The sequence below is a fragment of the Tamlana sedimenti genome (assembly GCF_038148895.1).
Lineage (GTDB): Bacteria > Bacteroidota > Bacteroidia > Flavobacteriales > Flavobacteriaceae > Tamlana.
Genome location: NZ_JBBVGQ010000004.1, coordinates 1 through 56,933, shown reverse-complemented (window position 1 = coordinate 56,933; position 56,933 = coordinate 1). Strand labels below are relative to the sequence as shown.

Here is a 56,933-nt window from a genome sequence, read left to right as displayed (position 1 = left end):
TAGTCGGACTCACATTTACATTATACATCGGAATCGCCATGTGGTCCAGGGCTGGTTCCACTAAAGAGTTTTATGTAGCAGGAGGCGGTGTGTCACCTTTAGCCAATGGAATGGCCACGGCTGCCGATTGGATGAGTGCAGCCTCATTCATATCCATGGCTGGGATTATTTCTTTCGCAGGCTATGACGGTGCCGTTTATTTGATGGGTTGGACAGGTGGTTATGTGTTGTTGGCACTTTTATTGGCGCCTTATTTGCGCAAATTCGGAAAGTTTACCGTACCGGACTTTATTGGTGACCGCTATTATTCAAATACTGCCCGTTTGGTGGGCGTTATCTGTGCACTTTTGGTCTCATTCACTTATGTTGCAGGCCAAATGCGTGGTGTTGGATTGGTGTTTTCACGTTTTTTGGAGGTAAATATCAATACAGGTGTCATCATCGGGATGATTATTGTACTTTTTTATGCCGTTTTAGGAGGTATGAAAGGCATCACCTATACCCAAGTGGCGCAATATTGTGTGCTGATTTTTGCCTTTATGGTGCCAGCTATTTTTATTTCCATACAAATGACAGGTAATCCTATCCCACAATTGGGCTTTGGAAGCACTGTTGCCGATGGATCGGGAACGTATTTATTGGATAAATTGGACGGTTTGAGTACCGACCTTGGTTTTGCTGAATATACGGAAGGGTCAAAATCTATGATTGATGTTTTTGCCATCACCTTGGCCTTAATGGTGGGAACCGCTGGTTTGCCCCATGTTATTGTGCGTTTCTTCACAGTAAAACGAGTAAGGGATGCCCGTAAATCTGCAGGATTGGCATTATTGCTCATCGTTATTTTATATACTACGGCACCTGCTGTTTCGGTTTTTGCGAGAACAAATATGATTGAAACGGTTTCAAACAAACCTTATGAAACTGTACCTGAATGGTTCAAAAAGTGGGAGGCAACGGGATTGATTACGTTTACGGATAAGAACAATGACGGACTCATTCAATATGTGGCGGACAAAGATAAAAATGAATTGGTAGTTGATAACGATATTATGGTTTTAGCAAATCCTGAAATTGCTAAATTACCAAACTGGGTTGTTGCATTGGTTGCGGCTGGTGGATTGGCAGCAGCTTTATCAACGGCAGCGGGATTGTTGTTGGTGATTTCATCTTCGGTGTCACACGATTTAATCAAAAAGATGATAAATCCAAATATTTCTGAACAAGGCGAACTTATTTCTGCTCGTTTTTCGGCTGTTGTTGCTGTTTGCGTTGCTGGGTATTTCGGTATCAATCCACCAGGATTTGTTGCCGCTACCGTTGCCTTGGCGTTTGGTTTGGCGGCTGCATCGTTTTTCCCTGCCATTATTCTGGGGATTTTCTATAAAAAAATGAACAAGGAAGGTGCCATCGCTGGAATGGTTGTGGGCATTGTCTCTATGGTTTTATATATGGTAAAATATAGACTAGGCTGGTTTGATGAGGTTACGCCCGATAAAAGCGAATGGTGGTTTGGTATTTCACCTGAGGGCTTTGGTGTTGTGGCTATGGTTTTAAATTTTGTTGTATCAATAATTATTGTTCAATTCACGCCAGCACCTCCAGAAGACGTTCAAGACATTGTAGAAAATATTAGAATTCCAAGTGGGGCAGGAGAGGCTACCCATTAATTTGTTGGCCTTTTGAAAAGCCCCGCGTTAAGGATTGCAGTGGAAAGCCCACAGCGAAGCAGGAGCGAGGACTTGTAACGTAAAGCCTGACCGCGCCTTAGCGTGGTAACGCCCAAATTATTGAAGACATGTACAGAAAATTTTGCGCCGATTTTATTAATTTAGAAACCTAAACTATACAGTATAAACAATGAGTAATTACCACATAAAACATTTAGAAGAATATTATCAAGTTTACCGAAAATCAATCCGTGAGCCCGAAAATTTTTGGGAAGAAGTGGCCGAGGAGCATTTCATGTGGCGCAAAAAATGGGACAATGTGCTGAGTTGGGATTTCAGTAAACCAGAAATCAAGTGGTTTGAAGGGGCGCAACTTAATATTACAGAAAACTGTATAGATAGGCATTTAACAACTCGAGGTGATAAAACAGCCATTTTGTTTGAACCTAATGACCCGAAAGAACCTGCGGAACATATCACTTACAGACAATTGCATGAGCGTGTGTGTAAGTTTGCCAATGTGTTAAAAGAGCAAGGCATAAAGAAGGGGGATAGGGTCTGTGTTTATTTACCCATGATTCCTGAGTTGGCCATTTCTGTTTTGGCCTGTGCCAGAATAGGCGCTATTCATTCGGTTGTTTTTGCCGGGTTTTCGTCAACCGCCTTGGCCACTAGGATAAACGACAGCGATTGTAAAATGGTCATTACCAGTGATGGTTCATATCGCGGTGCAAAAACTATTGATTTAAAAGGTATTGTTGATGAAGCTTTAGAAGTATGCCCAAGTGTGGATAAGGTTTTGGTGGCCAAACGTATTAATTCAAACATCAATATGAAAGAAGGTCGTGACCTATGGTTAAAACCATTACTGGATGAGGCCTATGAAGATTGTGTGGCAGAAGTGATGAATGCGGAAGATCCGTTGTTTATTTTGTACACTTCAGGTTCTACGGGTAAGCCAAAAGGCATGGTTCACACTACGGCCGGCTATATGGTTTATACAGCCTATACGTTTAAGAATGTATTTCAGTATAGAGAACACGATGTGTATTGGTGTACCGCCGATATAGGTTGGATAACCGGGCATAGTTATATTGTCTATGGTCCGTTGGCAAACGGGGCAACCACAGTCATGTTTGAGGGAGTGCCTAGTTATCCTGATTTTGGACGTTTTTGGGAAATAGTTGAAAAGCACAAAGTCAACCAATTCTACACTGCACCAACGGCCATCCGTGCTTTGGCCAAAGAAGGTGTAGATTTGATTGAAAAACATGATTTATCATCATTGAAAGTTTTGGGTTCTGTTGGTGAGCCTATTAACGAAGAAGCTTGGCATTGGTATAACGACAACATTGGGAAAAAGAAGAGCCCGATTGTGGACACGTGGTGGCAAACCGAAACGGGAGGCATCTTGATTTCACCGATACCATTTGTTACGCCAACAAAACCAACATACGCCACCTTGCCGTTTATTGGAATTCAACCAGCGTTGATGGATGAAAATGGCAAGGAGCTAAAAGGCAATCAAATTGATGGACGTTTGTGTATTAAATTCCCATGGCCAAGTATAGCACGAACCATTTGGGGCAATCACCAAAGGTATAAGGATACCTATTTTTCGGCCTTTGAAAACAAATATTTTACAGGAGATGGTGCCATGCGTGACGAGGTTGGCTACTATAGGATTACGGGCAGGGTAGACGATGTTATTATTGTATCTGGCCATAATCTTGGAACAGCACCTATTGAAGACGCCATTAATGAACACCCTGCGGTTGCAGAAAGCGCCATAGTTGGGTTCCCGCACGACATTAAAGGAAATGCTTTGTATGGTTATGTTATTTTGAAGGACACAGGAGAAAGCAGGGATCAAAACAACCTACGCAAGGAAATCAACCAAATCATTACCGAGCATATTGGCCCGATTGCCAAATTGGATAAAATACAGTTTACCGTTGGTTTACCAAAAACCCGTTCTGGAAAAATCATGCGCCGTATTTTACGTAAAATAGCCTGTAAAGACACCAGTAATTTGGGTGATACCAGTACATTGTTGAATCCTGAAGTAGTGCAGGATATTATTGATAATGCACTTTGATGTCAGTTGTAAACCATGCACCAAAACCAATGATATTTTTAATTGATAAAGTAAATTCAGAACACCAAGTTGTAGTTTACGAGAACATTGTTGATTTGACCGGACGAGTGGAGTGGCAAGATTTATTTGAAGGAAATTCAATAATTATTGACGAAAACGGAACTGAATATGAATGGGATTCTTCAAAAAAGAATGAAATTGGAACTGTTTACGATTACACGTTGATTCCAACGAAAAGGGTTTCGGTATTAATAACTGAATGTTTAAAAAGAGTGAATACCAACCAAGATATACGTGAATTTAATTTATAAAAATGGTTTTGAACAATTTATAACTGCTCTTACGGAGATGATATAATAGTGCTTCTAATTATTCAACAAATACCCCCAAGTCAATTTTTTTCTTTTACCCAGACGTGCCAAGATTTTTAAAAATACCAAAGCCGTAATAAGGGCATCGCCTGTGGCTGTGTGCCTGTCTATGGGTTGAACGTTCAATTCCTTACATAAAAAGTCCAAAGTATATGGCTTGGTGTTGTCTTTGTAAATAATATGTAGCGATTTATTGTACATCACTCCTGTATCAATAAACCTGTTTTTTAATTTGCCCAAACCATGCCTTGCCAACATGTTGTTGATCATGGCTTTGTCAAAACCAGCATGATGTGCTATAAGTATGTCATCTTTTATGTAATCCAAAAAAAGCTTAACAGCTTCCAATTCCGATATTTTTTCTTCAGAGCCGCTTTTCATCAAGCCATGAATCTCAACAGTTTCTGCCTTAAATACATCTTGTTTTAAATACAATTCCAAAGTATCGTTAACGGCAATGGTTTTGCCAATAATGGCCACGGCGCCAATAGACAAAACACGGTCTTCCTTTCGATTAAAACCTGTGGTTTCTGTATCAAAGGCCACAAATCGGGTGTTGTGTATTTCGGCTTTGTTTTTCTGCTTAAAGTGACTTAAGTAAGTCATGAAAAACTCGGGGTAATCAGGCTGTTTTTTAAAAGGCCAAGTAAACTTCATATTAGGCAAAGTTTTTTAAATCGAACCTCACTTGCAAAACTTCCTGAATATCATGGATGGGTTTAAAGCAACGCCTTAGCTTTAACTGTTCCTCTTTGGTAAGCGTTTCAATTTCTATGTATTTGCCTGAGTTGTTGTGCAACAAACCTTGTTTGGTCTTGAACTTGATCAGTGCTTTAAAGGCGTAGGCACAAGATTGGTACAACTCTTTGTTGTTGGGGTCTATATCTGCCATTTTTTCAAACCTATCGGCGGTATTGTTTACTCCCTTTACTTTATTCTTTAAAATAAGCAATCTAGCTGCATCAACCAATGGCATAATAGCGCGACTTTTAATGTTGAATAAATCTTTTTGCTCATTATCCTTCTCCACGACAAATTGTTTAAAAAAACCAAGGGGAGGGGGGTTTTTAAGGGCATCTCGACCTAAAAATCTAAAAAATAATGTGGTTTCATCCAAAGTTTCATATATGGAATCGGATAGCTGTTCCACCAAAGCTTTTTTTCCGTAAATGTGATTGAAATCAAAGAATATGGAAGACAGTAAGATGGCCTTGTCATCAGTATTTAAAATCCAATCCTTAAATTGATTTTTCCACTCGCTAATAGATTTGCACCATTCTGGATTACTCGCCATCATATCGGCTTCACAATATTGAAACCCAATTTTATTTAATGATTTACTCACCAATTTTGAAAGCTCTAAAAAATAAGCCTGGGTTTCCTCATATTTATTTTCTGGAACATCCTCAAAAATAAGGGCATTATCTTGGTCCGTAAATAGTAATTGTTCTTTTCTGCCTTGGCTTCCCAATGCTATCCAAGAGAATTCTACCGGTGGTTTGGTGGGCATTTTTTTCAATGCAATTTGAATGGCACGAACGGTTACGGCATCATTTATTTGGGAAATGATTTTCGTGATATGCCCTATAGGGATGTTTTGTTCCAAATAACTTTTAAGCAAGTTGTTGGCCGTTAGTCTGGCTGCCCTAAGTCTGTTGGTGCGGTCTGCTCGTTTTATTTCTTTTAAAATAACGGTTGGGTTATTCCCCAAAGTGGCCAATACATCATGATGGGTTAAAACCCCAATGAGTTTTGAATTGACCGTGCCGTCTTTGGTAATGCATAAATGCCCAATGTTGTGTTGAAGCATTTTTAACTGGCCTTCTGCTACGGTCAATCCCCGTTTACAAGTGATCACCGGAGAACTCATGATGTTTTTTACACAAGTTTCAATGGGGAATTCACCCGTGGCAATTTTGTTTTTGATATCGCTGTTAGTTATAATGCCCACAGGATTATCACTTTCGTCAACAACAATGATACATCCAATTCTATGGTTTCGCATTTTTATGGCAGCTTCTTTCAAAGACGACTCTTGGCTGCACGTAACAGGATTTTTTGAATAGTTTGCTGCTTGAAAGTTTACAATATCTTGCGCGGTATTTGGCAGATAATCAACAAATATTTTTTTGTTTTCTTCGGCAGTGTAGGGATCGAAAGTATTGGTGGCAAAAGCTGTAATTAAAAACTTGTAAACGTCTGTATTGTTGTTGCTCACTATTCTAAAAGCTTCAATCGGCATGGCGTAAACAATGGATTCTTCATTGGCCGTTGCCGTAAGCTTATAGTCTTCTTGTGCTATAAGTGGCCTTACACCAAAAACATCACCACCGTCACAAATGTTTACTATAACCTGAACGTTTTCATTAGTGGTATGATATAAGGTAATGGCACCATTTCTTACGATATAAAAATTACTGTTAAAGCTGTCGCCTTTTTTAAAAACGGTATCGCCTTTTTCAAGATAAATAATGGATACTTTTTTCGAAACCTCAAGTAGGTCTTCTTGTTTTAAAAGGTTGAATGGCGGATAGTTTTTTAAGAAATCGTAAACGCGATATGCAATGGAATTTTTAATCATAATGTTAATATGTCACTCAGAAATTAAATCATTTTAAAGTCCAATAACAATTCACCTTCAATAAAAGCCTGTAAATGGTCTCCTTTATGGATTTCACCCGTTCCGGATGCTGGAGTTCCTGTAAAGATAAGGTCACCAGGTTCTAAAGTCATAAATTTAGAGGTAAAAGCAATAATGTCGCTAAAGTTATAAATCATTAAGGATGTATTGCCCACTTGTTTTTCCTCACCGTTAATGGATAGACTGAAGTTGATATCATTCAAATTAGGGAAATTTGAAATAGGCTTAAAATTTGAAATTGGCGCCGCGCCATCAAATCCTTTTCCTAAATCCCATGGACCTTTGGTTTCCCTGCAAGCGTTGAAGATGTCTTTAGCGGTATAGTCTATGCCAATGCCTATTTCAGAAATATGCGAAGCAGCCTTGTCTAAAGCAATATCTTTTCCCTTTGTGCCAATTTTTATGACCAATTCAGCCTCGTAGTTCAACTGTTTTGTAAAGCTTGGATAAACAACATCTTTATTGTTTTTAACCAAACTAGACTCGGGTTTTGAAAAAATGATTTGGTTTCCGGTTTTGTTTGCATCAATTTCATTGATCTTGGAAACATAGTTTTTCCCAATAGCCAGTATTTTCATGATTTAGTTTTGTGTTAAAGTTAGAAGTGTAAATTTAAATAAAATAAGGTTGCTAAAAGGCATTGTAAAATGACTAATGACAATTTATTAATGGAATAGTCTAATGTTTTTCTCCTTAATCTAGGGGAACGATAAGTACTGGGATTTTAGATTTCTTAATAATTTGGGAGGAAACACTACCAATAAAGGCTTTGTAAAGAAAATCATGATCACTATGGCCAGCAATTATTAAATCGATATTCAAATCATTTGCCTTTTCCATAATGGTTTCAACAGTTGCTCCTTGAATGAGTAGTGCCTCGGCATGCAATCCTTTTTGCTCTAGGTTATCACTATATTCTTGGATTTTTTTGTGCTCTTCTCGCAGTTGATTGGCACGAAAATCTCTTTCGAATCTTGGGCCTACTTCGTAACCAACAAAATCTGGATTTGGCGCTGCAATATGAAGTACCCATATTTTTGAACCAAATTTTTGCGCTAGCATGACGGCATTGTCTAACAAGACCTGCTCATTGCCATCAAAATCAATAGAAACCAAAATATTTTTCATCTTAAATGGGCTTTAAGGTTAGCCAAAAATAATACTATAAGATACGAAATTTTTGTTTTTTTAGAAAGCGTAGTCTAAAAAAGATTTACATATTTTAATATTTATTCTTAAAACAAAAGCACGTTAGATAATGTGAAATTTGAATAGGCACTTTTATAAGATAAAGAGCCTTGTTCGAGGAAAAAGTAGTGAAGGACGTGTTTAATTCAAAGCTGTTTTATAAGCCTCCAAACAGCGTTCTCTGGCAAATTTATGGTCTACCATTTTATTGGGATAAGTCAACTCTTGAAAATCAGGGACCCACGTTTTTATGTATTCTAGATCTCTGTCAAATTTTTCAATTTGTGTTGTTGGGTTAAAAATCCGGAAGTAGGGTGCCGCGTCAACTCCAGAACCGGCTACCCATTGCCAATTGCCCACATTACTTGCCATGTCGTAATCATGCAGCTTTTCAGCAAAATAGGCCTCACCCCAGCGCCAATCAATAAGTAAATGTTTGCATAAAAAGCTTCCAACAAGCATCCGCACGCGGTTGTGCATAAAGCCCGTTTCATTTAATTCGCGCATGCCGGCATCTACCAGCGGATATCCTGTTTTTCCTTGGCACCAAAGTTTGAATTCTTGTTCGTTATTGCGCCATTTAATGTTATCGTATTTAGGCTTAAAACTTTTGGTAACCGTATCAGGAAAATGCCAAAGGATTTGCATGAAGAATTCACGCCAAATCAATTCTTGCCAAAATATTTCATTCTTTTCGGCAATAGCCTTTTTAACCATTTTTCTGATGCTAACGGTTCCGAAGCGTAAATGCGGGCCTAAACGCGATGTGCCATTTTTTGCAGGAAAGTTACGTTTAGCCTCATAGTTTTGAATCAGTTCTGGGGTAACAGTATATGGTTCAATTTTTTGGCTTGATGTTTTAAAACCAATATCGGATAAACTCAAATTCGGTAAGTGAGAATGTTGCACCAAATTATTTAAATGTGGCTTTGTATCGAAAATTTCCAGATTATAGGATTTGAATTTTTCTTTCCAAGATTTCATATAGGGTGTATACACCACGTAGGGGTCGCCATCATTTTTTACGACTTCGTTTTTTTCAAATATAACTTGGTCTTTAAAGGTTTTAAATTGGATGCTGTTTTCTTTAAGAAATGTTTCAATTTCTTTATCACGATTTAGAGCATAAGGTTCATAGTCATGATTGGTGTAAACAGCATTTATGTTATACTCCTTGACCAAATTTTTATAGACATCAATTGGATTTCCTTTATAAATCGCAATGCTACCGTAATCTTTTTGCAATGTAGCACGCATGTTTTGGAGTGTATCGTGAATGAATGTTACCCGTGCGTCTTCTTCAGGAAGTTTGTCCAGAATTTCATTATCGAAAATAAACATGGGCATTACTGGGCAATCGCCTTTTAAGGTTTCGTAAAATCCATGATTGTCGTCTAAGCGTAAATCGCGTCTAAACCAAAAAATGTTAATAGGTTCATTCATATTTTATAAGTTCCAAAAAGTTCTTCTAATTTTTTTGTTCGGTAATTGAAAATCTCTTCAAGTTTAGGTTTTACTAAAATAGGGTGCACCAATTGCCCAAGCAAACCAAAAGGTATTTTGTAATCAATTATGTCTTCCATTTCAACACCGCCATCAATTTCTTTGATAAAATGTTTATGGTGCCAAAGCGAATAGGGACCAAAGCGCTGTTCATCGACAAAATATTCTTTGTCAATGCAATGCGTTATTTCAGTTACCCATTTTGTTTTTATGCCCATCACTGGGGTCACGATGTATTGAATAATTTGCCCTGCATACATGGGTCTTTCGGCTCCAGATAAGATGTTGAAGCCCATATAATCTGGTGTTATTACCTTTAAGTTTTTAGGGTCTGACAGAAAGGCCCATGCTTCATTGATAGAAATTGGTAAGTTTTGTTTTTTGTGTAACCTGTAAATTTTCATTTTAGTTGTTTAATAAAATATAGCCGTTTAACGAAGTTGCAATGCATAGCCAAACGAAGTAGGGAATTATTAAAACGGTTTTTATCCCTATCTCTTTCTTAAATTTAATCATGAAAATGACAATTAGGCTTGTAAGCAATAGGATTGTCGTAAACCCCAAGCCGATAAAATGCCGATTAAAAAATATGTAGTTCCAAATAACATTTAAGACAAACTGTAAGGTAAATAGCCATAAAACCATTCCTTTTGAAATTGCTTTATAGAGGAAAGCCATATAAAAGGAAAAACATACCATAATGGTAGTCCAGGCCGCACCAAAAACCCAACCAGGAGGTGTCCAAGGGGCTTTGTTTAAATTTTGATACCAAGCGGTTTCAGGACCATTGGCCATTAGCCAACTTCCAATAGCTAATGCACCAAAATTGATAATTAAAAATATGATTGTGTACCTGAATAGTTTCATAACTCAAATTTTGAAACTGACAATTCCACAATCCATTTCGAATATTTGTCCTGATACAGATGAAGCTTTGTCTGACAATAAAAATTCAGCCATATCAGCTACTTCATCGGGTGACAAAAACTTTTTAAGAGGATGGCGTTCTGTGATTTTTTCAATCATTTTTTCATTCCTCAATAGGGAAGAGGCCAAGTCTGTATCAGTTACTGTAGGTGCTATGGCGTTTATGCGAATGGTTGGGGCCAACTCGGCGCCCAAAGATTTTACCAGTCCCTCAACACCAGATTTGGCTACTGAAATACTGGAATGAAAAGGCATGCCCAATTTTGCCGCTACTGTACTGAACAGCACAATGGAAGGTTGTTTTCCGTTTTTAAGAACTTGAAGATATTTTTGAATTACTCTAACCGCACCAAGAACATTGATTTCAAAATCATTTTTAAAATCGTCAATACTTAACCTAGAAAAGGGCTTTAAATTTATACTGCCCGGACAATATACCAAGCCGTCTGCAGCAGTAATTTCTGGTAATTCATCTTGGGTTACGTCGCAATTGTAATGTGTGAGGTTGCTATGTGATAATTTTGGAGTGGTTCTGCTAAGGTTTATAACTTTATTCAGTTCCAGAAGCTTATCAACTAAAGCTTTCCCGATGCCCTTACTGCCACCAACTACAATGATTGTTTTCATATGGTTTCTGGGCGTTTTGTGTTTTATGGCCTGCCCTTGAGCCTTTTTTCTATTTTTTGTTTAATGACTGTTAAACGCTTCATAAGATCCATGATATCAGGATCTTTTTCTACTTTATATATGGTGTTTAAACTTAATATTAAGTCTTTGGCTTCTCTAGACGATTCAATGCGCTCACTAGTGGTTTTAAACGTGTGCTTACGTTGTTCGAATTCTAAAGCTTTGTCTATAATCTCCATGTCTAATCTTCTATTCTAAAATTTCACAAATTTGAAACTCAATAAGTTCCTGAACTGGTCAATATAGTAAAATCTATTATTTTTTTGATTTTAGCATGGGATAATTATGAAAAGTTTAATAATTCGTTTAAAATAATTACCAATTTTGTCTACTTGATAACTCTTATGGTGATGGCACTGATTTAACTGTTTAAATAATTTTGCAATTGTGTCATTTTTTCTGTGTTGTTAAACTTTCCTCCATAATATGAGGTAACCGTTGACGATGAGTCATCTTTTATGCCTCTAGAGGACACGCAAAGGTGTTTGGCATCAATAATAACTGCGACGTCTTCAGTGTTTAAAATTGATTTTAATTCATTGGCAATTTGATTGGTTAATCGTTCTTGAACTTGGGGACGCTTGGCATAATATTGAACAATTCTATTTAATTTTGACAACCCAATTACTTTCCCTGAGGAGATATAGGCAATATGTGCCTTACCAATAATGGGAACAAAATGATGCTCGCAGTTAGAATAAAGCGTAATATTTTTTTCCACCAACATTTGATTGTATTGGTATTTGTTATCAAACAAAGCGACTTTGGGCTTATTTGCTGGGTTTAATCCTGAAAAAATTTCATCAATGTACATTTTGGCAACACGTTTTGGTGTGCCTTTTAATGAATCGTCGTTTAGGTCTAAACCCATAACGTCAATTATTTCTTCAAATAAAATAGAAATACGTTCCTTTTTTTCAGCGTCACTAAGTTTAAAGGCATCTTTTTTCATTGGGGTTTCCATGCCTGTGTAAAGATGGTCATCTCCTATTTCTTCAACAGAGAATCCATTAAAGTGATGTCTGTTTGTTTTTCTTCCTGTTTTTTCTAATTGCATAAGCTCTTTTTTATGCGCTGTCTTGATATGTGGTATCAATCAAAGCACGTTATCGTTTTGAAATTTTATTTTGGGTAATTTGTCTTTGTCGACTGCATTTAAAACGTCCTTTTTCAAATTCTTTTAATTTTTCGTGTTTGGTTTTTCTTCCTTGAACCCTTTCCCGCCATCTTCTGAAGCTGCTCGTTTTAAGCTCTTTTCGCATTAACTCTATAACGTCCTGTTCTGCCAAACCAAATTGAAATGTTATGGCCTCGAATGTGGTTCTGTCTTCCCAAGCCATTTCTATAACTCTATCTTTTTGGGCTATGGATAAGCTCATAAGTTTTGAAAGTTATATTGTTCGTCATATTTTATTTTCTCATCCAGAATTTTTTCAAAGAAGCGCTTGTTCTCCTTGAATGTTTTGTTGTTTCTAAAATGGATGAAGTTGCCTTGGGCATGTATACTTGCTCCGTTTATTTTGTACATCACTAAATGGTAATAGGGAATGGCCCACGTGAAATTTTGTAATCCTTTATTAATAAAAACCAGAATGCCCTTCTGGCGAAGTTCTATATTGGAATAATTGATGTCTGATACCTTATTTAAATAAGGTTGTAAATTAGGGCTTACCTCATCAATAATCATACGTTTAGAGCCAATGCCTTTCATTCTTATTGATTCGAAAAATGAAAAAGGTTTGCCTACCAAATCCGATAGGAGTTGCTTGTGCTCTTTGTTGTTGTATGTCGTGTTGAGTATCATTCAATGATAATTATTATCAAATATACAAAATGTTTAACTATTTAATTTAAAAGTTAAACAAAAGTTTCTATGATTAAATAAAAAAAACTAATACAGGTCTTGGTGAGAAATAATATGTTGCGCTTTTTCTTTGATGTTTTGCAGTTGTTGTTTATCCATTTTATCTAACAAGCTATACATCATGCCCATTCTAAAATTATTGCCTAATTGCTCTCGCTTCTCATCAAGGAAATTCCAGTATAGGCTGTTAAACGGGCAGGCGTCATGTTCAACTTTTTTGTTCTTGTTGTAAAAACAATCATCGCAATAATTGCTCATTTTATTGATGTATGAACTTGATGACACGTAAGGTTTGGTTGCAATAAGCCCTCCATCGGCAAACTGGCTCATCCCTCGTGTGTTTGTGATTTGTACCCACTCAATGGCATCTAAATAAATGCCCAAATACCAGTTGTCTACTTCATCAGGATGTATTTGGGTTAAAAGGGCGTAGTTGCCGGTTATCATTAAGCGTTGAATGTGGTGCGCATATCCATTTTCCAAAGAATTTTTAATGGCATGTTTTAAGCAATTCATTTTTGTGTTTCCTGTCCAAAAGAAATCAGGAAGTTTATTATAATTATTCAACTCATTCAGATTTTTAAATTCAGGCATTAGTGCCCAATACATGCCACGCATATATTCGCGCCAGCCTATAATTTGCCTGATGAAACCTTCAACTTGGGAGATATGTATTTCAGCGCCGTGTTTTCTGTAGTAGTTTAAAACTGTGTTTACCACGTCTTTTGGAGAAATAAGTTTTAGGTTCATGGCGAAGGACAACCTGGAATGAAATAAGTATGTTTCTTTGGTATGCATGGCATCTTGATAATCACCGAAATGTGTGAGTAGATGTTCACAAAAATATTTTAGTTGTTCCAGTGCTTGAATTCTAGTTATGGGGTAAGCAAATGTTTTTTGCTTGAATGTTCCAATGGTTTCAATAGTTGCCTTTTTTATATCTTCTAAAACTTTAGTAGCATCATTTTTAAAATATTTGTAAAGCGGAATTTGAACATCTTCGTTCCATTTGTTTCTGTTGCTTTTGTCGAAATTCCATTTGCCGCCTTCAGGTTGATTACCAACCATTAAAATGTCATGTTTTTTACGCATATCTCGGTAAAAATTCTCCATGAGATATTGCTTTTTCCCTTTGAAGAACTGTTTCAGGTCATCTCGCTGGGTGTAAAAGTGTTCGGAAGAAACAACTTTTGATGGAATGGCTAAAGTTTTGCAGAAATCGCTCAGCTGTTTCTCTAAACGATATTCGTCAGGATAGATATACTCAAAAGTTTGAATGTTTTGGGTTTTTATTATTTCCGAAAGATTTTCGGTTAAGCTCTGTTTGTTTTTAGGGTGATTGATTCTATAATAGATAACATGATGGTTTTTATTTGTCAAATCTGCTGAAAACTGACGCATGGCCGCAAAAAAACCGATTACCTTTTGAATGTGGTGTTTTACATAGTTGGTTTCCTGACGCATCTCAAAGAGACAGTGAGTCACATCGTTGTCAACCTCTTTAAACCATGAGTGTTTTATATTCAATTGGTCTCCTAAAATAAGCCTGAGGGTTTTCATTATAAATAAAGTCTAAACCAATTTGGATTTGTTACTCCTGCATCGTTCACTACAATAGATTATTTTGCTCCAGTTTTTCTCCCATTTTTTCCGCCAAGTAAATGGGCGTTTGCAAACCGGACATGTTTTTTGCGGTAAGTCTTGTTTTTTAAGATTCAACTTTAACGAGTTTATTTATCATTCCAGAAAAAATAAACCCGTGAAAAGGCAGTACGCTATACCAATAGAGCCTGCCCCAAAGCCCTCGAGGTCTAAAAGTGGCGGTTTGTTTAAGTAGGTTGTCTTCAATTTTAAATTCCAGCCAAGCTTCACCGGGCAACCTCATTTCGGCATAAAGCAATAGTTTTTGCTGTGATTTATCGGCAAAAATCACGCGCCAAAAATCCAGAGCATCGCCGGCATCCAAATGTGTTGGACTTGTGCGTCCTCGGCGCAGACCAATACCTCCAGAAAGTTTGTCTAAATAACCTCTTATGCGCCACAAAAAAGTGCCGTAGTACCAACCTGTTTTTCCACCAATGCTCCAAATTTTGTCAATGGTTTTTTGGGCATCGTTAATACGTCGTTCTTTATAATCCTTAAAGCAACCAAATTTGGGAACATTTACGTATTTGTACAGGTTGTTTTTTAATCGACCACTACTTACCATGGAGTCTTTCCAACTAGAAACTATACTGTTTTGCTCAATTTTTTCGAAAGCGAGTTTTACAGCTTTTTTATAGGTGATAGGCTTTACTTTTAAAATCTTGTTGATATCACTTGGTTTGCCAATTATTTGAACACCCATGCTATCTACTAAAGAGGTGGCCAATTTGTAGGATGTTGAGGTGACAAAATACAACCAATATGATGATAATTTGGGGGTCATTACTGGAACGGTAAGTATATAGCGTTTTAAGTTCCTGACCTCTGCGAACTGAAGTAGCATGTCTTTATAAGTGATGATTTCAGGTCCAAAAACATCAAAAGTTTTGTTAAACAATTCCTCATGGCCTGCGGCTTTGTGCAAAAAGGACAAAATATCCCTAACAGCAATGGGTTGTGTTTTGGTGTTAAGCCATTTTGGGGCTATCATAAAAGGAAGTTTTTCAACCAAATCTCTTATAATTTCGAAAGAAGAGCTGCCCGAACCAACAATAATCCCCGCTTTGAAAATAGTTAAGGCATAGCGGTTGGAAGCCAAGATTTCTTCAACGTTTTTTCTTGATTGTAAATGTTTTGAAAGTTTATCTTCGTTGGTAATGCCGCTAAGGTAAATAACCTGTTTGGCATTTGTGGTTTCCATGTAATTTTTAAAGTTCAAGGCGCATTGTTCTTCAAGTGATTTAAAATCTTTTGAAGAATTAGACATGGAATGTATCAGGTAATAGGCTACATCAATATCTTTTGGGATATTCTTAAGGGTTTCGGGTTTTAAAAAATCGGCTTCAATGACATAAACTTTTTCCTCATCCAAATAGCTTTTATCTGCTCTTAATCTGTCCCTTACAGCACAAACAATGGTGTGTCCCTCATTTAATAAAAAGGGGATAAGGCGTTTGCCTATATAGCCGGTTGCTCCTGTTACTAAAATTGTCATCTGTCTTGTATTAGTGTTTTTGGTCTTTGGTAGCCAAAGCGTGTTTTGCTTCGGGGTATAGCATAGCCATCTAATCCGTTTATAGCAGCTACTTCAGCCTTTGGTAGATTGATGAATCCATCATCCTCAATTAAGTTTTCTTTTATATACAGACCAACTATTTTGCCTATCACCAAAATGGTATCGTTGGCCTTGATGTGATATTCTTCAACATACTCCATGGCTATTTGGACTGGAGCATCCTTTACAAAAGGTACTGAAAACCCAGATTTATATTCAGGTTGAAGGTCAGTAACATCAAATTCTGAAACTAAAAAATCATATTTAGCGGAAGTATGGTGCGCCTCGCTTGCAATATCTTTATGAATGTGATTAATTGTATAGACACTAGTTTCTTTTAAATTTTCATAGGTATTTCTTGGCACGGTGGTGGGGCGAAGAAAGAAACCCAACATAGCAGGACTGGAACCTATGTGTGTAACCGAACTGAATACAGCAACATTTTCAACGCCATCTTTAGAAATACTGCCGATTAAATTGGCCGATTTATAGCCCGAACAACTGTTAATCAAGTTGATTTTATAAATGTGGCTTAGGTTCTGTATGTCGGTTTCGTTAAAATATTGCATCATAGTCTTAAATAGTTGTCTATTTTAATATCCTGCGCCTTTAAATCAAACATTAAGTTATAAAGACCAAAAAACGTTCTGTTTATATAAATGAAATGTTTGGAACCTCGGTTACCGTTCATTTTTCGTAATTCAGTGTTTTTCGAGTAACGCTCGCCCAGTTCGGCTATTTTTCCGAAGAAACCAGCATCAGAAAAATCGAAAGTGCTTCGGTGAAAAGGTTGCGTAACGAGACTCAACATATCATGAAACATTTCAGTGAAAAATTTCTTTTCTTCAGCGCTGTCCTCTTTCTTTAAAATTTCAAGTTCATAAAGTTTGGAAACAAAAAAGTCTCGATTGTTAATGTTTTCTTTTTTAGCAAGCTCAAAATATGGGATGTAAAACTCTTCAGGAATGGTTTTCATGCAACCAAAATCCAATACAATAAGTTCCCCATCTTTTGAAACTAAAAAATTACCGGGATGCGGGTCTGCATGCACCTTTTTTAACTGATGAATTTGGTACATGTAAAAATCCCAAAGCGCTTGCCCCAATTTATTTGCCTTGTCTTTATCCTGGTTGTGTGCGGTAAATTCAGAAAGGTGTTCACCATGCATAAAATCCATGGTAATGATGCGTTCTGTTGAAAGGTCCTCGTAATATTCCGGAAATTTTAAATTTGAAATATGCTGACAAGCTTTACCTATTTCTTTACTTTGCTTTATCTCTAAGCGGTAATTGGTTTCTTCAATAAGTTTATTTTCAACCTCTTTAAAGTACTTATCAGAATCTTTTCCTTTAATGTTGAACATGCTCATGGCCACAGGTTTAACCATGGCCAAATCTGAAGCTATACTTTCTGCAACTCCTGGATATTGGATTTTCACAGCAAGTTTTTTCCCATTTTTCTCCGCCAAATGCACTTGACCAATACTGGCAGCATTTACAGAAGTTGCGTTGAAAGTATCAAAAAGCTCATTTGGGTGTTTCCCAAAATATTTTTTAAATGTTTTTATAACCAAAGGGGCAGACAGTGGTGGAACTGAAAATTGTGCCAACGAAAATTTTTCAACGTAGGCTTGGGGCAGAATGCTTTTTTCCATGCTGAGCATCTGCGCTACTTTTAAGGCACTTCCTTTTAACTGTTTTAGCCCGTCATAAATATCGGATGCATTTTTTTTATTCAAGCGTTCTTTGGCTTCCTCTTGCGTGCTAACCAGTTTGTCGCCATAATATTTTAAGTAGTTTACTCCAACCTTGGCGCCCGTTGAAACTAGTTTCGTGGCGCGTTGGATTTTTGAGGTCGGTATGCTGTCAATGGTCTTCATATGTATTCTAGTTCATTTGGAATTTTTCTTTGAACAAAAACTTCCCTAAGTCCAAAACACTTTTAATAGGGGCAATGTCTAAAACATCAAAGGTTGTATTGACTGATTTTTCAATGAAAATATCGGTTTTTTCAAATGATGCCGAGTTGTCCTCAAGCCAGAATTTCATGGTTAGCATTAGCTGCAGCCATGCCGATTCTTTTAAAGCTCTTTCTTGAATTTTTTCAAATTGCTCTTGTTTGATATCTAACATTTGTATGCCCAATTCACCAATATATTTTGTAAAGTGATGTTTTAAACCTGAAAGCATTTTGAGTCCCTTTAGGTTGTTTTTGTAAGTATCTAGAACATGTTTCACATAACTTCTGTTGGCTGTTAAATTTTCAAAGAAGGTGTAGTAAAAGCTTAAGAGTTTATTTCTTGCATCAAAAATTTGATAATCTTCATTTTTATTTAGCGCTTCTATGGAATTGGTGAAGAATGCTTCAAATATGCCTTTTTCAATAGCCTCAAAAGATGCAAAGTGCTCGTAAAATTGTTCTTCATCAAATTGATTTGCTTTAGCGAAGGCATAAACCGTTTTTGGGTTTTCACCGTGCTCTAGAACATAATCCATGAAAGATGTTATGATATCGTTTTTGGAGGGTGCTTTTTTCTTTGCCATAATTTTTGATTTATGGTAAAGATATAAAATGTTTAACTATTTTTAAAATAAGTTAAACAAAATATTGTAAAATGATTAACAGCACTGGTCGTCTTTCACCAGTTTACAGCTGCACACACCTGCCAATGCTCCGAGTATGGGTGCTAAAATGTATTTGGGCACTTTGTTTCATGCAAATTTTTTGGCAAAGGCAAAGCCAATGGTTACCGCAGGATTAAAATGTGCGCCAGAGGGTTTCGCCAAATGCAAATATCATGGCCATAACAATGAGTCCTCATGTGGCTGCTACGCCAACGTGTGAGATACTACCATTAGTGATTTCGTTTATAGTCATGGCACCGCAGCCACAAAATATCATGGCAAATGTTCCAATGCTTTCAGCGTAATATTTTTTCATTGTTTACATTTTCTGCAAATATACATGTCCTTATTTTAAGCTTTTGTTAACAATAAACGAATTTTGGATGTGTAAATTTATGACTAAAGTTTAACCAAAATATTAAATATAATACGACATGAAAAAATTACTATTGATTTTATTGGCTTTTACAACGGTTTATTCGGTAAATGCCCAAGTTGAAACCCCTGCACCAAGTCCGTTTTCTAAACTTGAACAGAAAGTAGGATTGACCGATATTACTTTGGAATACTCGCGGCCAAGCGTTAAAGGGAGAACCGTTTTTGGTGATTTAGTGCCTTTTGGAGCAATGTGGCGCACAGGTGCCAATAAAAATACCATAATAACCTTTAGTACCGATGCTGTTGTGGATGGCCAAACATTGAAAGCGGGTTCTTATGCTATTTTTACTAAACCAGGTGAAGAGTCTTGGGAAGTTTATTTTTATAGTGATACAGAAAACTGGGGCACACCAGGAAATTGGGATGACAGCAAGGTAGCTGCAAAAACAACAGCTACAGTTTATCCTGTTCCATTTAATGTTGAGACTTTTACTTTAGATATTAACAGCATTACTAATAATGGTGCAACTTTGGATGTTATTTGGGAGAAAACTTATATAGGTGTTCCTTTTACGTTGCCAACGGCTGATTTGGTTCAGAAATCTATTGATGCTGCATTAAACGGACCTACAGCAAACGATTATTTCTCGGCAGCCGTTTATTATTCACAAGAAGGTAAAAATTTGGAGCAGGCCAAAACTTGGATGGAAAAAGCTATGAGCATGGTTAAAGAACCTCGTTTCTGGCAATTAAGACAACAGTCTTTAATCTATGCAAAATTGGGTGATAAAAAGTCTGCTATTGCAACAGCAAAAAAATCGTTGGCTGGAGCGGAAGCTGCTGGTAATGCAGATTACGTAAAAATGAACAAAGACTCTTTAAAAGAGTGGGGAGCGATGTAGACTTTGTAGAATTTTAGATTTCTAGAAAATTTAGATATTAAAAAAAGGGCTCAAAATTTAAATTTAGAGCCCTTTTTGCTTGTTTAGTATTGTAAATTAATCAGGCTTCTAACTTCGTCTAAAGTTTTAATAAGTTGTTTGCTGAAATGAAAAGTCATAATATCACTTTCAGTTTTACCATCCCGTAAAAGTTGATTGAAATGAATCGTTTCAAAATTATAGCCAATGGTAGAGTAATTAAAATCTTTGACTTCTTCATTTCCATCTTTGATGATTGAAACGGTTGAGGGCTCGTGAAATTTGGAATTTATTTTTATCGTGGCATTTTCAAAGTAAAAAATAGCCTGTGTTGGTGTTTCTTCAATAAGTGTGCTTCTTAAAAGTGCTTCAACATTGTTACCATATTTAAAAACCATGTCACACGTTGAGTCCGCACCATTTTCAAAAAAGGTAGCCCTAGCTTCAATATTGTTTGGCCTGCCTAAAGTTGATAAGGCAACAAAAATGGGATAAATGCCAATATCCAAAAGGCTGCCACCACCGAGGTCTTTGTTAAAAAGCCTAGTACTGGTATCGTAGGGACGCGAAAAACCAAAATCAGCCTCCAATTTTAAGACTTTTCCGTAGGTATTATTTTTTAAAGCCTCTAAAACATATTGGTAATGTGGAAGAAAATATGTCCAAAGCGCTTCCATTAAAAGGGTGTTGTTTTCCTTGGCAATGGCAATCATCTCGTCAACTTCTTGGGCGTTCATGGCAAAAGGTTTTTCGCCTAAAACGGCAATACCATTTTTTAAGCACATTATGGCATTGTCTTTATGTAAAGCGTGCGGTGTTGCCACGTAAACTGCATCAATAGTTTTGTCATTTGCCAAGGCTTCATAGCTATCGTAAGCCTTTATGGCATTGTGTTTTTTTGCAAATGCTTCGGCTTTTTCTTGTGAACGTGATGCTACTGCATATAATTCGGCATCAGGAATTTTAGCAAGGTCTGTTGCAAAGCTATTGGCAATTCTTCCTAGGCCAATAATACCCCATTTTATTTTTTTAGGTTGTGATGATTTTGTCATTTTTAACTAAGGTTTGAAGTAGGCATGCCAAAACGATAACAATAAAACAGCCTACAAAATTAAGCCATAAAAAGGGTAGGTTGATTACTTCGTATTCATTCATGAAAAAGAGGCCTATAACAATGCCTTGGGTAATTATTGCGCTAACAAAAACGGCATGTCCTTTTACAAATTTAAAGAAAAATGCCAACAGGAAAATCCCCAAAACATTACCATAAAAAATAGAGCCAATGATGTTAACCAATTGAATTAAATTCTCGGCCAAATCTGCAATGCAAGCAACCCCAATAGCCATAATTCCCCAAGCAAATGTGAACCATTTGGAGGCCGTAACCATGTGTTCTTCAGATTTTTCACTGGTGTTGCGTTTGTATAAATCTATAGCAGTGGTGGAGCCTAGTGCATTAAGTTCGCTAGCTGTACTTGACATGGCTGCACTTAAAATAACGGCAAGTAATAAACCAATTAATCCGCGAGGAAGATTATTTAAAATGAAATGGATGAACACATAGTCCTTGTCGTTGCTTTCTATTTTTATCTCTTGTTGTTCTGCTGCTTTATCAATGAACAAAATAGCTTCGTTTCTAAGTTCTTCGTTTGCTTCATTAGCTATGGCAATATAGTTGGGTGCTTTTGGGTTTTCATCATGTAGAAACGATGCTAATATTTTCTGCTTATCGTTAAAGATTTGTTCTTGTTCGGCTTGAAGCGTTTTGAACTCTTGGGCGTATTCAGAATTTAAAACCATTTGGGTAGCTGTTGGATTAAAATTCACCGGAGACTCATTAAACTGATAAAAAACAAAAACCATAATCCCAACCAACAAAATGAAAAACTGCATGGGGACTTTTAAAAGCCCGTTAAAAATTAACCCCAATTGCATTTCTTTTACCGATTTCCCAGAAAGATAGCGTTGCACTTGGCTTTGGTCGGTTCCAAAATAGGAGAGCATTAAAAATGTACCGCCAATAATACCGCTCCAAAACGTATATCGATTGTTAAGGCTGAATGAAAAATCCAAAACTTCCATTTTTCCACTGGCTCCTGCAATTTCCAGAGCTTTGGTGAAGGTGATATCTTCTGGAAGTTTGTCAACAATAATGAAAAAAGCGACAAGCATTCCTATAAAAATGACCACCATTTGATGTTTTTGGGTAACGTTTACTGCACGTGTCCCCCCTGAAACAGTATAGATGATTACCAATAAACCGATAATGATATTAAGTGTGAGCAAATCCCAACCTAAAACTACCGATAAGATGATGGCTGGTGCAAAAATGGTAATGCCCGCTGCCAATCCGCGCTGAATTAAAAATAAAATAGCGGCTAGTGTTCTTGTTTTTAAATCGAATCGGTTTTCCAGAAATTCATAGGCTGTGTAAACTTTCAAACGGTAATACAACGGAATAAAAACCATGCAAATAACAATCATGGCAATGGGCAATCCAAAATAGAATTGTACGAACCCCATGCCGTCATGAAAAGCTTGCCCGGGCGTTGATAAAAAGGTAATGGCACTTGCCTGGGTTGCCATAACCGATAAACCTATGGTCCACCATTTAGAGGTGTTTCCACCACGCAAATAGTCCGTTACATTTTTACTACCACGGGTTTGCCACGTTCCGTATGCCACAATAACCAAAAGTGTTACCAATAAAACCGTCCAATCAATCCAGCTTAAAACTTGCATCTTTTAGAAAGATTTGGTGATGATGTAAAAGACAATGAAATAAATTGCATTGGCTATTAAAACGATAGAATACCATTTTAACCAATGCGCTTTTGGAGATTTGTCCTCGGTCATTTTAATCGTTTAATTTGGCTTCTTCTTTTAAATCGTCTTTACCCAAAGAAAGCATATTGGTGAACAGTCGGTACGCGCCAGAAACTCCAGCAGGAAACTCTCTGAAAAAGCTCAATCCAGTATAGATGTAGTGGCCTTTTCCATATTTGGAAACCAATAAGCTTCCATCTTTTGGCGTTTCGTTTTTATCGTTCATGGAAAGAATGGGCGTAAATTCGTTGGACCAAGAATTTGGATAATAAAGTCCGCGTTCTTGCGTCCAACCTTCAAAGTCCTTTTCAGTTATTTTATTTGGGTAGTTTAAAATGGGGTGTTCAGGGTTTATAAAACGCACTTCGGCATCTTCATCAGTAACCCTGTCGCGCGAAATATTTAAATCGTAAGGTGCAAGATTGTCGGCAACCAAACCACGACCCGTGTTGTACTGCACAATCATGTTTCCGCCATTGGCGACAAAATCAAAAAGTATTTGTTGTTTGTATTTTAATTCATCAACCGTATTATACGCCCTTATTCCAACAACTACGGCATCAAATAAACTTAGGGTTTCTGCATTAATTTCTTCAGGTTTTAGAATTCTAACATGATATCCAATTTGTTCCAAACTCTCGGGAACCGTATCTCCTGCGCCTTGAATATAGGCAATATTTTCACCTTGTTTTTCTATATCCAATCGAACAACCTTGCTTTCGCTTGGCAGTAAAACAATTTGGTTTGGTACGTGTTCATAATCAATTTCAATAAGCTCTTTAGTGTAATCTTTATCGCCAATATGGACTATAGGACTGATATACCCTTCGCTTTGGTTTTTAGGTGGAATTAAAGTGAAAACCAAGGTTTGCTCTTCACCTTTATGGGCAATGGACACTTTTTGCTTTTCCGGGTAAACATTCCAATCTTTTGGGTGACAAACTTCAACCGAACCTTCTAAATTATCGCGACCAGCTTTTACCAAAACAGTTATGTCATGTTGTTTATCACTATTTAGAATGATGACTTTTTCAGTGATTTTTGCCGATGCCTCGGGAATAATTTCAAACGGACTGTAAAGCTCACCTTTGTCCGGTTCTGAATAACGTTGAATGATGTTTTTTGTGAATGTAATAGGATAGTTTTCAATGAGCAGATTGAAATCGAATTTTAGAATTCTGGGTGTTTCAGGCGAACCAATGAGGCTTTTGTTTTCCACTTTATACATACCCAAAGTGCCTTTACTGTTTAACCAATATGGAGAAGTGGGCTGAGCATCATCTTTAATTTTAATAGCTTCTTTAAAGCTAAATTTGGTGTTGTTGTTAAGGGAAATGTTTTTTAAAATATTCAAACCATCGGTATTGGTTAAACTTACCAAAGTTATAGGTGTTTCGCTTCGGTTAACTGCTTCAATGTTTATATTTACTGTTTCTGAAGGTGCCGCCATATGGGTTTCTGCCGATGCCTCTAAATACAGGCCAGCGCACATTTCAATAACAGATTTTAGTTCTTTTATTTTTTGCGTTTTCCAATACTCGTCTTCGATATTTTGAAGCAATTTGTAAGCTTCAATTAACTGAGGTATGTGTTCAGAAGGATTGGTGAAATTGAAGTTTCTTTCAACTTCAGTTAAAATATTGCCAATGGCCTTTCCTCCTTTTACTCGGTTCCATGAGGTCTCTATACCTGCAAAGATGTTTTCGTTATTTACCAATGGTTCACCTTTTAAAAATTCGATATATTCTTCTTGGGAGCCACGTTGTGTTAGCGAACCAAAACCTTGACTTAAATGTTTGCTTCGTGCCAGGGCTGCGACCTCGTTGTTAGATAGGCCTTTTAATGGATAATAGGTGCCAATATCAAAAGTTAGCATGTTGCTTTTGTCAGCCTTATCAAAATTTTCTTGGCTTCCATAAAACCACCAACTTGTATTGAAAAATAAGCGTTTGGGTTGCCACAGGGAAGTTTGATTTAGTTGATTTGGAAAAGCTGTTTTGTTGTTTGCCAAATCGAATGCCTCAAAACTTAACATAGCCGAACTGGTATGATGGCCGTGAGTACTTCCTGGTGAACGATGGTCAAATCGGTTTATGATGATATCTGGTTTAAATTTACGAATGGCAAGTACAACATCGCTCAAAACTTCATCTTTGTTCCAAATGGACAAGGTTTCGTCGGGGTGTTTCGAAAAACCAAAATCGTTGGCTCGCGTAAAAAATTGTTCACCACCGTCAATGCGTCTTGCCTCCAATAGTTCTTGGGTTCTTATAACACCCAATAATTCTCTAATTTCTGGACCAATAAGGTTTTGTCCACCATCTCCACGCGTTATGGAAAGATAAGCGGTTCTGGCTTTTACGTGATTTGATAGGTATGAAATAAGCCGTGTGTTCTCGTCGTCTGGATGAGCCGCAACATATAAAACTGAACCCAAAAAGTTGAGTTTTTGAATGGATTCATATATCTCAGAGGAGGAAGGAGTTTTAGGTTTTTGGGCGTTTAAAATAGAACAAGTAAATACGAATAGAAATAGGTATTTTAAGGCTTTTTGCATAATGAAGTCCGTTAGCTAAAACCAAATATAAAAAAGAAACCAGCGATAATGCTGGTTTTAATTTTTATTTAACGCTTTGTTTATGCTCTGTATTAAATCTGTTTAAAATTCGTTTTTTTGGTTTTAGGCTCGGTATTTTCGGGTTCAGCAGGAATAATTGGTCGTGAATGCTGTTCAAAAAACAGTTGCTGAATGGAGTCCATGCGCTTCATCATCCGCTTTATTTGTTCATTTTGGTTCATGAACCCTTTATAGAAAAAATCGTCGGAATTAAATTGACCAGTTAAGGAATCTTTACCAAAAAAATCATCATAAAACGAATCATTAAAAAACGAATGGTTTTTAAAATGCTTTTGAAATTCCATTTTTATGCTGTCATTCAACTTTCCGTTTGAAGAATAACTGTACGAGTAGATGGAATCGTATTTTATTAAGTTACCATGTTCGTCGTATTCTTTGTTTACCGTAATATTTTCGTCTGGTTTTAGGGCAGTTTCATTATTTTGTTTTTCCTGACCAGCGCAACTGAAAATAAACAAAAGAAAAATTGGAATAATTTTAAGTGTTTTCATAACAGATACATTTTAAATTAAACAAATATTCTACGTTAAAGCAGCAAAAAATATACCATCGCAAAAATTGAAATTATAGGATTTTGTTAAAATTTCAGCTTGACAGGGCAAATAACTTTTATCGGGTTAAGAGCAAAGACTTATTGTATGTATCTTAAAAGTAAATGTTTGATTTAAAAGCAAATGTTTATGGGTTTTAATGATGATGTTTTTCTTTATGTTGTCTCAACAAGTCTTTACCATAGTCATTTCCGTTAGGTGTTCTAACCACCGTATGAATATGGTTTCTTGATGGTTTTCCATCATCTGCATTCGGTACGCCAACAACTCTTTGATGGTCAAATTCAATAAGTACAACCGGGCTATGTATTCGATAGTAAAAGACAGCGTCTTCATCAGTTCCGCCAACCCACGAAAACCAAGTATTATCCATATGCGCTATTACTTCTTCCATTTTTATTTGGTCGTGTCCTTCTCTAATATTGCTGACGTATAGATAAACCAAATCCAATAACTTTTGTTTTTGTTCTTTGGAAAATTTAGAAACCAAAATGCCTTCATAATTTAGGGTTATGTTGTCTTTGTTCGCTTCGGCAACATTGTTATTTCTAATTTTTGACTCGAAAATAATGGCTTCCACTTGCTGTTCTTTAGTTAAGGATTGCATTAATGATAAACCTAAATTTTGCTCATCTTGAAACAAGGTATTTCCTTTATATTTTCCTGAAGTCGTAATTATTGGTTCCCCACCCATAAAAACTGGGGACATCACCACTTGGTCGCCCAAAACAAAATAATTAATTACTAAATGATGCCCATCCAGTTGCCAACCCCAAGGTTCAGTAGGTGAGGGTTGCCCCATAATAGTGAAAAAATATAATTCTTCATCATAATCCGGTGAACCATTATTGAGTTCTTTGAGCGTTTGATCGGTTTTCATGATATCCTTGCTCAGTTGAAGTCCTTTGGCACTTAATGAAGTTTGCATTAATTCAAAAGCTTTCACTTTTTGTTCTTCAGTCATTTCCTTGAGGCTAACACCTTGTCTATGATAGATGCCATTGTCTACATTACACCATTTACGCCATTCTTCATCATCAATATCAAATGTTGTTCGTTCCTTTTGAGCGGTTGTCAAACTATTTAAAAATTTTTCGGCAGATTGTATAATGGGCAGGGTAGAAACACCAGTTGATTGGATTTTAAACAATCCGTTTTCCTTGCCGTCTTCTGTAAATATTCCTTTAAATGTTTCTTTAAGGGCGTCTTCTTCCATTTTTGCAAAGCGCAATTTTACAGGGTTAACTTCTGGAAGGCTGTCCATTTGGTTTTCAATTTTATTTTGAGTTGGTTCTTGTTTGCAACTAAGAATAGCGGATAGCAATATTATAATGATTAAGTTTTTTTTCATTTTTGTTCAAATGCATTAAAAATTCTGATGACACCTTATTTAGAGCTGATAAAGTTTAGATTGCCTGTTTTTACTTTTTTTTAAGATTGATTAATTTTCTCAGGAAAACAAATCCAACCATTATAATTATTGATACAATAATGGCCACCGATACTATAACCAATGTCGATTCATCTTTTAAGATAATGCCTGTGACTATTCCCGTAATTATACCTATGATAACTCCTAAGCTGAGGTTTTTTTGTTTCATAATTCTATTCTTTTATAAAGTGGGCTTCCCATGGACCTATACCAGTAATTTGAATGATCGTTTCAGGGTCGGCCCAAACGGTATGGATGGCATTTCTGGCATTTACATAATAATCACCTGGGCCAAAAGCTTTGGCTTCTTCCTTTGTTGCATCCTTGCCAAAGGCTACATAGGCTTTTCCTTGTAAAATAGTTACACGTTCATCTTTGGGGTGGGTATGTGGTGGCATAATAAAATTGCCACCAACTTTAAAACGAACGGTAAACAGGTCATTGCCTTTTGGGTTGCCTTCCAAAACGGCCATTTCACAGCCACTAGGAAGGTTTGGCGGACATGGTTTCCACTGAATTTCTTCTGCAAGTACAACATGTTGCACTTTTCCTTCAGGAAATTTCATCACACCTATTTGTGCATACAACTGGGTGCAGCCTAAAATCATTAAGCTAAGGACAAAACCTGGTAATTTTAATGTATGTTTCATATTATAATTTTTAATGGGTTATGGTTGGTGTTAATGTTTTATAGTAATACTGCCATTTTGATAGACAATTTTCCTAATGGTATAAAAGGTCAACAAGAATTCCGTATTTCGAAAAATCCGGAAATTTTCAGATTTGAAATGAAGCAAGTTAAAGTTACTGAAATTTTTGATTAGAAGGACATTGGCAATTTAGGGAGGGTTTGAAGCAAATACAAATCGTTAGATATTTTTGATTTTTGTTTCTAATTTATTTTTTGCAATCAATATTCCAGTAAAAATTAGCATGCCGATACTGGACAATAAATGTACTTTTTTGAAATCCAGATTCAATTCAGGGAAAAAAAGTAATGCTATGCCTGCATTAATTGAGAGATGGAATAAAATGGCAACGAGTACACTGCCTTTGGAATTAATTACCAACCAAGTAATCATGATGGAAAGGCAGATTATCATTAAAAAATAGGTTGCTACTGGTAAAAAGGAGATGGGTGCTCCACTGACCAAAGTACCAAATGGTGCCCAGAATAGGGGGCTGTGCCAAGCGAACCAAAATATTCCAATAAAAATGGCACTTCTCAAATTTGAAAATGTTTTTTGAAATTCCGGCAATAAAAAACCTCGCCAGCCGAGTTCTTCCCCAAGAGGCCCAGCATATAATCCTGCCCACAAAACCGTTGGTATAGAAAGAAAGGCCATTTTGTCAAAATTTCCAATGTCGCCAATAAAAATGCTGTAAATCGCAATTCCTAGCAAAACAAAGATGATTGGCGCCAATATGATGAAAGTATAAATTTTAAAAGGAGTCTTCCAAACAAATAACTTCTTTAGTAAGCTTAAAGTTCCTTTAAAGCCATCATAAAAAAATGTGGTGACTAGGGCGCTTACCGCGGGGCCATAAACACCTGCAAAGAAGACTTTTAAAAATTTGCCAATGGTTTCTTGAGAGATTCCGGCTTTTAAATAATCAAGGCCAATTATCCAAAAAGTCCATGACCACAAAAAAGTAATGGTCAGAAATGTAATTGTCTTTTTACTGTTCATTATTTTAAATTATTTCAAGGGTTTTTAAAGCCAAATATTCATGTCAATCTTCTGATTGATTTTAATGTCGGTTTTCTTTCTGATTTCTGATTTGATGGGAAGGATATAGGTGCCCATTTTTGTATCAAACCAAATGGCAGTTTCCCATGTCAATTCGCCGATTTGGGCAAATGCTTTCATTCGGCCCCAGCCTTCTTCCTGCCATTTAAGGTTGTGCCTTATTTCTTTTGACAACGTTTTGGGCAGTGAAACAAAATACCAGCCACCGGGTGAATTGTGTTTCCACATTTTGGTTGCATATTGGTATTTAATTTTGCCTTTCATTTTACGGTGGTGGTTAAGTGTGACTTTGCTTTAATTGGGGTTGCAAATAAATTACTAGAACAAGCATTTGCAATAGCAAAAAGTGGAATGCCTTACAATGAAAACTTTGTGTTCAAATTGCGCTAAAAAGACTTGTTTTTTAACTCAGTTCTTTGTTGTGGTTAGTTTTTTAATTCCGCAATTTTTTGTTTTATTCCTTCTGGTTTTCTTTTCGGATTATACAAAACCGCATTTTTTATCATTAATGTTAAAGTTGCCATTTGGTCAAAATTCAGTTCAGCTAGTTTTTTGTTAAAATAATATTCAGAGGCTTGATTAATTCCAATATTGTTATACAAAAAATTATGTTTTTCTACATAAAAACTGAGACATTGTTTTTGAGTAAATTCCTTTTCTAATTTCCAAGCTAGGACAAGTTCATTTCCAGTTAGTCTATTTTTGCCTTTAATAAAGCTTAATCTTGCAGCGTTAAGGCAAGGACAATCTCTATAATAGTTTTCCTTTATTTCGTCAAATAAAATTCCATTAGTATTAGTTATAGGATTAACTCTTTCGTAAACTTTTATAAATTCCGTTGAAATAGGTTCCGCTTTTTCGATTTCCTCTTTTAATTCATTCAATTGCTCTTTATCAAAAGAGTTGTTTAAATCACTTTTTAGATATTGCACAAACAAGATTCCAAGTATTAAAACCAGAAGTATTGTTTTTAATAAAAATCTAAAAAGTTTCTTCATTTTTTAAATTAACCACAACAGTTGGCTAAACGCAATGGCGTTTATCTGCATTATATTTATTCCGTTAAATATAAGTAAATAATGACGTGATTATAGCCACTTTTTTCGCTTAAAATAAATAAGCATGGCTATAAAAAGAACAATCATAACGCCCCAAAGGATAAAATAGGAATATCTGTATTGCAGTTCTGGTATGTATTCGAAATTCATGCCGTAAATGCCCGCAATAAAGGTTAGGGGTATAAAAATGGAGGCCATAATGGTGAGTACTTTCATCACCTCGTTCATTTTGTTACTGATGGTGGTCATGTACATATCCATTAAACTCCAAATCATTTCGCGGTAAATATCAATGTTTTCAGATACCTGTATCAAGTGGTCGTAAACATCGCGGTAAAAGGTGAGTGTTTTTTCGTGAATGAGGTTATTTTGGTCTTTTTCAATACGGCTGACTACCTCACGAAGCGGAAAAATAGCGCGGCGTACCCTTAAGATTTCACGTTTTAGGTTTTGTATGTCTTGGCTGATGTCTCCTTTACTGACATCACCTGAAAAAATGGCCGTTTCAAAATCTTCAATTTTATCGCCCAAAATTTCAATCACGCTAAAATAATGGTCTACAATGGCATCAATCAGTACATACAGCAAATAATCAGAATTCATACTGCGAACACGACCTTTGCCATGCCTAATACGTTCCCTAACGCTATCAAAAACATCTCCTTCAGACTCTTGGAAGGAGAGCACATATTCCGGCCCAAGTATAAAGCTTACCTGTTCTGAAACTATTTTTTCGCTGGGGTCGTAATACAACATTTTTAGCACCACAAACAAATAATCTTCGTATTCGTCAATTTTTGGGCGCTGCGAAATGTTCACGATATCCTCAAGTACCAAGGGGTGAAGCTCATAATGCTCACCAATTTTTGCAATGGCATCTACATGGCTTAAACCGTTGATGTTTATCCAAGTAATGGTGCCTTCTTCAAAGTCAAAACATTCTTCAACATTTACAAGTTCACGCTCAATACAGGTATCCTTGGTATAATCAAAGGCATCGATAAAAAGCTTTTGCGATTCTTTTTCACCGGTGTAAATGATACTTCCCGGTGCTTGACCTATTTTTTTTTTGGAAAAGTATTTTCTTGTTTTAGCCATTGCAGTTATTCTCGTTTAAATATAGGAAATATACAATTGACTACTGAAAAATGTGGCCAGTTTTATTTAAACGGCTTCTGAATCGTCTTCCACAGGGTCATCAATGGCATCCTTTTCTAAAAGTGTAACGGCCTTTTGAAGCATCAGGTTATTAGGGTAAGTTACCAAGTCGCCGTTGTCCATGCGTAAATGCAATTGAAAGGCACGAATATCCTCGATAATAGCTGTGACCGGAAAATCGTTGTCATGTATTTTTATCTTATCGCCAACCTTATAAGGGAAATTAAAAAACATGATGATTCCCGAAGTAATATTGCTTAAAATGGACCAAATAGCAAACAAGCCAATACCTATAACTGCAAAAATGGATGAGAAAACGACGGCTATTTCTTTAAACTCTGTACCAAAAACAAACGATTCCAGTAGCAGCGCCACAAGAAATAAGGTTACGGTAATGTACCTTCTAATCAAGCGGATTCTGGCTTCATTGATATCGTTTTTTCTGGCTACCTTAGTAATGGTAAAATGCGTGATGTAACGAATAATGAGTAATGAAAGAAGTATAATACCAGTGATGATTAACTCATCTTGGTAGGTTTTCAAGAAATTTAAAAACATAGGGTTAGATGTAAAATTTTATACAAAGATACACGCAAAATAATTTTTAAAGCTTTTTAATAAGTTTACTTTTTGTGCTTTTTATCAAACTGCAACTTCAGGGAAGTTCTGCAATGGCATTTAGCGCTTTGTAAACTAAATGGACGGGCAGCCCCATAACGTTGAAGTAAGAACCTTCAATTTTAGTGACACCTATTTCGCCAATCCATTCTTGAATGCCGTAAGCACCTGCCTTATCAAAAGGTTTGCAGGTTTCTATGTAGTACATTATTTCTTCGTCTGTCAGTTCCTTAAATGTCACTTTTGTGATGTCGTATATGGTTTTTTCAAATGCAGTGGTGGTAAAGCAAACCGATGTAATAACCTCGTGGGTGCTGTTGCTCAAAGATTTTAAAATACGGAATGCATCATCAGTATCAACAGGTTTTCCTAAAGCCTTATTGTTATGCCAAACTATGGTGTCGCTGGTAATCAGAATATCATTCGGTTGCAATTCATTTTTAAACGGCATGGCCTTGAGCTGTGCCAGATAATCGCTGATTTCAAAATGCGTTAACCGATCGGGATACTCTTCTTTGATGGGTTTTAGCCGAATTTCAAAAGGAACCCCCAGATTGTTTAAAAACTTTTGTCTTCTAGGTGAACCTGAAGCCAATATAATGTGATGGTTTTTTAGTTTTTCGTTGAACATTAATTTAGAATTACAAACTTGTATAAAAGTAATGAAAGCATTCCAAAAAGCATGGTCCATTTGTACATGGTACTCAGGTGACGGAAGTCCGATTTCAGTTTCGCACTAAAGGTTTTTATAACGATATAGATGAGTGGCCCAACCACAAAGAGCAAAAAATACCCAAGAGCAATGGGCTGTTTGTAAAAATTCGAATTCACATAAAATATTATGGCCCCCAATGGAACAAAGTTTAAAATGGTTAACACATTTTTGGCTCTTTCCCTTCCAATGGTTAGGGGCAGGGTGTTCATTTGGGTTTTATAATCGCCATCAATATCCTCAATGTCTTTAGCTATTTCACGTAAAAAATTAATGGTGAAGGCAAATAAAGAGTAATCTAGAATGACTTTAAAAAATAGAACTTGGGTCACTCTATTCCCAGGATTTAAAGTGGGGAGAAGTTCAAAAACACCAACAATAATAATGCTTAGTGCAACCAAAATGGAAATGACCATGTTGCCAATCAGCAAAGTACGTTTTAAATAAGAAGCATAAATATAAAGGAGGATTGAAATAATAACAAATATGGAAAAGAATGGAGCTTTGCCAATTTTGTGTGATAAATAAAAACCAATAGCAACACCAATTAAATTAAAGGCAATAAAGAAGTTGTACGCTGTTTTTTCTGAAATGCTTTTGCCAATAATCACTTTGTTTGGTTTATTGATGCTATCGGTCTCAACATCGTAAATATCGTTGATGATATTTCCTGCCGCTGCAATACAGACGGTGGCAATAATTAAAAGAGAAATGCCCAAGCCATCTAAAGCTGTTTGAACACCAAAAGGTTCCAACAAAGCATATTTGATTAACAATTGCATAAGGGCAATCATTAACAGGTTTTTCCAACGTATAAGATTCAAAAGGTTCATGGTTTAAGGAGGATATTAATCATACTTAGCACCATAATCGCCACTCCATTTTCCTTGAACTTTTAAAACCTGTTCAATCACATCTCGAACAGCCCCTTTGCCACCTTTTTTATGTGAAATATATTTTGAAATACCTTTTATTTCTGGAACGGCATCCTGCGGACAACAAGGTAAACCAACCATTTTCATTACTGGAAAATCAGGAATGTCATCACCCATAAAAAGTGTGTTTTCCGATTTTATTTGGTGTTTTTTTAAGTAGTCGTTTAACTGTTCAATTTTATTGTCCGCACCCAAATAAACATCGGCAACACCCAAATGGTTTAATCTAGTCCGCACACCTTCGTTTGTTCCACCAGAAATAATGCAAATATTAAACCCTTGTTTTATGGCTGTTTTTAGGGCATAACCGTCTTTGGTGTTCATGGTTCGTAACATGTCACCATCGGTAGTAATGGTAACCGAACCATCGGTTAAAACACCGTCAACGTCAAAAATAAACGTGGTAATGTGCTCTAAATATTCCTTATAACTTTTTTCTTCCATGGGTGTGTTGAATCGATTTGGTTAGCAGTTCATAAATTTCTTTGTGATGCTCGTTTTCCAAAAGGTTTAAATGTTTTTTTATAGTTTTTTGGTCGTTGCGCTTGGCTGGACCCGTTTGTGCCATGTAAGGGGATAATTCCTGTACTTTGTTGGCCGTTTCCAAAATCAAGGGTTTCAAAAAGTCAAATTCAGCACCTTCACTTTCTGTAATTTCATGCCCTATACGGTAAAGCTGATTTGTAAAATTATTGACAAAAACAGCGGCTAGATGCAAAACGCGACGTTGGTTGCTGTTTACGCGCTTTGTTGGGCTTCCCAAACTTTTCGCCAATTCCTTTAAAACGTGATAGTCTTCTTTGTCAATGGTTTCAATGCAAATAGGAACGTTGGCAAAATCAATGACGGCGTTTTTACTAAAGGTTTGCAAAGGGTACAATACACCACGTTTGTGCTTTTTATCCAAATCATGAATGCCGACGCTTCCTGAGGTGTGGACCACCAATCTGTTTTCAAAAGGTAATTTTGAAGAAAGTTCGCCAACAACATCATCACTAACGGCCAAAATATATACATCGGCAGGTTTTAGTTCGTTCAGATTGTTGGTTATTTCCACCTTGTTTTTATATGGATTGATGGTATCCAAACTTCTGTTATACCATTGAATAACAGAAATATTTTCGGTTTTTTTAAAAGCTTTGAATAAATGTGTGGCCACATTGCCAGCACCAAGAATTACGACTGAAATCATAGTGCTAAAATAGGTAATAAAAGCCTATTTAAAAACCGAATGTTTTATCTTTACCGACCATGGAAAAAACCGATATTAAAAATAGGGAAGATGTCTATTTATTGGTATCCTCATTTTACAAAAAAGTGAGGCAAGATAGCGTTTTAGGACCTTTTTTTAATGAGACGATAAAAGATTGGGATGCGCATTTAGAACGGCTCACAACATTTTGGGAATCAAGTTTGTTTTTAAAAACCAAATATTTGGGTAATCCTTTAGAAGCCCATGTGCGAGTTGATAAAGCACATAATCACAGTATAACCGAATTGCATTTCGGACTTTGGCTAAACCTTTGGTTTCAAACCATTGATGAACTTTTTAAAGGCGATTATGCCGAAAATGCCAAACACCGCGCCCGTAAAATGGGAACTTTCCTTTACCTAAAGATTTTTGAGGCGAGGAATCGGTAGACAGTATTCTGTTTTTCAGCCTCAAGCTTTTTCCAATACTTTAACACCATTATATAAACTATAAATCCCTAAATTTGCACGACCTTTAAAATAGGTGTCTCATGATCCAAAAAAAACTTGCCAATATATTTTTTTCAACCAAGCTTACTGCTGTTTTATTTATCGCTTTTGCCGCTGCCATGGCAACGGGAACTATTTTGGATGCCGGGCAGGAAACATCCCCAACACCTTACACTAGAAACTTGATTTATAATGCCTGGTGGTTTGAGGCCATTATGGTATTTTTCATCATAAATTTTACCGGGAATATTTTTAGATTTAGACTTTACAAGAAAGAAAAATGGGCGACCTTTATTTTGCACTTGGCGTTTATTTTTATTCTATTTGGTGCCTTTGTGACTCGCTATTTTAGTTTTGAGGGTATGATGGCCATTCGGGAGGGTGCTACCGAAGACACTTTTCTTTCGCAAAAAACATACATTACGACTTACATTGATGGTGATTATTTGATTGATGGTGTGCCACAGCGATTACCAATTGAAAGTGAAGTTGATTTTTCAGGACGTTTAGAAAACGAATTTAAAATTGAAACAAAATATAACCAACAGTCTGTTACCATTGAATTGGAAAAATTTATTGTTGGTGCCGAGGAGGATATCATTCCCGATGAAACCGGTGAGGAATACCTTAAAGTAGTTGAGGCAGGGCAATCAGGGCCGCATAATCACTTTTTAAAAGTAGGGGAGGTTTCAAGCATCCATAATGTCCTGTTTGCCTTGAATAAACCAACCAATGGAGCAATTAACATTACCTATCAAGGCGATTCATTGAGTATTGATTCCCCTTTTGAAGGCGAGTATATGACCATGGCAACCATGACTCAGGGAAAATTGGTAAAGGACAGTTTACAGCCTTTGTATTTGCGTTCCAGATACGTTATCGGGAATATGCAATTGGTGTTTCCAAAGCCCGTTGTAAAGGGGCATTTTGATATTGTTCAAAAATCACAGTTGCTTAAAAATGATCAAGATGGTGTGGTGCTAAACGTTACCACAAATGGCGAAACCAAGCAATTGGGGTTATTAGGCGGAAAAGGATCAAACGGAAGGTTTGAGCAAATACAAGTTGGTAGTTTGGATTTTGCTTTTAAATATGGCAGTAAGGTTTTAGAATTGCCTTTTTCCATAAAGTTAAATGATTTTGAAGCCGAGCGTTATCCGGGTACTGAACGAGGCTATTCTGCTTACTCAAGCGAGGTAACCGTAATTGACGACCGAACAGAGGATTTTGATTATAAAATCTATATGAATAATATTTTGGATCACGACGGTTATCGTTTTTTCCAATCTAGTTTTGATCCCGACGAAAAAGGAACCATTCTTTCAGTAAACCACGATTATTGGGGGACCATGATAACCTACATCGGTTATTTTATGCTCTATTTTGGGTTGATGGCTATTTTGTTTAGCAAATATTCCCGATTTGGTGATTTAAAGCGCCGTCTTGAAGAAGTAAAGACCAAAAAAGCGAAGTTGTTCACGGTTTTGTTTTTATGTTTTGGACTGCATGGTTTTACCCAAGAACATAAGGCAGATGATGGCCACAATCATACTCAAACTACCAAAGCACAAATAGATTCTATTTTAAGCGCCAATATCACGCCCAAGGAACATGCCGATAAATTTGGTCATTTGGTTATTCAGGATTTAAGCGGACGTATGATGCCCGTAAACACCTATGCTTCAGAAATGTTGCGTAAGTTGAGCAAGCACGATACGTATGAGGATTTTGATGCCAACCAAGTTTTCTTATCCATTCAAGAAAGTCCCATGCTTTGGTACAATGTGCCCATCATCTATTTAAAACCAAAAAAGGGCGATTCCATCAGAAATCTTATCCATGTCCCAAAATCCGAAAAATATGTGGCCTTGGCAGATTTTTTCACTGATAAAGGGGAGTACATTTTAGCACCTTTTTTGGATGAGGCTTATAAGGCGCAAGTACCCAACGGATTTCAGAAAGAATTCAAGGAAACTGACCAGCGAGTCAGTTTGATGTATAACACCATCGAGGGTATGTCTTTGAAAATATTCCCGATTCCTGATGATGAAAATAACAAATGGATTTCGGCTTACGATTATAGGATGGACGCCTCAAAGGTTCATGACACCCTTTACGGAAATTTTATTAGAAATGGTTTTAAAACCTACTTGTTCACCTTAAACCGGGCGAAACAAACTGGAAATTTTTCTGAAGCTGATAAGTTGCTTGAAGCATTCAAAAAAACACAACACCGCTTTGGAGGTGAAGTCATGCTTACCGATAAAAAGATTAATACCGAAGTGCTTTACAACAAGTATGATATTTTCAAAAAACTGTTTAGTTGGTATTTATATGCGGGGTTTTTAATGTTTGTGCTGTTGATTGCCCAAATATTCAATGAAAAAAGTAAGTTGTTGAATATTTCGATAAATGTTTTCAAATGGGTCATAGTTGGTCTATTTGTATTGCACACTGCTGGTTTGATTGTACGCTGGTATATTTCTGGCCATGCCCCATGGAGCGACGCTTACGAGTCTATGATTTATGTGGCTTGGGCAACGATGTTTTTTGGTTTGGCGTTTGGAAGAAAAAGCGATTTAACAATTGCCTCGACTGCTTTTGTAACTTCTATGATTTTAATGATTGCCCATTGGAATTGGATGGATCCTGCTATAGCCAACCTACAACCTGTATTGAATAGCTATTGGCTGATGATACATGTGGCGGTAATTGTAGCCAGCTATGGACCATTTACACTGGGTATGATTTTGGGCATCGTGTCTTTGTTATTGATGGCTGTTACTACCCAAAATAATAGACTAAAAATGGATCTAAACATAAAAGAGTTGACTATTATAACCGAAATGGCACTGACTGTTGGATTGGTTATGTTAACCATTGGTAACTTTTTAGGCGGTATGTGGGCCAACGAAAGTTGGGGACGTTATTGGGGTTGGGACCCTAAGGAAACATGGGCGCTTATTAGTATTATGGTTTACGCATTTGTCATCCATATGCGTTTGGTGCCAGGTTTGCGCAGCCGATGGTTTTTTAACTTGATGTCTATCGTGGCGTATTCCAGTATTTTAATGACCTATTTTGGGGTGAATTTCTATTTGGCTGGATTGCACAGTTATGCTAGTGGTGACCAAATTGTTAGTGTGAAATTTATAAGTATTGCTTGCTTACTCATTGCCATTCTTGGCTTATTTGGTTACCGAGGCTATGCCAAGTTTTACAAAAAGTAGTTTGTGTTTTTTGGGAATCGATAAACAATAGTTATCATTTGACCCTTAAAATCTTTTCCATCTTTCTGCCCTTGGCCAATTCAAATACAAGCTTATCCAAATACCGTACTTGCTTGGTTATAGGATTTTGTATTTCTTCAATGCGGTAGCCACAAATAACACCGGTAATAAGAGCTGCATTTGGGTTGATATTGGCCTGTTTAAAAAAGGTTTCAAAAGTTACTTTGTCATCAATTAGTTGTTGGAGTTTTTTGTTGTCAAATCCCGTTAACCACGTTATTACTTGGTGCAGTTCTTCCTTTGTTCTTCCCTTCTTCTCTACTTTTGTGACATAGTGCGGGTACACAGATGAAAAAGTAAGTTTAGCTATGCGTTCATTATGTTCGGGTGTTGGTTTCATGGATTTAAAACTTTAAGTTGTTTGTTCTTTTTGATGCCCTTAAATTCTTATCTGATAGGCAATTAATAAACTGCTGCAAATGAAGGCTAAATTTATTAATGCACGAATCACCCAAGTGTATTTTGAATAGTCTATGTTCAAGAATTCAGTAATTACAACCCAAAACCCCATGATTAAAAACCAAGGTGTAAAAAGGAACGAATAATTCCATCTAATCATCATAATGACCAAATCATGCAGAAAACCGCAAAATCCAAATGTTAGTATTAGGGATAGGGCAGAAGGGAAGATACCTTTTAATGGCTTATAAATATGTTTTCCTAAATAATAACCCCAAATCGGATTCCAATAGTTCCAAAACCTTGAAAATTTACCAGACCCAAGAGAGCGATTCATCATATTGCGCAGTGAGTTAGCTTCACCCATCGGTACTCCATTTCTTTTCTTTACGTAATCTGATAAATTCATTTTTTGCTTATGGTGCTTTGTAATCCTCATTAAGACATTTTTGTCTTGCCTACTGATTTTGCGTAATCAGTATGAGTGTTTCATTAATAAATTTCGTTTTTCCCAAAACGTAAGCCCCTCGGTCATTTCTGTATTTTGAAGCCAGTTCGAGTTTTAAAGTTTCATAGGCTTTGGCTCTTTCTTTATGGGCATTCAAATAATCTCGAAATTCAATTTGTCGCCACATCAAATTGTTTTTGGGGCACATATGTATGTGGAAAATCTGTTCTTTTTTGCCATCAAGATTATACCCTTTGCCAAAAGATGAGTATGCCTCAATGTTGTCCCTAGCAGGAACTACAAAATGGGTGTAACCCAATTTAGTAAATTTTGCAATGAGATTTTCGTCAAATAAAAGTTCTTCGGGAATTTCAATCAACAAGTCAATATAAGGCTTTGATTTAATATGTGGTATGGCCGAACTGCCAAATTGCTCAACCCTTAAAATGGTTTCTGTCCCAACTTTTTCAATAATTTGCCTTTTTTCCCTTTCGTAAATATTTTTCCAGTTGGGATTATGGTCGACCAACTTAATAGGAAAAAGCGTGTTCCAATCTTCTTTGGTTAAATCATATAGGGTTTTCTTCATTGTATTTATTTACAACCTTTTTTTGATGGTTTTTAGTTTTCGATTACCAATATTAATGATTACTGTTGGATTTGCAATTAGCTTGTCCACCAGTAATTGAGATTATAAACGGTTGTGCATGGAAATATGAATTGATTTAATCCTTATGGATAATATATTACTCGGCAGTAACAGGGTCAATAATTGATAATACTTTGCTGACTTTATTAGAAGGAAAGCCACCTCGTTTTGCATGCTCACGAACCATTTCTTCATTGGGAGCGTTGTAGATACAATAAATTTTATCATTAGCTACATAGCTGTGAACCCATTGTATTTCAGGTCCTAATTCTCTTAAAACTCCACAAGAAGTTTGTGAAATTCCTTTTAATTGTTCAGGAGTTAAATCACCAGCTCCTGGAATCTCTCTTTCGATTACATATTTTGGCATAATCTTAAATTTTAGTTCCTACTCTTTTGGTTTTTCGGATTTACCCCGTTTTTATAATGGTCTCTAGACTCCATTTGATTTGAGTGAAAAGTGATATAAGTTACAACAATTGTTCAACTTTTAGGTGAATACGACGCTGACTTTTATCTTTGTGTTTAAATATAAACAAGGATTATGCAATTAATAAAGGAATTTAAAGAGTTTGCTGTAAAGGGCAATATGATAGACATGGCCATAGGTATAATAATTGGTGCAGCGTTCAATAAAGTTATTGATGTGTTGGTTAAAAAGGTGTTTCTTCCTCCCTTATCATTACTGACAAACGGTGTGAATTTTCACGATAAACGCATCATTTTAAAAGACGCTGTAATGGATGCCTCAGGCAATACCATAACCGATGAGGTTGCTATTGGTTATGGTGCTTTAGGCGAGGTAGTGCTTGATTTTTTAATTATAGGTTTTACCGTTTTTATAGTCGTAAAGTTTATGAACCGATTGAAAAACAAAGCACAGGATTCCAAGGACACATCGGTGGCCACACCAAAAGATATCGAATTGCTTTCTAACCTAAACGAGCTTATGGAAGAGCAAAATAAGCTTTTAAGGGCCAATAGAAAAATGGATTAAACAGGCAAAAACTATTTGTTTTACTTGTTTAAAATATTTTTAATTTTTGAAAAGGCTATATCTTCAAAGTTCTCGATGATCAAATTAGCCTTGCTATAATCTTGGTTTTTAGAATGAAAGCTATCATAGCCTACGCAAAAAATACCTGCGGCTTTGGCGGCTTCTACACCATTGGTTGAATCTTCAATAACAATGCATTCTTCCTTACTAAATCCTGTGGCTTCAACGGACTTGATGAAAATTTCGGGGTGTGGTTTGGACTGTTTTAAATCACCACCACTTAGTTTGGCTTTAAAGTATTTATTTAAATCAAAGCGCTCAAAAATTAGGTTAATGCCATCCATGGATGCCGACGAGCCCAATACAAGAGTTAGCCCGTTTTCATGATAGTTTTTTATCAAATCCAAAACACCATCAATAAGCGCCAAATCAGAATCTGCATCAAAAAACTGTCTGTAGTGCTTACGTTTTAAGGCCACTAAATCCTCGGGAGATTCTTTTAAGTTAAAGGTATCGCACAAACGTTTGCAGATATTAATGGTAGATTGCCCTGTAAAAGATTCATAAAGCGCTGATGATACCTTAATGCCAACTTCATTGAACATATTGTTATAAGCTCGTATATGCAATGGTTCGCTGTCAATAATAACGCCATCCATATCAAAAATAACTGCTTTTAGCATTTGAAAATTTTTTGTGAATATACTAAGAATTGAAAGGAACTGTGGTTTGTTTCAAAAAGGAATTGTAAATGTTTTTCAGTTAAAGAATGTTTAGCCAGAAAGCTGCTCCGTTCATTTAAAGGTTTAAACAGCCAAACAGATGATGTTGTAAAATATAAAAGGAGCTCTAAAAGAGCTCCTTTTAAGGTTAATAAGAACCTATTAAAAGTGTTCGTGTAAGTGATGGTGTTCATCAATTAGCGGACCTCCTTCAATAATTTGTTCGGATGCTTGTTGTGCGAATTTCTCAAAGTTTAAGTGGAATGAGTGCGCCAATTGAATGGCTTTACCCACATAAGCACCTTTTTGTAACCAAGTGTTCATCGGATCTAAAATCTCAGATGGAACACCAGGACAGTATTTCGGCATAAATAAACCAAAAATAAAGTTTTGTTCATAGTCCACATTGTCCAATTCACCGTTAAGAATTGCGGTAATCATGGCTCTGGTGTATTTCAGTTTAATACGGGAACCAACGCCATAAGCGCCGCCGCTCCATCCTGTATTGATTAACCAAACATTTACACCAGCTTCTTGCATTTTTTTGCTTAACATTTCTCCGTAAACCGTTGGGTGCAATGGCATAAATGGCTCGCCAAAACAAGCAGAGAATGAAGGCACAGGCTCAGTAATTCCAGCTTCAGTTCCAGCTACTTTAGCTGTGTATCCTGAAATAAAATGATATGCGGCTTGGCCAGGCGTTAATTTTGATACTGGAGGCAATACACCAAAGGCATCACAAGTTAAGAAGAAAATGTTCTTTGGGTTATTGGCATAAAGGGTTTCTTGAATGTTGTCAATATGATAAATTGGGTAGCTTACACGTGTGTTTTGAGTAATGCTACTATCTTCATAATCTGGCTCGCCATTGTCTTTAATCACAATATTTTCAAGTAAAGCACCTGGTTTTACCGCTCTAAAGATGTCTGGTTCTTTTTCTTCGGTAAGGTCAATTACTTTGGCGTAGCATCCACCTTCAAAGTTAAAGATGGTGTTATCCGCTGTCCAACCATGCTCATCATCACCAATTAACTTTCTTTCAGGATCTGCTGAAAGCGTCGTTTTTCCTGTTCCAGATAATCCAAAGAAAATGGCGGTATCGCCATATTTGCCAACGTTGGCTGAACAGTGCATAGGCAATACATTTTTTTCAACCGGCAAAATCATGTTTAATGCAGAGAAAATGCCTTTTTTCATTTCACCTGTGTAAGCTGATCCTCCAACCAAAGCGATTTTCTGGGTGAAGTTGATGATTGAAAAATTACCTTGGCGAATACCGTATTCTTTTGGATCTGGACAAATATATCCAGGAGCACAAAGGATTAACCAATCTTCTTTAAAATTCTCCAATTCTTTTTCGCTTGGTCTTAAGAACATGTTGTAAACAAATAGATTAGACCAAGGGAATTCAGTTATGGTTCTAATATTTGTGCGGAATTCTGGCTCGGCACAAACGTATCCGTCTCTTGCATAAATTTCTTTTCCAGAAAGGTATTTTAGAACTTCGTTTTTAAGTTTATCGAAATTCTCAGGAGATAGAGGTTTGTTAGTTTTTCCCCACCAAACTTTATCTGCAGTATAATCGTCTTTTACCAAAAATCTATCTTGAGGTGAACGCCCAGTAAATTTGCCAGTGTTAATGGCAAGTGTTCCGTTAGCGGTTTCTCTTCCCATACCTTTTTCAACTGTTATTTTTTGAAGTTCTTCAGGCGATAGGTTCCAATGCACATCTACGTTTTTCAGTCCATATTGTTCTAAATCTGGACCTGCAGTTACTGTTGCTGATTCTTTCATGTCATTTAATTTTTAAGGTTCTTATTAAAATTTATTTTAAAATGGCCATATTACAGGCACTAATATCAACGTGATTATAAAAATGAATAATAGTAGTGGAGCACCTACTTTTAGGTAGTCCATAAACTTATAAGCTCCAGCTGTCATCACCATGGCATTTGTTGTGGTGCCTATTGGTGTTAAAAATGCTGTTGATGCACTTATCGCTACCACAATCATAAATGGGGCAGGCGATAAGTTCAGCGAGCTGGCAGCAAGTATGGCTATAGGAGCCATTAGTACCGCTGTGGCTGAGTTGTTTATTACTTGACTGAATGTTGTTGTTAGTAAAAACACGCCACCTAGCAATAAAATGGGGTGTATGGAGCCTAAATAGCTTACCAATCCGTTGGCAATAACTTGGGCAGTACCTGTTTTTTGCAGTGCAATACCCATTGGTATCATGGCGGCAATCATAACCACACTGGTCCAGCTAATGCCTTTGTAGGCTTTTGATATTGGTACACAGCCTGTTAATAGAACAACCCCAGCTGAAATTAGAGCTGCAATGGAACCTGGTACAGCATTCAATACCATTAATACAATCATGAGTATAAGTGCGCCCATGGCAATGAATGATTTGGTATTTAGGTTTTCAACATTTTTGGCCATACCCTCAGGACTTCCAATAATAACTAAGTTTTCATGTTGGTTTTTAAGATCTTCAATATGTTCCCAACTACCTCTTAATAAAAAGGCATCTCCTGCTTTTACGGTAATTTCATTTTCCTGTAAGGCCTTATTGTTTCTTGAGGCTGCCAAAAGTTGGATACCAAATCTTTTGAAGTAATCGCCTAATTTGTATTTTCTTCCAACCAAAATTGAGTTAGGGTTTACAATCACTTCGGTCATACCAACCTCTTGATTGATTAGGTTATGCTTAAGCTCATCAGTGATGGGTTCAAGGGGCAACAGGCCTAATCTGAACGTAATCATTATTTTATTGATGGCATCGGTTTCTCCTTTAACCGTAATGATGTCGTGGTAAAGAAACTCGGTATTTGGGTCTGGAAATTCAATAAACGTTGGTATCTTTTTTAGAACGTTAGGGTGTCTTCTTTTTATTCTAATGATGGATACATTATAGTTTTTTTCGAAGTCCCAATCCTTTAGTTGCGTATTCAACAATGGAGAAATAGATCGAACACGAAGTCTGTAGTAACCAGTGTCAACTTTATAGGCTTCTATCCAATTGTGTAAGGTAGATTCAATATTTACCGGTTTGTTATTGGTTTTGTTTTTTGGCAATAATTTATAGCCTATATATCTAAAGTATAACAAGGCCACTATGAGTAAGGGAACACCAATCAGACCAAATTCAAAAAATGAAAAACCTTCAAACCCAGCATCAATCAAAGCGTTGCTTGCAATGATGTTTGGGGGAGTACCGGTTAATGTCAATAAACCACCTGTGTTTGAACCAAAGGCAACGGGCATTAACATTTTTGACGGTAGCGTACCAATACTCCAGGCAGATGATATTGTAAGAGGCATCAACGTAGCCACAGTACCTGTATTACTAACAAAACCAGATAAAACGCCGGCGCCAAGTGTTACGATGACCAATAGTTTAGGAACGCTTTTTCCAGCCCATTCAACAAATTTCTTACCAGCAAGGGCGGTCCAACCAGTTTGCGCAATTCCTTCTCCAATAATGAACAGGGCCGCAATCATAATTACTGTTGGGTTGCTAAAGCCGCTTAAAGTTTCCTTGGCATCTAAAATACCTGTTAAGAAAAGTGTAATCATAGATATCAATGCCACAATGTCTGGTGGAAACTTTCCCCAAACAAAGAGGGCTATGGTAACAACTAATATGGCAAGCATTAAATAGATCATTTCTTGTTTTCTTTTTAACTTTGACACTTAGGATAGTGCCTCAGAATTACAGTGTAAAATTACAGATGGAGGTCTCTAATTATTATGACAAATGTCATGCTTTGAGGCTATACCTCATTTTTCAATTATTACTATATTTATGGCCTAAAAAATGTTAAATACATTTACGAATACGTTTGCGTAATAACAGGTTTTAAGATTACCGAGTTTTTTGTTGCAAATTTTTGTTGCAATGAAGGAGAAAGTGACCCAAAAATCAAAAGAAATAAATATGAAATTAGACATTTTAGCCATTGGGGCGCATCCAGATGATGTTGAGTTAGGTTGTGGCGGAACCATAGCAAAAGAAGTGACCCGTGGAAAGAAAGTTGGCATTTTGGATTTGACCCGAGGAGAACTTGGAACCAGAGGTTCGGCAGAAACACGGGATGTAGAAGCTGCAAATTCAGCAAAGATACTTGGTGTTTTAGTTAGAGAGAATCTTAGGTTTGCAGATGGGTTTTTCACTAACGATAAAGCGCACCAATTAGAAATTATCAAGATTATAAGGAAATACCAACCTGAAATTGTTTTGTGTAATGCCGTGGATGACAGGCATATTGATCACGGAAAAGGCAGTAAACTAGCCAGTGATGCCTGTTTTTTAAGTGGATTGGTTAAAATTGAAACTAATCTAGATGGTAAACCACAGAACGCTTGGCGGCCGAAGCAAGTTTACCATTTTATACAGTGGAAAAATATAGAACCTGATGTCGTTGTTGATATAACTGGTTATGTTGGCCAAAAGATGGAAGCTGTTATGGCCTTTAAAACACAATTTTATAATGAAGGCAGCCAAGAACCCCAAACCCCAATATCAAGCAAAAATTTTACTGATAGTATTATTTACAGGGCTCGCGATTTAGGGCGTTTGATAGGGGTAGAACATGCTGAAGGTTTTACGGCAGAACGATACGTTGCTGTTGAGAGTTTGTTTGATTTAAAGTAATTCGGCTTGCAGAATCTTTTATTATATTTTAATTAGAAATATTAAAAAAGTCTTTGTAGATACCATTGAAAAGATTTACATTTGCACTCGCATTTATAATGCGCTTAACATGGTGGTTGTAGCTCAGTTGGTTAGAGCGCCTGATTGTGGTTCAGGAGGTCGTCGGTTCGAGACCGATCTTCCACCCAAAAAGACCAAGCCTTTCAAGAAATTGAAAGGCTTTTTTTGTATCCTTAAATTTTGGCGACAATGTGGTTTTGTTACAACTTTTGTTCGTCCAAAATAGCTAAAAGATTATCCAATATTTCATCATTTTCGTCCAATAGATGATCTTTTATTTCGATATCAGGAATTACCCCTTCTTTTTTCGTACTTCCGTTTACACGAACAATAAATCCTTTGGAAACCTTAACTGGGATTTTTGTATTTGGTAATGTATATTGAAATTGAGACGCACACAACGATGGGAAATCTCCTGTTTCTTCACCTACAATGATACCGAAACGATAATCTTGAATTTGAGCTGCTGTAACAGCTGCCTGAGAATGGGACTGCCTATTTATAAGAATGAATACTTTTCCAGAAAACCTTTTTTGGTCATTTTGAGGTTGGTAGTCATTAAACTCATAAGGGTAAATCTCGCCGTTTTTATGTGACAGTATATTTTGAAAATATACATGTGTTGTATCGCTGTGTTGCCTTGTGTGCGTTTTTAGAAACTGACTTGTTTTTAGGGTGAATTTTGAATTCCATTTAAAGGGTTTGTTTGCAATATATGACACTAAATAATTACTAAAAGAGTCATCACCTCCTGCATTGTTTCTCAGGTCAATTATGAGGTTTTTGCTGTTGCTGTTTTTTATTTCTGCAAAGGCGGAATCTATAAATTGCTGATACTTTTGTTCGTCACCCGAAAAATTTCCGGGGTTTAAATAAACTGATTGCTCATAGAATTTCAGTTTCATTTGGGCATTAAGAATTTCAGTTCGCTTCATTTCATAATCTTCAATGAGGTTTACCGCTTCAATTGAATGCTTCGTGACCGTTCCATTTAGACGTACAGAAATTTCAAATAGGTCTTGCTTTCCAAATACCTGCCAATAGTATCTTGGAAACGAATACATCTCAATTTTTGCGTTTTTAAAGTATGTTCTCTCGGCTGAAACGAGCGGGTAAATTTTAGCCATGATATCTTTCATCAAAATACCGTTGATGCTTATTATTTCTGAGCCAATTTTTATGTCCGGGTTGTTGGAAAAGTTCTTTCGTATTAAACTTTTGTTGTTTTCAAAGGCAATTTCTAAAGGAAATACGGTTCCTCCGTTATAGCCGAAAAAAAGATACGAAGCTCCAGGGAAATCTATTTCGGTGTGCCCATTATTTGCTGCCGAGATTACTTTTTGGAGCATTGTTGTGGCTTCCAGGAGCGAAATGGAATCGTTAGTGATTGATGACTTTACCTCCTCGTAATTTTTAGAAAATTCTTCTTTGGTGGTATACGCATAAATATTGTAATGGGCTTCTTTTAACGAGCTATATAAATACTGCAAATCTTCGATAATTTCATTTCTTCCAAACTTAGTATTGGGTTGTTGTGCAGTTGAAGTGTAAATGGTTATTAAAGTTAGAAAAAGGGTAAGCCAGTAAGGTGCTTTCATTGTTGTTTTTTATTCACGACGAATAGAATTGAAAAACGTTACAGCGGTATATTATAGAGAGCTGTTGGTGTTTTCAAACACATTCCATTCAGCGTGTTAATAGCCATACCACACGATTGTATGATAATGCATAGTGTACAATGACCAGCAAACCAAAAATGATGCTCATTTTTGTGAAACCAATATCCTTTAAGCACCATGTAGCAAATGCAAAAAAAGCCAATTCTAAAAGAAGCCTAACCAAACCTGGTGTGACGATTGGTGCGGAACCAGAACGACTGGGGTCGTTTGGAACTGCAAAAACTCCCCAGGCTGTGGCCAGAATTATTGGCAAGGCGAAGGCAAAGATAAAGCGTAACCATCCGTCATTTTGTTTCCATCCCCACATACCGAAAGAGATTAGAGCAGTTAACTCAAGTAAAAAACGAAAAATGAGATTGATTGGATGAGAGCCCATGGTTTTTAGTTATTATTTATAAAAGTATTCCTCATTTACTTTAATCGTAGTTAGTTCAACAATATGGCCATCCAAGTCTCTGGTGTATATGGAGTCAAAGTAATGATGATCTTGAATGTTGAATTTCAAATTCAATTCAAGATATCTATTCTTAGCTTTTTCAAAATTTTCATTTGTTACATTAAAAGCGAAGTGGTCTATTTTTACATTTTTTGAAGTTGAATCAAGTTCGGCATCTGTTATGTTTGCTGGAAACAAGGCAATTCCTGACTTTCCAGAAAGTAAAAAAATTGGAAAGTCTTTCCATTCGGGCAGTTGATAGCGTTTAAGCCCCAAGACGTTTTCATACCATTTAGCCGATGCTTCCATATCTGTAACTCTAATGGCAACGTGGTCTAAAAATTCAAGTTGTATTTTGTTGTTATCTGTCATTTACGGCATCACACAAACTATTTTAACAATGGTTTGTTCCCTAATTTACTAAATTAAAAAAGAAGAAGGCAAAATTTTGGTAAATGGGTCTTCCAAAAGAAAAAAGTAATGAAGCTAAAATGAGTTGTTGAACCTGGTTACTGAGCTATTCGTTGTTCTTTTTACTTTTTTTGTCCTTCAACATTCACATTAAAAATAACAGGTATTACGTTTTTAGTTGACTTCCAAGTTTTTCCAAATCGTCAGATTCAATTTTTAATATTGGAATGCCCTCTTGGTCTTCAACCAAGAGCCCTTCAGGAAGTTGATTTGTAAAATCAATCAGCTCGCCTTGATTGATGTATTTTTCAAAATCTGATGCCGTATATGTGTCGTTTAAGTATTTTGACAAGGTATGTAAGAACAGGGTATGATTTAGTCTCATATGTTCGTCTTGCAAAGCCATTTCAAATAATTCGAGTATCACATCATCCAAGCTTTGTGTATATTGGCTTTGCTCCTTTATTTTATTGTCAATATAAAAGGCGTACAAAAGTCCTCGTCTGTAAGGGAGCTTCATGTATTTAACGTAATTGGTCCAATATTCTTCAAAGGTCAATGCAGCATTCGGGATATTGTTCATAGGGTCTTTATGATGCGGAATAATGACTTCCTTGTTAAGAATATCTATGTATTCTGTTGTGTTAAAGCGGTTGTTTTTAAGCAACAGTTTATAGGCATAATAATCTGTAAAACCTTCGCTAAACCAGTATTGCTCCACTTCATTTTCATTAATGATGGTTCTTCCTATCCATTTATGCAATAATTCATGGTTGTACAACCATTTCATGTGGGCCAAAGTAACCTTGTTGTTGTTTGAGGCAAATGAGATGAAAGATGATGAAAAGCCGCTTCCACCAACAGAATACCAGTCTTCAAAAGTAGGGATCAGTGAAACGGAAAAGTTGCCTTCTCTCGGGTCGTTCCAAAAGTTGTGCTGTGCGCTAATGGTTTCTTTTAAAATATTGAAAATATCTTGGTCATGAAAGGGCTTCCAGTTTCCTCTGGTCACAAAATAAATGGTGTCCTTTTCCAATGGGAAAGAATACCTTCTAAAGTCTCCACCCACAAAGAAAGACGCATATAAATCTTCCCTGATAACTTCTATGTTTTGAACGTTGTTTTTGCCAAAACTGCTATGATATAGTTCTGTATTTAGATTTTTCTCATACGTTATTTTGATATTCGCCTTGCTTGTATCCGTTTCGAATATCCGTTCAGGTACCATAAATAACCGCATGCCCAAAATATGAAAGTAGGTAGAATCGACTATGGGTCTGTATCGCAACTGATTTTGTGGCAACCCTTTATAATCTTGGACAATCTGGTAGTGGATGGCTGATTTTAAATTTGGTTTGGTTTTAATGGTTATTTGACTGCTATCTCGTTTAAATTCTATGTCATCAGGTTTGGGAGAGACTTCAAAGTTTTTTATACAATTAAAAATATCGTTGTCTCCCCACGAGTTGTTTTCATACCTTAAAACAATTAACCCATTGCTGTCGCTTTCATAATCAAATTCCACCTGTAGCGAGGGAATATTATCATTTAAATTAGACTGGACTGTATACTCAATATCCGCTAAGCTTTCATTGTTCTTGGAGCAACTTGTAATTAATAGGCTTAAAGTGATGAGGTAAAAAAGTGATTTCATTTTTGCTTTGTTATCCATTATATTTTTTCTTTAATGGCTTTTCGCCAAAAGTAAATTCCAAAAACGCAAGTTACAATGGCGAACATAATGCCGTTTTCGCCCAGCCAGTGTTCCGTTCCTTCAATTTTTATTGTTAGAGGAGGAAATATTTTTTGAATATACACATTGCTTACAGCGTGAAAAATTACTGCTGGCCATAAACTTTTAGATTTAAACGTGAAATAGGTCATTATAAACGACATCGATATAATCACAACATAAAATGCTGTCAATTCTAAGATTACATTTTCACTATAATATACAATTAATGGCCAATGCCATGTTGCCCAAACAATGCCGCTGAAAAGCGAAACACCCGGAAAGGAAAGGACTTTTCTTAATTCATAAATAAAGAAACCCCGCCATCCAATCTCTTCTCCTAAAGTGGTTGCTGCTGACCTAATTACTTCAATAGTTCCCAATAAGATAATGGCTATAATTATTATAGATGGCGGACCTATTGTCCCAATTCCAACCAAACCAAGTTCATTTGCCCAGTCTTTAATGGCTTCTTCGTTGGCTAAACTTCCAAATCCGAAAACCCAGATGAGTATATAAGTGATTAAACCATACAGTGCTGGAATGAAATAAGACCATCGCAAATATTTCCAATCACCCCAATTCCAGTTCAGGGAAGAGATAGGCCGTTTCTTTAATTTTAGCGTTATTATGGAGGCTAAGGCAGGGCACCACATTAGCGCCCCAATATATATTCGCGAAGGGTATAAATTAACAATAGCGTAATGAAATAACGAACTAATAACCGTAACAATGGCGAGAAAAATAAAAATCGTAGTCCAAGTTTCTCGACGTTCCGATAAATCTTTAAGCATTTGGCTTTTACGATTGGTTTGTTAATGGAAGACGAAGAGATAATGGTTTTGTTACATTGTGCTTAACGATATGTCTATAAGTTCTATGATTCTTTTAGATTTTCCTTTTATATCCTCAAATATGGGCACATAATCCTTCGCGATCCCTTGAGCAATTATCAGTCCATTTTTATATTCTGCACTTTGAAACAGTCGTTCGAAACTTGCCTCATTAATATTTAGTTCGACGGCAGTTTTTTTCTCATAATAAATTGGTCGTATGAGGCCTATATCAATATACTTGAACAGGGACTTAGAGATATATTCTCTGTATTCATAGATTTCATGTTCAATACCAAAATCATTGAATTTGTAAAGTTCCTGGAGATTTAATAGTAACTGTTTGATAGTATCATTGGTGATAATGTTCAAATTACCTGAGCTGGCCAATTCACTATAAGTGCTGTTATTGGGGGTAAATCTGTCCTCCATCAAAGTGAAGAACACATTACTTGCCAATTGGTCCATATCATTAATCGGAGCTCCATTTATCTGACGAATGAGTATTGAAAAAATACTGTCTTTTTTCTTTCTTTGATTTATTTGATAGTCTAGATTTATGATATCTTTTTCAAGGTCGATTTTGATGTTTTTGAGGTATTTAGTTTCGCTTTTCCGTTCAAGGCGATTGATGTTCCAATTGTTTACCTGAAGAGCAATCAGAATTCCAATAACCACAAGTATTATTTCTCCAATGGCATATTTTAAATACTTTCTTGATTTTCCTTCTGAAAGTAATTTTTGCCTAATTTTTCCAAAGAATTTTATCATGCTTTGTTTTATATAAATGAAGCGTTGTTGTTAAACGTTTTCTTGTTCTGTAATGGTTATTCCTCCAATCATCTCTTTTTCGGTAGGTTTTTCGAACCAGCTTTCCATAAAATCAAAATTTTCTTTGCTCACTTCAAATTCAAAAGTTTCTCCTTTTTCTGTATTTCTTTTCATTACTCTATTCAGTCGAGTTTCTTGTGGTATATCTAAAAAGTGGATTTTTATTGCAAAGTCATTTAGCTTAGCAAATTTTCTGAATTTCTCACGATGCTCAAACTTTGAAAGACCTAAGTCTAAAATCGAGTCGGTATTTGAGTTTTCCAACTGCTTAACTAAATCCATAATCATCTTTTCAGCTCGTTCTATTCTTTCAAGAAACCATTCAAGACCATCAGTCGGTTTTTTGTCAGCAAGAAATAAAGTGTTGTTCCATTTATCTATTGAAAAAATAATTCCATTGGTCTTTTTTTTCAATGCATTTGAATATGTGGTTTTTCCTGAGCCTGTATTTCCAACTATTAAGTGAATCATTTTGTATGCATTCAAATGTTTAATAACGGTCTTATATAACCGTCAGTTCCAGTTTTATACATAGTTATGCTTTCGTTAATTTAACTCTTTTCCTATTTCATCTATTAATTGGACTGCTTCATCTTTAACGTTTAATAGCACACTCTGATTAACTAAAGCAGCTTTAATCCGTAGATTGATTGCATTAAACAATTCAAGCTCATTATCTGAATCAGTTAACTTCATTTTAAGTACCGATTGTAATTTACCGGGTAGATCATTTATGTTATTATTTAAACTCAAATTTTCTTGAGTAATAATTGTGGATGATTTCAAGGTTGGATAAATGTGGCTATAAACAATATCTGATAATATAAACCTCATATCTACTTGTCTTTCATTTGCGTTTTGGTAATATGAAATGATTTTAGTTCGAACAGACTTATTCTTGATTAAGTTGATTTGTCCTGTACTTTTTAACTCGTCAAATGTTGTAGATATTTCTGGAAAATTTTCTGCATAAAAAAATAATGACAATTTCTTATTAAGGTCATTGATTAGTGAAAAGTCTTGAATGGATTTATAATCATTCAGGATGTTATTTCCAACAATTAAAATGGAATCACACCTTTTAACTAAACTATTGAATAATGGAATTTGTTTTTCCAAATCATTCTTGATTCCTATTAAATAGTCCTTTTCCCTTGCAGTATTTATTCTTTCACTATTCCAATTGTTAATTCCAAGAGCAATTAAAATTCCAATAACTACAAGAACTATTTCTCCAATAGCATAAACTAAATACTTACTGAATTTATTTTCAGAGAGTAGTTTTTGTCTAATTTTTCTAAAGAATTTTATCATTGATTATTGGTTGGTCATAATGTAGCACAACGGCCTGCTAAACGCAGTTCGGGTTTGAGGACGAAGATACAAAAAGTGGGAGACAATGATGCGTGAAGTCGCACGGCAGTGCGATAGCCATTGTCCCTCGCTCCAATGTGCTTTCCTTAGAAAGCATGTTGGTGGCGCCACTTTATTGTATCGGGAGTTCGATGGCCCGGGCCAAATTGCTTTTAGCACTGTAGATGGCACACGTTTTCCCTCGATGGGCGGCTAAAGCTGTATTTTGCGGGAAGTCCGGTTGCAATTTGGTTTAGCAGGCCGATGGAACACATTTTCCAAAGGGGCGGGAACAGCGCAGCTGTGGAGCAACTTTGGTCAGCTTTCGCTGAATGTGTTCCATCGGTCTCGTATAACCGTCAGTTACGGGTTAATATGCGTTAATTTTCGGTTTGGCACGGACGTTAGCAATTCCGAGTGGATTCGGACGTAGTCGAATCCGCCGTAATTGCGGTTATACATTGTTGGGTGTAGTTTTTTATTCAGTTATTCTGTTTTTTAAATCCATTTGTCCGTGTAAAATTCTAGTAATTTAAATCGGTTGGTTAATTCGTTTTCGGTAAAAAATTATGTGTCGACTGGTTTTAAGTCCAAATAAATCATTGGTTATTCCAGTGTAATTTTTTCCTAATTCAGGGTTGTTAGCAATGTCTTGGCAACTATCTAATAGTAAGTTGTAATATCTGTCGGCTTGTTGTTCAGACCACTTTTCAATAGTGTATTCCCAAATTCCAGTCAAATCCTCAACCGCTTTGTTGGTCAGTTCATATTTAGCCATTCTTTTTATGTCTAGCTTTTAATTCCTCAAGATGTTTTTTTGGGTCAAAATCGTGTGCAATTCCGCTGTCAATTCCTTCCTGAATTGCGTTCCTCAAAGCAATAACTTTACTTTCTTCGTTTTCTAAAAGTCGAAGTCCAGCTCTAATTACTTCACTTACATTTTTGTATCGTCCAGCAGAAACTTGGCTACTCACAAATTGGTCAAAATAATTTCCGAGTGATATTGATGTGTTTTTACTCATAATTCAAATATTTACTCAAAAGTACCAAAAATTGGTATATTTTCCAAATTACACCCAACGGCCTGCTAAACGCAGTTCGGGTTTGAGAACGAAGATACAAAAAGTGGGAGACAATAGAGCGTGAAGTCGCACGGCAGTGCGATAGCCATTGTCCCTCGCTCCAATGTGCTTTCCTTAGAAAGCATGTTGGTGGCGCCACTTTATTGTGTCGGGAGTTCGATGGCCCGGGCCAAATTGCTTTTAGCACTGTAGATGGCTCACGTTTTCCCTCGATGGGCGGCTAAAGCTGTATTTTGCGGAAAGGCCTGGTGCAATTTGGTTTAGCAGGCCGATGGAACACATTTTCCAAAGGGGCGGGAACAGCGCAGCTGTGTAGCAACTTTGGTCAGCTTTCGCTGAATGTGTTCCATCGGTTTGGCTATGATTCCGTTGCGAGTAAAATCCGCAGGATTTTCGAGTAGGAATCATAGGTTGATAAATGTAGGAATTATTCATTTAATTAACCAACAAAGCAATGGATTATAGCCAGTGTTGGCAGCAGTTTTTTATTTTTTCTACACGTACCAATTTAAATTTCCATTCAGTTCTGAACAAAGTCCAATTCCAACTTTTCCTGCGTCATCATATGCCATATGAAATTCTACTTTCAAATTATTCTTATCAATAATTGTGTTTAAATCACCATATGTCTTGGTCAGGTCATTAAAAGAGGCTTTTAGCTCTTCCAATTCTCGCAGAACAGTGCTTTTTTTAATGTTTTCAAAATAAACAGTGTTAGTCCAACCTGTTACAAGTAGTATTTCAGAATCGGTTGTCTGAATGGTCATGTTGCCCAATTTTAATGGTACGCCATCGGCAATTCTACAAATTCTAGTCTGAATGTGTGATTCGTTCATTTTTTAATTGCTGCCAACGTGTTCGTGTATGATTTTGTTGCGGGAAAAGGGCGCGAGTCATTTTCCGCCGTAACCGAAAGATAATTAATAAGATTGAATTTCCGAGAGGAAATTCAGCCGCAATTAATTATACACGTTGTTGTGGCACGTTTTTTATTCAATTCTATAAAATTTATTCCGATTCGCTTTTACGTATTCAGTTAAGTCTTGCTGAAATGTTTTGACAAAACTTTCTTCGTAAAAGTATTCTTCTATTTTTTCCGCTGAAGGAAGTTCTTTATAACCTTCTGCGAATGCTGTAAATCGTTTATTCCAATCACTCTTATTATTCTGAAATTTTGAATATAAATCTTGAATTGTGTCAAATTTCCCGAAATACTCTTTCAAAACTATTTCATAATCGGTAGCCAATTTCTCCATTCCAGTTTCTTGCATTCCTTCTAATGCGAGTATTGATAATTCTGGGTAATTAAAAAGAAATTGATAGACTCCTCCATTGTTTACTTGAGATTCAAAGTTTATTAGAGTGAAGTAAATCCGTTGTTCTTTAGTTAACTCGTTTAAAAAGTCAGCGTGAGTTTGATTCTTTTCCCAATATTTATTTGTTGAGTAAATGTCATTGCATATTTTCTCGCAAATATCATAATGTTGATTTTTCCACATTTCCCAGTCTTTATTTTTCCATTTTTCTTCAATTTTGGAAATCCAATTTTTTGTTAATAAGGGAAGATGTTGAGTAGATTGAGTTTGAGATTCAAGTCGAACAAATTCAATAGTCGTTTTGTCAACATTGATTGATTTTTTGCGCCAAATCAATATTCCAACTACTAATATTAAGAGTAAAATTACTAGTATAATTCCTGTTTTCATAGGTTTGGTCAAATGTGCTACAACGGTTTGGCTATGATTTCGTTGCGTGGTCGAGCCGTTAAAAAATTAGGTCAACGAAAAACAACGATGGTCTGTAATTTTCAAAATGTGCCCTAAAAAGCAATGATATCTATGACATTTGCAAATTAAAATCATATAATTTTTGATTTTTGACCATTGCGAACATCCTATGGA

61 protein-coding genes and 1 tRNA gene (1 of these 62 running past the window's edge) are annotated in these 56,933 nt (G+C 36.3%); 9 read left to right on the top strand and 53 right to left on the bottom strand.

The genetic code is table 11. The annotated features are described in order from the left end of the window. The 3 genes from WJN01_RS10565 to WJN01_RS10555 form a co-directional block, all read left to right on the top strand. A protein-coding gene (locus WJN01_RS10565; RefSeq protein ID WP_445197129.1) for a sodium:solute symporter family protein crosses the window boundary here: on the top strand, positions 1-1,670 show its 3' portion. It extends 58 nt beyond the left edge of the window; only the last 1,670 of its 1,728 coding nucleotides appear in the window; its start codon lies off the left edge, out of view; it ends in the stop codon at positions 1,668-1,670. Between the two features lie 190 nt (positions 1,671-1,860). Next, positions 1,861-3,768, top strand: a complete 1,908-nt coding sequence (gene acs, locus WJN01_RS10560; protein WP_445197128.1) for an acetate--CoA ligase — start codon at positions 1,861-1,863, stop codon at positions 3,766-3,768. Between the two features lie 29 nt (positions 3,769-3,797). Next, complete coding sequence (locus WJN01_RS10555) at positions 3,798-4,079, top strand: hypothetical protein (RefSeq protein WP_445197127.1); 282 nt, start codon at positions 3,798-3,800, stop codon at positions 4,077-4,079. 54 nt (positions 4,080-4,133) lie between these two features. Here the strand turns inward: WJN01_RS10555 and WJN01_RS10550 are convergent, their stop codons facing one another. The 19 genes from WJN01_RS10550 to WJN01_RS10460 form a co-directional block, all read right to left on the bottom strand. Next, on the bottom strand, positions 4,134-4,796 hold the full coding sequence (locus WJN01_RS10550; protein WP_445197126.1) for a 3'-5' exonuclease: 663 nt from the start codon (positions 4,794-4,796) through the stop codon (positions 4,134-4,136). 1 nt (position 4,797) lies between these two features. Then, a complete protein-coding gene (locus WJN01_RS10545; RefSeq protein WP_445197125.1) occupies positions 4,798-6,720 on the bottom strand; it encodes a DUF294 nucleotidyltransferase-like domain-containing protein in 1,923 nt (640 codons plus the stop codon). 23 nt (positions 6,721-6,743) lie between these two features. Then, positions 6,744-7,358: a fumarylacetoacetate hydrolase family protein gene (locus WJN01_RS10540; protein WP_445197124.1), complete on the bottom strand. Its 615-nt coding sequence runs from the start codon at positions 7,356-7,358 to the stop codon at positions 6,744-6,746. Positions 7,359-7,473: 115 nt separating this feature from the next. Next, positions 7,474-7,908, bottom strand: a complete 435-nt coding sequence (locus WJN01_RS10535) for a universal stress protein (RefSeq protein ID WP_445197123.1) — start codon at positions 7,906-7,908, stop codon at positions 7,474-7,476. 201 nt (positions 7,909-8,109) lie between these two features. Next, a complete protein-coding gene (locus tag WJN01_RS10530; protein WP_445197122.1) occupies positions 8,110-9,411 on the bottom strand; it encodes a cryptochrome/photolyase family protein in 1,302 nt (433 codons plus the stop codon). Then, positions 9,408-9,875: an SRPBCC family protein gene (locus WJN01_RS10525; protein ID WP_445197121.1), complete on the bottom strand. Its 468-nt coding sequence runs from the start codon at positions 9,873-9,875 to the stop codon at positions 9,408-9,410. The genes WJN01_RS10530 and WJN01_RS10525 overlap by 4 nt, the downstream gene beginning before the upstream one ends. A 1-nt stretch (position 9,876) precedes the next feature. Continuing rightward, on the bottom strand, positions 9,877-10,338 hold the full coding sequence (locus WJN01_RS10520) for a TspO/MBR family protein (protein ID WP_445197120.1): 462 nt from the start codon (positions 10,336-10,338) through the stop codon (positions 9,877-9,879). Positions 10,339-10,341: 3 nt separating this feature from the next. Then, positions 10,342-11,025, bottom strand: a complete 684-nt coding sequence (locus WJN01_RS10515; RefSeq protein ID WP_445197119.1) for an SDR family NAD(P)-dependent oxidoreductase — start codon at positions 11,023-11,025, stop codon at positions 10,342-10,344. A 23-nt stretch (positions 11,026-11,048) separates the two neighbouring features. Continuing rightward, a complete protein-coding gene (locus WJN01_RS10510; protein WP_445197118.1) occupies positions 11,049-11,264 on the bottom strand; it encodes a hypothetical protein in 216 nt (71 codons plus the stop codon). 182 nt (positions 11,265-11,446) lie between these two features. Continuing rightward, the gene (gene folE / locus WJN01_RS10505; RefSeq protein ID WP_445197117.1) at positions 11,447-12,142 is read right to left on the bottom strand and encodes a GTP cyclohydrolase I FolE; all 696 of its coding nucleotides are present in this window, start codon (positions 12,140-12,142) and stop codon (positions 11,447-11,449) included. 49 nt (positions 12,143-12,191) lie between these two features. After that, positions 12,192-12,464 carry a TIGR03643 family protein gene (locus WJN01_RS10500; protein WP_445197116.1) on the bottom strand — a complete coding sequence of 91 codons (273 nt, stop codon included), beginning with the start codon at positions 12,462-12,464 and terminating at the stop codon, positions 12,192-12,194. Then, a complete protein-coding gene (locus tag WJN01_RS10495; protein WP_445197115.1) occupies positions 12,461-12,889 on the bottom strand; it encodes a hypothetical protein in 429 nt (142 codons plus the stop codon). Before WJN01_RS10495 ends, WJN01_RS10500 begins: the two co-directional genes overlap by 4 nt. An 87-nt stretch (positions 12,890-12,976) precedes the next feature. After that, positions 12,977-14,509, bottom strand: coding sequence for a cryptochrome/photolyase family protein (locus WJN01_RS10490; protein WP_445197114.1), 1,533 nt, complete (start codon positions 14,507-14,509; stop codon positions 12,977-12,979). 12 nt (positions 14,510-14,521) lie between these two features. Continuing rightward, positions 14,522-14,668, bottom strand: a complete 147-nt coding sequence (locus WJN01_RS10485; protein ID WP_445197113.1) for a DUF2256 domain-containing protein — start codon at positions 14,666-14,668, stop codon at positions 14,522-14,524. Further along, positions 14,658-16,088 (bottom strand): SDR family oxidoreductase, encoded by a 1,431-nt coding sequence (locus WJN01_RS10480; protein WP_445197112.1) that lies wholly within the window; start codon positions 16,086-16,088, stop codon positions 14,658-14,660. The genes WJN01_RS10485 and WJN01_RS10480 overlap by 11 nt, the downstream gene beginning before the upstream one ends. Further along, a complete protein-coding gene (locus WJN01_RS10475) occupies positions 16,085-16,717 on the bottom strand; it encodes a flavin reductase family protein (protein WP_445197475.1) in 633 nt (210 codons plus the stop codon). Before WJN01_RS10475 ends, WJN01_RS10480 begins: the two co-directional genes overlap by 4 nt. Next, positions 16,717-18,027, bottom strand: coding sequence for an ABC1 kinase family protein (locus tag WJN01_RS10470; RefSeq protein ID WP_445197111.1), 1,311 nt, complete (start codon positions 18,025-18,027; stop codon positions 16,717-16,719). The genes WJN01_RS10475 and WJN01_RS10470 overlap by 1 nt, the downstream gene beginning before the upstream one ends. A 7-nt stretch (positions 18,028-18,034) precedes the next feature. Beyond that, positions 18,035-18,691, bottom strand: a complete 657-nt coding sequence (locus tag WJN01_RS10465; RefSeq protein ID WP_445197110.1) for a TetR/AcrR family transcriptional regulator — start codon at positions 18,689-18,691, stop codon at positions 18,035-18,037. A gap of 274 nt (positions 18,692-18,965) precedes the next feature. After that, positions 18,966-19,088 carry a hypothetical protein gene (locus WJN01_RS10460; RefSeq protein ID WP_445197109.1) on the bottom strand — a complete coding sequence of 41 codons (123 nt, stop codon included), beginning with the start codon at positions 19,086-19,088 and terminating at the stop codon, positions 18,966-18,968. Between the two features lie 118 nt (positions 19,089-19,206). On the opposite strand from WJN01_RS10460, the gene WJN01_RS10455 reads away from it, so the two are divergent. After that, positions 19,207-20,052, top strand: a complete 846-nt coding sequence (locus WJN01_RS10455; RefSeq protein WP_445197108.1) for a DUF2911 domain-containing protein — start codon at positions 19,207-19,209, stop codon at positions 20,050-20,052. A gap of 83 nt (positions 20,053-20,135) precedes the next feature. On the opposite strand, the gene WJN01_RS10450 is transcribed toward WJN01_RS10455, so the two are convergent. The 15 genes from WJN01_RS10450 to WJN01_RS10380 form a co-directional block, all read right to left on the bottom strand. Further along, positions 20,136-21,122, bottom strand: a complete 987-nt coding sequence (locus WJN01_RS10450; protein ID WP_445197107.1) for a Gfo/Idh/MocA family protein — start codon at positions 21,120-21,122, stop codon at positions 20,136-20,138. Then, positions 21,100-22,812, bottom strand: coding sequence for a sodium:solute symporter family protein (locus WJN01_RS10445; RefSeq protein ID WP_445197106.1), 1,713 nt, complete (start codon positions 22,810-22,812; stop codon positions 21,100-21,102). The genes WJN01_RS10450 and WJN01_RS10445 overlap by 23 nt, the downstream gene beginning before the upstream one ends. Positions 22,813-22,927: 115 nt before the next feature. Then, positions 22,928-25,453: a PIG-L family deacetylase gene (locus WJN01_RS10440; protein WP_445197105.1), complete on the bottom strand. Its 2,526-nt coding sequence runs from the start codon at positions 25,451-25,453 to the stop codon at positions 22,928-22,930. Between the two features lie 92 nt (positions 25,454-25,545). After that, positions 25,546-26,025, bottom strand: coding sequence for a hypothetical protein (locus WJN01_RS10435; RefSeq protein ID WP_445197104.1), 480 nt, complete (start codon positions 26,023-26,025; stop codon positions 25,546-25,548). Between the two features lie 196 nt (positions 26,026-26,221). Next, positions 26,222-27,436 carry a DUF3500 domain-containing protein gene (locus tag WJN01_RS10430; protein WP_445197103.1) on the bottom strand — a complete coding sequence of 405 codons (1,215 nt, stop codon included), beginning with the start codon at positions 27,434-27,436 and terminating at the stop codon, positions 26,222-26,224. Positions 27,437-27,690: 254 nt separating this feature from the next. Further along, positions 27,691-28,167 carry a cupin domain-containing protein gene (locus WJN01_RS10425; protein ID WP_445197102.1) on the bottom strand — a complete coding sequence of 159 codons (477 nt, stop codon included), beginning with the start codon at positions 28,165-28,167 and terminating at the stop codon, positions 27,691-27,693. Positions 28,168-28,386: 219 nt separating this feature from the next. Further along, the gene (locus WJN01_RS10420) at positions 28,387-29,208 is read right to left on the bottom strand and encodes a CPBP family intramembrane glutamic endopeptidase (protein WP_445197101.1); all 822 of its coding nucleotides are present in this window, start codon (positions 29,206-29,208) and stop codon (positions 28,387-28,389) included. 24 nt (positions 29,209-29,232) lie between these two features. Next, positions 29,233-29,532 carry a DUF1905 domain-containing protein gene (locus WJN01_RS10415; RefSeq protein ID WP_445197100.1) on the bottom strand — a complete coding sequence of 100 codons (300 nt, stop codon included), beginning with the start codon at positions 29,530-29,532 and terminating at the stop codon, positions 29,233-29,235. Positions 29,533-29,693: 161 nt separating this feature from the next. After that, positions 29,694-30,266, bottom strand: a complete 573-nt coding sequence (locus WJN01_RS10410; RefSeq protein WP_445197099.1) for a transglycosylase domain-containing protein — start codon at positions 30,264-30,266, stop codon at positions 29,694-29,696. A 90-nt stretch (positions 30,267-30,356) separates the two neighbouring features. Continuing rightward, entirely contained in the window at positions 30,357-31,424 is a 1,068-nt protein-coding gene (corA, locus tag WJN01_RS10405; RefSeq protein ID WP_445197098.1) for a magnesium/cobalt transporter CorA, read from the bottom strand. 66 nt (positions 31,425-31,490) lie between these two features. Then, complete coding sequence (locus WJN01_RS10400; protein WP_370476516.1) at positions 31,491-32,042, bottom strand: mechanosensitive ion channel domain-containing protein; 552 nt, start codon at positions 32,040-32,042, stop codon at positions 31,491-31,493. A 97-nt stretch (positions 32,043-32,139) separates the two neighbouring features. Then, complete coding sequence (locus WJN01_RS10395) at positions 32,140-32,733, bottom strand: Maf-like protein (RefSeq protein ID WP_445197097.1); 594 nt, start codon at positions 32,731-32,733, stop codon at positions 32,140-32,142. Further along, positions 32,733-33,647 carry a geranylgeranylglycerol-phosphate geranylgeranyltransferase gene (locus WJN01_RS10390; protein ID WP_445197096.1) on the bottom strand — a complete coding sequence of 305 codons (915 nt, stop codon included), beginning with the start codon at positions 33,645-33,647 and terminating at the stop codon, positions 32,733-32,735. Before WJN01_RS10390 ends, WJN01_RS10395 begins: the two co-directional genes overlap by 1 nt. Positions 33,648-33,662: 15 nt before the next feature. Then, complete coding sequence (locus WJN01_RS10385; protein WP_445197095.1) at positions 33,663-34,193, bottom strand: KdsC family phosphatase; 531 nt, start codon at positions 34,191-34,193, stop codon at positions 33,663-33,665. Continuing rightward, positions 34,174-34,941 carry a Rossmann-like and DUF2520 domain-containing protein gene (locus tag WJN01_RS10380; RefSeq protein WP_445197094.1) on the bottom strand — a complete coding sequence of 256 codons (768 nt, stop codon included), beginning with the start codon at positions 34,939-34,941 and terminating at the stop codon, positions 34,174-34,176. Before WJN01_RS10380 ends, WJN01_RS10385 begins: the two co-directional genes overlap by 20 nt. Before the next feature lie 59 nt (positions 34,942-35,000). Between WJN01_RS10380 and WJN01_RS10375 the strand changes: the two genes are divergently transcribed. Both WJN01_RS10375 and WJN01_RS10370 read left to right on the top strand, forming a co-directional pair. Further along, positions 35,001-35,390 carry a group III truncated hemoglobin gene (locus WJN01_RS10375; RefSeq protein WP_445197093.1) on the top strand — a complete coding sequence of 130 codons (390 nt, stop codon included), beginning with the start codon at positions 35,001-35,003 and terminating at the stop codon, positions 35,388-35,390. 101 nt (positions 35,391-35,491) lie between these two features. Continuing rightward, complete coding sequence (locus WJN01_RS10370; protein WP_445197092.1) at positions 35,492-38,680, top strand: cytochrome c biogenesis protein; 3,189 nt, start codon at positions 35,492-35,494, stop codon at positions 38,678-38,680. A gap of 34 nt (positions 38,681-38,714) precedes the next feature. Here the strand turns inward: WJN01_RS10370 and WJN01_RS10365 are convergent, their stop codons facing one another. From WJN01_RS10365 to WJN01_RS10350, 4 genes are all read right to left on the bottom strand, one after another. After that, positions 38,715-39,080, bottom strand: a complete 366-nt coding sequence (locus WJN01_RS10365; RefSeq protein ID WP_445197091.1) for a DUF2200 domain-containing protein — start codon at positions 39,078-39,080, stop codon at positions 38,715-38,717. A 39-nt stretch (positions 39,081-39,119) separates the two neighbouring features. Next, on the bottom strand, positions 39,120-39,548 hold the full coding sequence (locus tag WJN01_RS10360) for a hypothetical protein (protein ID WP_445197090.1): 429 nt from the start codon (positions 39,546-39,548) through the stop codon (positions 39,120-39,122). 49 nt (positions 39,549-39,597) lie between these two features. Further along, on the bottom strand, positions 39,598-40,176 hold the full coding sequence (locus WJN01_RS10355) for a GrpB family protein (protein WP_445197089.1): 579 nt from the start codon (positions 40,174-40,176) through the stop codon (positions 39,598-39,600). A 157-nt stretch (positions 40,177-40,333) separates the two neighbouring features. Continuing rightward, entirely contained in the window at positions 40,334-40,606 is a 273-nt protein-coding gene (locus WJN01_RS10350; RefSeq protein ID WP_370476509.1) for a DUF4242 domain-containing protein, read from the bottom strand. A 174-nt stretch (positions 40,607-40,780) separates the two neighbouring features. On the opposite strand from WJN01_RS10350, the gene mscL reads away from it, so the two are divergent. Continuing rightward, complete coding sequence (gene mscL / locus WJN01_RS10345) at positions 40,781-41,233, top strand: large conductance mechanosensitive channel protein MscL (RefSeq protein ID WP_445197088.1); 453 nt, start codon at positions 40,781-40,783, stop codon at positions 41,231-41,233. Between the two features lie 20 nt (positions 41,234-41,253). Here the strand turns inward: mscL and WJN01_RS10340 are convergent, their stop codons facing one another. The 3 genes from WJN01_RS10340 to WJN01_RS10330 all read right to left on the bottom strand — a co-directional run bounded on the left by WJN01_RS10340 (position 41,254) and on the right by WJN01_RS10330 (position 45,615). Next, entirely contained in the window at positions 41,254-41,916 is a 663-nt protein-coding gene (locus WJN01_RS10340; protein ID WP_445197087.1) for an HAD family hydrolase, read from the bottom strand. A 201-nt stretch (positions 41,917-42,117) separates the two neighbouring features. Beyond that, complete coding sequence (gene pckA / locus WJN01_RS10335; protein WP_445197086.1) at positions 42,118-43,749, bottom strand: phosphoenolpyruvate carboxykinase (ATP); 1,632 nt, start codon at positions 43,747-43,749, stop codon at positions 42,118-42,120. Between the two features lie 36 nt (positions 43,750-43,785). Further along, positions 43,786-45,615 carry an SLC13 family permease gene (locus tag WJN01_RS10330; RefSeq protein ID WP_445197085.1) on the bottom strand — a complete coding sequence of 610 codons (1,830 nt, stop codon included), beginning with the start codon at positions 45,613-45,615 and terminating at the stop codon, positions 43,786-43,788. A gap of 283 nt (positions 45,616-45,898) precedes the next feature. Here WJN01_RS10330 and bshB1 point away from each other — a divergent pair, with 283 nt between their 5' ends. Continuing rightward, a complete protein-coding gene (gene bshB1 / locus WJN01_RS10325) occupies positions 45,899-46,615 on the top strand; it encodes a bacillithiol biosynthesis deacetylase BshB1 (protein WP_445197084.1) in 717 nt (238 codons plus the stop codon). A gap of 111 nt (positions 46,616-46,726) precedes the next feature. Next, positions 46,727-46,802 (top strand) — tRNA-His (locus tag WJN01_RS10320). Positions 46,803-46,875: 73 nt separating this feature from the next. Here the strand turns inward: WJN01_RS10320 and WJN01_RS10315 are convergent. From WJN01_RS10315 to WJN01_RS10260, 12 genes are all read right to left on the bottom strand, one after another. Beyond that, a complete protein-coding gene (locus WJN01_RS10315) occupies positions 46,876-48,273 on the bottom strand; it encodes a S41 family peptidase (RefSeq protein ID WP_445197083.1) in 1,398 nt (465 codons plus the stop codon). 88 nt (positions 48,274-48,361) lie between these two features. Further along, complete coding sequence (locus WJN01_RS10310) at positions 48,362-48,730, bottom strand: YrdB family protein (protein ID WP_445197082.1); 369 nt, start codon at positions 48,728-48,730, stop codon at positions 48,362-48,364. A 12-nt stretch (positions 48,731-48,742) separates the two neighbouring features. Further along, positions 48,743-49,162: a VOC family protein gene (locus WJN01_RS10305; protein ID WP_445197081.1), complete on the bottom strand. Its 420-nt coding sequence runs from the start codon at positions 49,160-49,162 to the stop codon at positions 48,743-48,745. Positions 49,163-49,367: 205 nt separating this feature from the next. Then, positions 49,368-50,855: a M61 family metallopeptidase gene (locus tag WJN01_RS10300; RefSeq protein WP_445197080.1), complete on the bottom strand. Its 1,488-nt coding sequence runs from the start codon at positions 50,853-50,855 to the stop codon at positions 49,368-49,370. 17 nt (positions 50,856-50,872) lie between these two features. Then, positions 50,873-51,727 (bottom strand): CPBP family intramembrane glutamic endopeptidase, encoded by an 855-nt coding sequence (locus WJN01_RS10295; protein ID WP_445197079.1) that lies wholly within the window; start codon positions 51,725-51,727, stop codon positions 50,873-50,875. 51 nt (positions 51,728-51,778) lie between these two features. Further along, positions 51,779-52,537, bottom strand: a complete 759-nt coding sequence (locus tag WJN01_RS10290; protein WP_445197078.1) for a DUF6090 family protein — start codon at positions 52,535-52,537, stop codon at positions 51,779-51,781. A 30-nt stretch (positions 52,538-52,567) separates the two neighbouring features. Then, positions 52,568-53,068 carry a P-loop nucleotide/nucleoside kinase family protein gene (locus WJN01_RS10285; RefSeq protein ID WP_445197077.1) on the bottom strand — a complete coding sequence of 167 codons (501 nt, stop codon included), beginning with the start codon at positions 53,066-53,068 and terminating at the stop codon, positions 52,568-52,570. A 75-nt stretch (positions 53,069-53,143) separates the two neighbouring features. Then, positions 53,144-53,911: a DUF6090 family protein gene (locus WJN01_RS10280; RefSeq protein ID WP_445197076.1), complete on the bottom strand. Its 768-nt coding sequence runs from the start codon at positions 53,909-53,911 to the stop codon at positions 53,144-53,146. A gap of 571 nt (positions 53,912-54,482) precedes the next feature. Further along, entirely contained in the window at positions 54,483-54,728 is a 246-nt protein-coding gene (locus WJN01_RS10275; protein WP_445197075.1) for a type II toxin-antitoxin system RelE/ParE family toxin, read from the bottom strand. Then, positions 54,721-54,972 carry a type II toxin-antitoxin system ParD family antitoxin gene (locus tag WJN01_RS10270; RefSeq protein ID WP_445197074.1) on the bottom strand — a complete coding sequence of 84 codons (252 nt, stop codon included), beginning with the start codon at positions 54,970-54,972 and terminating at the stop codon, positions 54,721-54,723. The genes WJN01_RS10275 and WJN01_RS10270 overlap by 8 nt, the downstream gene beginning before the upstream one ends. Before the next feature lie 554 nt (positions 54,973-55,526). Further along, positions 55,527-55,868, bottom strand: a complete 342-nt coding sequence (locus WJN01_RS10265; protein ID WP_445197073.1) for a hypothetical protein — start codon at positions 55,866-55,868, stop codon at positions 55,527-55,529. A 153-nt stretch (positions 55,869-56,021) separates the two neighbouring features. Continuing rightward, entirely contained in the window at positions 56,022-56,738 is a 717-nt protein-coding gene (locus WJN01_RS10260; protein WP_445197072.1) for a DMP19 family protein, read from the bottom strand. Between the last annotated feature and the right edge of the window lie 195 nt (positions 56,739-56,933).

What these genes read in the sequence shown, in the direction of transcription:
- acs (WP_445197128.1), top strand. Translation starts at nt 1,861, where the DNA reads ATGAGTAATTACCACATAAAACATTTAGAAGAATATTATCAAGTTTAC.
- WJN01_RS10555 (WP_445197127.1), top strand. Translation starts at nt 3,798, where the DNA reads ATGATATTTTTAATTGATAAAGTAAATTCAGAACACCAAGTTGTAGTT.
- WJN01_RS10550 (WP_445197126.1), bottom strand. Translation starts at nt 4,796, where the DNA reads ATGAAGTTTACTTGGCCTTTTAAAAAACAGCCTGATTACCCCGAGTTT.
- WJN01_RS10545 (WP_445197125.1), bottom strand. Translation starts at nt 6,720, where the DNA reads ATGATTAAAAATTCCATTGCATATCGCGTTTACGATTTCTTAAAAAAC.
- WJN01_RS10540 (WP_445197124.1), bottom strand. Translation starts at nt 7,358, where the DNA reads ATGAAAATACTGGCTATTGGGAAAAACTATGTTTCCAAGATCAATGAA.
- WJN01_RS10535 (WP_445197123.1), bottom strand. Translation starts at nt 7,908, where the DNA reads ATGAAAAATATTTTGGTTTCTATTGATTTTGATGGCAATGAGCAGGTC.
- WJN01_RS10530 (WP_445197122.1), bottom strand. Translation starts at nt 9,411, where the DNA reads ATGAATGAACCTATTAACATTTTTTGGTTTAGACGCGATTTACGCTTA.
- WJN01_RS10525 (WP_445197121.1), bottom strand. Translation starts at nt 9,875, where the DNA reads ATGAAAATTTACAGGTTACACAAAAAACAAAACTTACCAATTTCTATC.
- WJN01_RS10520 (WP_445197120.1), bottom strand. Translation starts at nt 10,338, where the DNA reads ATGAAACTATTCAGGTACACAATCATATTTTTAATTATCAATTTTGGT.
- WJN01_RS10515 (WP_445197119.1), bottom strand. Translation starts at nt 11,025, where the DNA reads ATGAAAACAATCATTGTAGTTGGTGGCAGTAAGGGCATCGGGAAAGCT.
- WJN01_RS10510 (WP_445197118.1), bottom strand. Translation starts at nt 11,264, where the DNA reads ATGGAGATTATAGACAAAGCTTTAGAATTCGAACAACGTAAGCACACG.
- folE (WP_445197117.1), bottom strand. Translation starts at nt 12,142, where the DNA reads ATGCAATTAGAAAAAACAGGAAGAAAAACAAACAGACATCACTTTAAT.
- WJN01_RS10500 (WP_445197116.1), bottom strand. Translation starts at nt 12,464, where the DNA reads ATGAGCTTATCCATAGCCCAAAAAGATAGAGTTATAGAAATGGCTTGG.
- WJN01_RS10495 (WP_445197115.1), bottom strand. Translation starts at nt 12,889, where the DNA reads ATGATACTCAACACGACATACAACAACAAAGAGCACAAGCAACTCCTA.
- WJN01_RS10490 (WP_445197114.1), bottom strand. Translation starts at nt 14,509, where the DNA reads ATGAAAACCCTCAGGCTTATTTTAGGAGACCAATTGAATATAAAACAC.
- WJN01_RS10480 (WP_445197112.1), bottom strand. Translation starts at nt 16,088, where the DNA reads ATGACAATTTTAGTAACAGGAGCAACCGGCTATATAGGCAAACGCCTT.
- WJN01_RS10475 (WP_445197475.1), bottom strand. Translation starts at nt 16,717, where the DNA reads ATGCAATATTTTAACGAAACCGACATACAGAACCTAAGCCACATTTAT.
- WJN01_RS10470 (WP_445197111.1), bottom strand. Translation starts at nt 18,027, where the DNA reads ATGAAGACCATTGACAGCATACCGACCTCAAAAATCCAACGCGCCACG.
- WJN01_RS10465 (WP_445197110.1), bottom strand. Translation starts at nt 18,691, where the DNA reads ATGGCAAAGAAAAAAGCACCCTCCAAAAACGATATCATAACATCTTTC.
- WJN01_RS10460 (WP_445197109.1), bottom strand. Translation starts at nt 19,088, where the DNA reads ATGAAAAAATATTACGCTGAAAGCATTGGAACATTTGCCATGATATTT.
- WJN01_RS10455 (WP_445197108.1), top strand. Translation starts at nt 19,207, where the DNA reads ATGAAAAAATTACTATTGATTTTATTGGCTTTTACAACGGTTTATTCG.
- WJN01_RS10450 (WP_445197107.1), bottom strand. Translation starts at nt 21,122, where the DNA reads ATGACAAAATCATCACAACCTAAAAAAATAAAATGGGGTATTATTGGC.
- WJN01_RS10445 (WP_445197106.1), bottom strand. Translation starts at nt 22,812, where the DNA reads ATGCAAGTTTTAAGCTGGATTGATTGGACGGTTTTATTGGTAACACTT.
- WJN01_RS10440 (WP_445197105.1), bottom strand. Translation starts at nt 25,453, where the DNA reads ATGCAAAAAGCCTTAAAATACCTATTTCTATTCGTATTTACTTGTTCT.
- WJN01_RS10435 (WP_445197104.1), bottom strand. Translation starts at nt 26,025, where the DNA reads ATGAAAACACTTAAAATTATTCCAATTTTTCTTTTGTTTATTTTCAGT.
- WJN01_RS10430 (WP_445197103.1), bottom strand. Translation starts at nt 27,436, where the DNA reads ATGAAAAAAAACTTAATCATTATAATATTGCTATCCGCTATTCTTAGT.
- WJN01_RS10425 (WP_445197102.1), bottom strand. Translation starts at nt 28,167, where the DNA reads ATGAAACATACATTAAAATTACCAGGTTTTGTCCTTAGCTTAATGATT.
- WJN01_RS10420 (WP_445197101.1), bottom strand. Translation starts at nt 29,208, where the DNA reads ATGAACAGTAAAAAGACAATTACATTTCTGACCATTACTTTTTTGTGG.
- WJN01_RS10415 (WP_445197100.1), bottom strand. Translation starts at nt 29,532, where the DNA reads ATGAAAGGCAAAATTAAATACCAATATGCAACCAAAATGTGGAAACAC.
- WJN01_RS10410 (WP_445197099.1), bottom strand. Translation starts at nt 30,266, where the DNA reads ATGAAGAAACTTTTTAGATTTTTATTAAAAACAATACTTCTGGTTTTA.
- corA (WP_445197098.1), bottom strand. Translation starts at nt 31,424, where the DNA reads ATGGCTAAAACAAGAAAATACTTTTCCAAAAAAAAAATAGGTCAAGCA.
- WJN01_RS10400 (WP_370476516.1), bottom strand. Translation starts at nt 32,042, where the DNA reads ATGTTTTTAAATTTCTTGAAAACCTACCAAGATGAGTTAATCATCACT.
- WJN01_RS10395 (WP_445197097.1), bottom strand. Translation starts at nt 32,733, where the DNA reads ATGTTCAACGAAAAACTAAAAAACCATCACATTATATTGGCTTCAGGT.
- WJN01_RS10390 (WP_445197096.1), bottom strand. Translation starts at nt 33,647, where the DNA reads ATGAACCTTTTGAATCTTATACGTTGGAAAAACCTGTTAATGATTGCC.
- WJN01_RS10385 (WP_445197095.1), bottom strand. Translation starts at nt 34,193, where the DNA reads ATGGAAGAAAAAAGTTATAAGGAATATTTAGAGCACATTACCACGTTT.
- WJN01_RS10380 (WP_445197094.1), bottom strand. Translation starts at nt 34,941, where the DNA reads ATGATTTCAGTCGTAATTCTTGGTGCTGGCAATGTGGCCACACATTTA.
- WJN01_RS10375 (WP_445197093.1), top strand. Translation starts at nt 35,001, where the DNA reads ATGGAAAAAACCGATATTAAAAATAGGGAAGATGTCTATTTATTGGTA.
- WJN01_RS10370 (WP_445197092.1), top strand. Translation starts at nt 35,492, where the DNA reads ATGATCCAAAAAAAACTTGCCAATATATTTTTTTCAACCAAGCTTACT.
- WJN01_RS10365 (WP_445197091.1), bottom strand. Translation starts at nt 39,080, where the DNA reads ATGAAACCAACACCCGAACATAATGAACGCATAGCTAAACTTACTTTT.
- WJN01_RS10360 (WP_445197090.1), bottom strand. Translation starts at nt 39,548, where the DNA reads ATGAATTTATCAGATTACGTAAAGAAAAGAAATGGAGTACCGATGGGT.
- WJN01_RS10355 (WP_445197089.1), bottom strand. Translation starts at nt 40,176, where the DNA reads ATGAAGAAAACCCTATATGATTTAACCAAAGAAGATTGGAACACGCTT.
- WJN01_RS10350 (WP_370476509.1), bottom strand. Translation starts at nt 40,606, where the DNA reads ATGCCAAAATATGTAATCGAAAGAGAGATTCCAGGAGCTGGTGATTTA.
- mscL (WP_445197088.1), top strand. Translation starts at nt 40,781, where the DNA reads ATGCAATTAATAAAGGAATTTAAAGAGTTTGCTGTAAAGGGCAATATG.
- WJN01_RS10340 (WP_445197087.1), bottom strand. Translation starts at nt 41,916, where the DNA reads ATGCTAAAAGCAGTTATTTTTGATATGGATGGCGTTATTATTGACAGC.
- pckA (WP_445197086.1), bottom strand. Translation starts at nt 43,749, where the DNA reads ATGAAAGAATCAGCAACAGTAACTGCAGGTCCAGATTTAGAACAATAT.
- WJN01_RS10330 (WP_445197085.1), bottom strand. Translation starts at nt 45,615, where the DNA reads ATGCTTGCCATATTAGTTGTTACCATAGCCCTCTTTGTTTGGGGAAAG.
- bshB1 (WP_445197084.1), top strand. Translation starts at nt 45,899, where the DNA reads ATGAAATTAGACATTTTAGCCATTGGGGCGCATCCAGATGATGTTGAG.
- WJN01_RS10315 (WP_445197083.1), bottom strand. Translation starts at nt 48,273, where the DNA reads ATGAAAGCACCTTACTGGCTTACCCTTTTTCTAACTTTAATAACCATT.
- WJN01_RS10310 (WP_445197082.1), bottom strand. Translation starts at nt 48,730, where the DNA reads ATGGGCTCTCATCCAATCAATCTCATTTTTCGTTTTTTACTTGAGTTA.
- WJN01_RS10305 (WP_445197081.1), bottom strand. Translation starts at nt 49,162, where the DNA reads ATGACAGATAACAACAAAATACAACTTGAATTTTTAGACCACGTTGCC.
- WJN01_RS10300 (WP_445197080.1), bottom strand. Translation starts at nt 50,855, where the DNA reads ATGAAATCACTTTTTTACCTCATCACTTTAAGCCTATTAATTACAAGT.
- WJN01_RS10295 (WP_445197079.1), bottom strand. Translation starts at nt 51,727, where the DNA reads ATGCTTAAAGATTTATCGGAACGTCGAGAAACTTGGACTACGATTTTT.
- WJN01_RS10290 (WP_445197078.1), bottom strand. Translation starts at nt 52,537, where the DNA reads ATGATAAAATTCTTTGGAAAAATTAGGCAAAAATTACTTTCAGAAGGA.
- WJN01_RS10285 (WP_445197077.1), bottom strand. Translation starts at nt 53,068, where the DNA reads ATGATTCACTTAATAGTTGGAAATACAGGCTCAGGAAAAACCACATAT.
- WJN01_RS10280 (WP_445197076.1), bottom strand. Translation starts at nt 53,911, where the DNA reads ATGATAAAATTCTTTAGAAAAATTAGACAAAAACTACTCTCTGAAAAT.
- WJN01_RS10275 (WP_445197075.1), bottom strand. Translation starts at nt 54,728, where the DNA reads ATGGCTAAATATGAACTGACCAACAAAGCGGTTGAGGATTTGACTGGA.
- WJN01_RS10270 (WP_445197074.1), bottom strand. Translation starts at nt 54,972, where the DNA reads ATGAGTAAAAACACATCAATATCACTCGGAAATTATTTTGACCAATTT.
- WJN01_RS10265 (WP_445197073.1), bottom strand. Translation starts at nt 55,868, where the DNA reads ATGAACGAATCACACATTCAGACTAGAATTTGTAGAATTGCCGATGGC.
- WJN01_RS10260 (WP_445197072.1), bottom strand. Translation starts at nt 56,738, where the DNA reads ATGAAAACAGGAATTATACTAGTAATTTTACTCTTAATATTAGTAGTT.